The following is a 56,731-nucleotide window of genomic DNA, read 5'->3' as shown; positions in this document are numbered from 1 at the left end:
TCGTAGCTTCTGAATGTTCTCCCGATACCATTTAACCGTAAATTTCGGCTCTGGTGCAGGAGCTGGCGCTGGTGTTAGTTTTGGTTCGAGTGGCTTAGGTTTTGGTGTATCTGGTTTTTGTTTAGTTGGAATGATTGGCTTTGGTTTCGCGACTTGCTTTTCATTATAGAAAAACCACCCTTCATCTTTTTTTTCCAAGTCTTGTACACTTCCACCAATTACCTGCTCAGAATCATCGTATGCTTTCTTAGGCTCTTGATTTGCCAAAGAATAACCTGTTCCTGAAATTGAAATAGCCACAATTACAGCCATAGATAAATATTTATGTTTTCTCATTGAAATTCACTTATGTTTGATGTCAGCGACCTAATAAAAATGTTTTGCATTAGGAAAACACTGTTTTTATTCAGTTTTTACATGGAAAATATTTGTATTTTATATTTGCAAAAATTATTTTTTCTTGTATTAAAGTGATAAATTTCAAGCAAAAAAAAAGCCTCCGATGAGGGAGGCTTTATAGTTGTTTTCAGTGAAGCAAATTTGGGGTAACAACGCGAAAAGTAACCTTTCACTATCGTGCTGTGACTATTAAATTCGCACACATTTGAAGTATGGATTGCTCAATTTCATTGAATTTATTGATAAATATAGTGTTTTTACCAAATATCCTCTTGAAATAGGCTTCGTTTGTCCCATCTTCGTTCAATACAAAGGTACAGACTTCTATTCCTTCGATTGTTGCTGAGTTGATGATTTCTTGAGTCTTATTATCATCATTAGGTTCTCCGTCAGTGATAATGAAAATCATCTTTTTCTTTTCCCTTGATAGAGCGATTTCGCTTATTACGGGAATCAAACTTTCAGCCAATGGAGTAGAGCCTAAACATCCTTTGTGAGTAAAAACGCCTTGAGAAATACTTGCGCGAAGCGGTGTATATCTTGGCTTCATCGTTTGTACTAGTAGTGAATTGGATTCTTCAACGTAAAAAGGAAATGCATAGCAAGCTGTTGAAACACCTGTGATATTTAACCCTTCCAATACTGCAATGACGGAAGATAATGCAGCTCGAATACGGGATGTATCAAAGTGGTATTCATGCATTGAGGAACTAGTATCAAGTAAAATAGAACAAGCACAATTTGGGCTTTGGATAACACTTTTAGTCTTAAAAATGTTAGTGTTTCCCGTTTTTACACCTGCTAATTTACTGGATTTAATTCTTGCGCCTTGCTCCTTTAACCGTGAAGTGGATGTAGTATTATCATGGACTAATTTTTCAAATGACCGGCGTAATCTACATCCTGTATTCAAACTTCTCTTAATATCAAGTGAAGTTATTGTTTGTGTGGCTTGATTAAAATTTTTCTTCCACTCTGTGTTAATAATCGCAACGTTAAAAAAATCATTAACTATTCCCTTGGAACCCATATCCTTTTTAAGTTGTTCCGTATTCGAGATTGTAGATGTTATATCTTGAATAACATTGTCATTTACACTATCGAATGAAACGTCCTTAAAAATATCGTTAAAACTCTCTGGATCTGAATCTAAGTCGTCAGTATCAGTTTCGGTTGAAACATTGACGTCATTAGGTCCATTTGAACTTTCACCCACACCAGAGCAGTCAGAGTTACCAGAACCGTCAGGGTCATTACCCTCAGAGTTACCTGAACCATCAGGGTCATTACCCTCAGAGCTACCAGAACCGTCAGGGGCATTACCCTCAGAGTTACCAGAACCATCAGGGTCATTACCCTCAGAGCTACCAGAACCGTCAGGGTCATTACCCTCAGAGCTACCAGAACCGTCAGGGTCATTACCCTCAGAATTACCGGAACCATCAGGGTCATTACTCTCAGAGTTACCAGAACCGTCAGGGGCATTACCTTCAGAGTTACCAGCATCGTCAGAGCTACCATTAGAGGGAGGTAACGTATCTTGTGGTTTGAGCTGAAGGGCTGTTGCTAGAACAATGAATAATTTTTTGGCAATCAGATTGTTATCGACAGTAGTTGTGGATAAAAGCACCATTTCTAATAATCTATCAACTTTGTCAGAAATTGCTTCGGTAAAGATTGAAATGAATTGAAGTTTTAGTTCGTTAATGTTGTTAACAACGACTCCGTTGTATTTACTTCTACCATGCAGTAAAACATAGTTTATGAAAAACGTTATTTTTTCCTCAATGGAAATGACGGAGTTAATAGGTTTTTCTGTAAAAACATGTTGTCTGACGGCATCCAAGTAATACTTGGCACCACCATAAACATGCTCCAACTTTGATTCAATCCAGATATCTTCGCAAATATTTTCTAATACACTAATATATTTATTGCCTGTTTGAGCAACAAATGAAAAATCAGTGAATTTGGCATGTCCAATTTCATGAATTAAAAAACCTAACAAAATATTACCGAAAGATGTATCAGTTGTGTAAGGAATCCCTATTTCATATTTACCACTTTCAGATACACCACAGTACGCTTCGTCAGTAGTAAACTTAATTGAAATGTCAAATTTGCCAGCTAATACATTAGCAACGATTGCTAATGAGGCTGCACTTCTTAATTGTTTCATATATATACCTATTTAAATAAAAACGCCTGAATAAATTCAGGCGTTAGTTTGGTTTCCCATATTATTAGTAGAAAAATGGAACATCCTGATTTTCATCTTCAACACTAAAGGGTGAATTTACAGGTAGATCCGAAGAAACTACTTCAGGTTCTGATTGAACATCAATTGGTGTCGGAGTTGGTGTCGTATTTTCTACAACATCTTGACTCACATTCGGCACTGTAACCGTTTGTGAGTTTTCGGCGACATTCACAATGTTTAAATCGTTTTCTGTTGGTTCAGCAACATCATCTTCATCGACTATAATTTCAATGAAATCACTATCAGTATTACCAGTTACAGGTACTGAAGTTGGTATGGCAGTTGATAAATCAATGTTGTTTGTAGTTTGTGGTAAAACAGTTAATTCCACATCTGATACATTGTTCAAATTGGTGGAGTTTATTAACTGCTTCAAAGTTTTAATGTCTGATAACGTAATAAAAAGTGTTGTTACGGCAATTGATTCGTCATTAGACAATCTCCCAACGCTTGGCAACGTTGAAATAAAGTTACTCAAATAATCACTTAAACTGCCAGCATCTGGATTTAATACAGCTAATCCTTTCAGCTTACTTGCAACTTCTCGTAACGTATTGAGTGTAGTTTGAGATATGTTTGATGCATTGTATGAGCCACGTTCCCGTAACTCAGAAATTCTATCAACAACATCAAGCAGGACAGATTCTTTAAGGCTTTGTACTTTTTCTTCTGACTCGCCTTCACCAAAGGGTGAAATATTGAAAGAAGAAAAACCAAATTGTAGCTTTTCATCTAACCGTTTGACGTCAATAACTTCGGACTCAAACAGTTTTTTTACAGTTTCATCTTCTTTATCTAACCATGAAAGAAAATCAGTTGATATAGCGGATAAAAACTCATTTTTGAATATATAGAATTGGTCCTTTAAATCATTTAGCTGCTGCCTTACGTGACTTGCAAGTGAAGTCGGCACTGCATACCCGTTCAAGAATGGAACACCATATTTTGAACAGATTGCATCAGCACCAGTACGAAAGGTACGCATTTTGTTGATTTTTGCAGGGTCAATAACCTTTTTGGTTCCGAGGCTGGCTATTGTTTCGGGAGGCAGAACTATATCTCCAGTGTTAATAACCTTAATATCTTTACCTTTAAGTGTTTTTCTTCCAGTAGTTAAACGGATACCTTCCAGAGAAAAAATTACTACATTTTCAAGAATGTTTGGGCTCATAAATTCACCTACATATTTATATATTTAAAAAAGGCAAATAGATAAATCTATTTACCTTGTCGATTTATTAATAATTAAAATTAAAAATAAGATTTGAATTAAGATTTAAAATAAACATTAAACATATCGTTCAATGCTATTTTTTCATCTTCAGGAGCTCTGTTAGAGATATGTAATTGCCATGCATCTAACAGAATATCTACCGGTGGTTGTTTAGAACGAAGCATAAAATCGAAACGGCGAACAACATTCACAAGGCTTCTAGTTGAAATAGCGGTACTACTGAAGCTAGTGACTGTCGCAGATGTACTTTTACGTACATCGTTAGCCAGCTTTATCAGCCCATCCGTCAGTAACTGATGTGATTCAGGATCAGACAAAAATGAAGCAAGTAGCTTACGTTCTTCTTTTTCGGGCATATAGTCAGCCTCAACAAACATAAACCTATCGAGGTTGGCTATATTCTGTGGTTTTACACCACTGTAATTTCCTGTCATATCACCGGTCCCATTACTGTTTGCAGTTACTGCAAATCTAAAGTTTTCATGGTGATGAATGCATTCATTTGTTTCAGGAATGACAAGAGAACCCATCTCTAAGATCCCGTTGAGGGAGTTAGCTACGGAAGGTTCTAATTGGTCATACTCATCAATCAGAAAAACCAACCCATGCTTATACGCGATGGTTAGCGGTCCTTCATGAAAGACGGTTTCTTGATCACCCGTTAATTTATCGACCTTTAGGCGAAAACTACCGAGTAAGCTACTCATATCAAGATCAGGACTGGCTGTTACTTTCATCAATCCCCAATTCATACGAGCAGCAATTTGCTCAACTATTGAAGATTTTCCACAGCCAGTAGGTCCAGAAATCCAGAGTGATGTATCTAATGGGTTATCAAACCACATTAATACATGCTTTCTGAGTGAAGGTTCAAACACATACTTCTCATTAAATTTCGGGATATACTCTGAAAATTGATGGTCATTAGAAAAACCCTTGATACTATATTTGCCCTTTAAATTCTCAGGCAGAATAATACCTAAAGATTCCATATCGACCGGAGTGTTACGTTTAATATCAAAACTGTTATTTACAGCGTTCATATATTTACCTATTTAAATAATAAACATTCAAATTAATTTGAGGTTTAAGTTTGTTAAATTGAACAATTAACAACACCGCAATGACGTTGACTTTTTAATATCTCGCCATTCACAAATGTTGTTACTTGTTTTACGTTAGTCATGTAAGTTTCAATATCAAAATCTCTCATGCTTTTAGTAATAAAAGGAATGAGAAATGATTTTCCACCAATAAGACATTTATTTGTTTTGTATTTAACACTTAGGAAATCAGCAAACAAAGCAATGTTATTTGCTTGGTTTAATAAATCATTTCTTTCAGTGTTTGTGACACGTAATAACATACGAAGTTTTTCATTTTCATCTTGAGTTAAATCAATAACGCCAAAACTTTTCTGTTCATCGGATGCAGCATAAGTTGTCATATTAATGATATTATTCATTGATAGTCCTTAACGCCTGAATTAAAACTCAGGGTTATTATAAATAATTATATATATCTATTATTGAATCACCTTTCTGACGGCTTTCATTGTCATAATGATTATCAGAAGGTGATATTGAATTGGAAGAATGATATTCATAACTTGTTATTGATGTTTTAATTGACGACTCACCATAACAATCAGGATGATCTTCTTCATTGATACCTAATTTCTCTCTTAGCTTCTTCCAAGAAAACCGTGGAGCGCTGTGAGATTCTAAATATCGAATACCAAAGCCTTCAAGCCTCAAGGGAGCATTAGGTTGTAACTTTAATACAGATGAGAAAACCTTTATTTCATTTCTTATCTGTTCATCAAATGATGCTACTTTTTCTTTAGCTTCATTCAATTGTTTTTGTGCTAATTGAAATGCAGATTGTAATTCAACTAACTTTTTTGTGCGTGATATTAAATCTTCAGGGTTAATATTACGTTCTTTTAGTACATCATCACTATTTAAATAAATTATATCCTTATTTACATCAAACTCAGGAGGCGTTTTGTTATTAACGCAATTCCAGAATCTTTTAGTGATGGTAACAACCTTATTTATTATTTTGTCATTAATTTTTAATTTAAAGACAAGAGGTGTTTCTTTAGCAGACCAGAATACCAAGTACCCATATGTGCTGCCAGTAACTACCATTTGATGATAAACCTGCCATTTGTAATAGTTGAAAATTGAAGATTTTGCTTTTTCTTCTAATAACAAACGGTGGTTTTTTGGGGATATATTTTTGAACTCTACAACATCATTATTTTCAATAAGTCCATCAAGTGAGGCTATCATGTGCGGATATTTCCTACTTCGCACACAACAAGGACTACTGATTTCCCCATACTGATTTTCAAACCAGTGTCGGGCGAACTGTTCGGATAGCTTCCCTACTTCAACTTGCCGTATACATGACAAATCCTTTGGCGGAATAGCTCCGATCCATTCTAAATATAAGCTGTAAGGAGTATTGCTGAACTCATTTTTAACGTCGGGATTAAGAGTGGGGGTACACGTAGCTGTTACACCCGTTTTTCTCCAGCTTAACCATTTATCAGAACCTTGAATGAGATCATATATATCGAAATTATTCATATTAATATCCAAAACCCGTAGATAAACTACGGGTCCGGTTGATATCTATTAATTCTGCTCAATAGTACGCAAAATATAATCAGATAACGGTTTAAATTCGATAATAGACAACTTATTTATAAGTGGTGCCATATCGCTTTGTTTTTTACAATCAGAGAATAACTGTCGGCAACAAGCTAAATCAGATTTAACTTGCTCAAGTGTTTTTATAAATGCTACTTGATCTGAGCCTGAAACAGTTGAAATGAAATTATCAACATCTTTAAAATCATTATTCTGGATTGCATTAGATAGTATTTTATTAAATACATTCTTTCTTTCTGCTATTAATTCTTCCTTTGCATATTCAATTTCTGTAGGATTAAACTCAAAGTTATTTGAGATTTCATCAAGCATACTTTCAAATGCATTGGTCTTGCTGCACCGTTCAACTAGCTTGTCAATCCGCCGTTTCACTCCATTACGAATGACATCAACTACAATAGCCTCAGACACGTTTTTAGACGAGTCTGTTACTACTGCTGAGTCTTGGTCAGTAAATGCGTGTACAGCTTCATAACTAGTTGTTTCGAGCGAAACAGGACGATTTTGAGTAAAACCCTCACCCCCATCTGTATTCAGATAATCAATTGTTCGCATGATTGCCTGATTAGCGTTAGGAAGTAAGTGTATACAGGATTTGATAGCAGTTTTTCTGATCATCTGTGTAGTAAACAACGACCACGGAGATTTATCAGGACTATACAGCCAACTTGCAGATTTTAAACGGGCACTTGCAATATCACGTCTGGTTATGAAGTAAATCAAGTGAGTATCGTCATGCAGAAGGTAGTCAACATATACCCCCCTGAAATTACCTCTTTCACCGATTGAGCCTTTGTCGAATTGGTCTATAAGAATATTTCCAACATCTGCAAAAGGGTCATAGTGATGTGTTGGTGGTGTCCGTCTGCCATTGAACTCAAACTTATCTTTTTCAAAAACTAAATCTATAATTAAGTTTTTACACATTTGAGCTTCAATAGCCATTTTTATTAACCCCAAATACGAGACATCAAGAATAACACGCTCATCTCTGGGTACTAAGTATGCTAATTTTTGAGCAGGGTCTAACGTTAGTGACGTTGTTGCAAGCTGTAAAAATGCAGTTTTAAAACTAGCGGGATTATTAATAGCAATCGCCATTAGTTTTTTGTTGTTATCAATCTGATTCTTAGCAAAAATTGCTTCATTAAAATACGATGCTTCACTAAGGGAGTTCTCAGTAAATTTCGGTTTTAAACTTGCAATTATGTTAGAAACAGCTTTGCTACCTTGAACTATATTCGATGATGACATATATAAGATACCTATTTAAGAAACAAAAAAACCGCATATAGCGGCTATTGTTTGAATTGGAATTGATGAATATTAGTTCAAATAGATTTTTTACTATCTAATGAACTTAATAATTGGCTTTTTAACAATAGCTGATTATTATCATATTTATTTTCTTCCAATTTTTTATTTGATTCATCAAGCGAATTTCTGGATTTATTAAAGTTTAATATATCCGTTAACTCTCTGATGCGTTCTAAACTTCTAACGCGCTGTTGTCTTGCTTCTTCATCTATTTCAACCTCTGATTTCGTTTGATAAGTATTAACGCCATTGATTGATAATATAAATGGAAGAATATAGAATCTTTCTTTAACAATATTGTTAATTACAGATTCTTTTAATTTAACCTCACCCTTTGCAAATATCGTATCATTGCTTTTTGCATTTGATAATATCTCTGCAAGTTTGGTGTCCTTACAAACTATATGAAAGTAAGCACTTTGATCTTCAAGCATGACATCATAAACTATTTTGTCTTTTACTTGAGTCGAGCGAATAATATTTATTTTACCTGAGAATGATAATTCACACATATTTTCACCTATTTATTTAATAAGAGACACATAATTAAAACTATGAGCTCAGAGTTTTTGAATAAAGTATATTCAATGATTGATTATATTTTATTAGGGCGTAGAAAAGCCTTGACTGTTAAGCGTGATGCTAAACAGTTGTGATTAACCAGAAAGATCTCCGTTTGGGAGCTGCCAGTTTCTCACTACCGAGTCGGTTTCCTGACTCATCAATTATACGGGCATATTCAACAACTTCTTCACGCTCTTTTTTGAGAGTGATGAAATCACCTTTCTGCACCGTTGAGTTAGCAATTGCATCTGCCAGACCTAAACCCCAAATGATATCTTCATCAATACGAACGTAATAGGACCGTCTGTTTTGAGGTTTGAACTGGTAGTGCGCTACTCCGAAATCACGTAAAATACCGTGGTATTCTTTGTGAGAACCCTTTCGACAGTCGTTAGAAGATGAAAGCTGTGCTTCGTTTCTATCCAATCTATCGCTATTTGAGGCGCAAATTTCCGGATAATTATTGCTTGAGTCGTCTTTTTGCTCACAATCGTGTGCAATCATTAACTCGTGTGAAGTTGGAACTTCAGCGTTTGGATATAGGTTCACATCATCGGCATTGCGAAAATGTGCCTTTCGTCTATTTAGCTGATCTCTATTGCGTTTATTCAGATACAAAATCATGAAGATAGTTGTACTGATAGCAATCGAAACCAGATTTTTAGTGCTAAAACTTTCTACGTTTGGTAGTGATCCATCCCACAAAAACACAAGCGCAAACATTATTGAAGCGTATGCAACCGTGAATTTATAGTTCAGGCAGGCGTGAACAAGCACACCAATCACTAGTATTGATATGATTAACATATAATTTACCTTCGTAAACTTGGGTATTATTGGAGAGTTTAAAACCGTTAGTAGTCAAAACTACTTCGGGGGAGCGAGGGATTATTGAAATCTCTCTGAATTGAACTATGAGTTAACATAGCTAGAGGTAGTGTCAATCAGACACTTGTAACGGAACTATTCTGTTTCAAAAAAACTAAGAATGCAAGTCCCTTTTTTGATTGCAATTTTTGTTGCTATCATGAAAAGATCTTTTTTATTGGTACGTATAATGAAGGTCTTTGAAACCGGTTTTGGAGAAAATATGAGTCAGGAGAAAGAAGTTGTCGATTCAACGACTACACAAAAAACAAGACGGAAAAAAGTAACTTCTGTACCGTCGTCTGAATACAAAATGCACTTGGACACTACTATTGCAATTGATGCATATCATCAACGGTTCTATGTAGCAAGCCAAGCTGCCTATTTGATGGAACAGCGCCTTGAACGCTGTTTGATGCATCGAGATAAATTACTACGTGATCGTGCTGCTGCTATCATAAAAACACTCAATCAGGCTGTTGACAGTAATTTAACTGATTTAGAAAATTACAAACTCACATTGGTGCAAGTCATATCTGAAGTTGGGAATGAACGTGGTGATAAATATGAGTTATTAACCTATTCTACCCCTCGCGATATGACTATTGAAAATCGTACTTATTTTGCAACTAGAATGTGTGTAGGGTTAGAGACTCTCGATCTTGTAGTTAAGTATCTTGATGTTTGCCGACATTATTCTTTAGTGCCATTGCCTGAGATTCTTGAAACGCAAAGCACCGCTGATAAACGTATGCGAGGCATCTTTAGCACAATCATTCGTCATGGTGAAACAATGAAGCGGTTGGAGATTGAGTATGCCAAGAAGAAGGCAGTCCGTGATGATAAACCTGTGTCAGATAGCGCAACTGAAAATGATTAATTGAATATATCAGGTTGACTAAAGATGGTCGTAAGGATCATCTTTATTTAACTACAATTGAAACCTAATTAATGGTAAGTAAATGAATACCTATCACTATTTAGCTATTGGGTGTGTTGTTTTTAATATTGCTTTATTTTTTTACTATCTTTATAAAATCTCTAAAGATAATGGGAGTTATATTAATCGTCGGTTATTATTAATTCCACTTGTGCTTGCAGCTATATTATATTCACAAGCTGTTTATTATGAAGAAAAGGTTTTGCTAGGGGAATATTATGTGAAGCAATGTAAATTAATAGAATCAAATATATCCAATGGGTTTTTAAAGTCCAACACTAATAAAATAGAATGTAATGGGGTCTTTGATAATGTATCAACATCTAAATATAATAATGCAATTGATGCGTATAATGAAAGATTAAATAAATAAGTATAATAATTTGGTTTATTTTCACCATGATTAAAAAAACCCACTAATCGTGGGTTTTTTTTTATAAAATTATACGGCAACAGTCCATCCATTGAAAAATCATATACGTACTTTCTTGCCCTGACCCCGTAGGGTATCTGAATGATCCTCCTTGCCACTTGTAAGGAGTTTCACCAAGAACGTGTGATCTCTTTGTTTCTGGTGTTGGATAAACCATATTAAATTTATATTGTTGTTTGGGGATAGTTGGGTAAACACGAGGTTTACAAGCCACTTCACGACCTACGGTAAGACGTGCAAGCCCTCTGCGGTGTTCAAGTGATAATGATTTTGCTGCGGTCAAGCTGGTTGTCCTAGGTGTGTCTCTTGATGATGTTGAACCGGTTAACGGATATTGACCACCCCATGATCCGGCGCACCACCACAGCTTGTTCATCGGCTTTCCGCCGCCAGTAATGGCAACAGATTCCATTGTACACGCTTGATGTGCAATTATATTTGCTACCGCTACGGACTCAGGATGCTGGAAGAATGCCAGAGTTGCGCTATGCCAAGTTGGGTCAATCTCTGAAAAACTAATGATATCAAAGTCACTGTATGCGTCTGGTTGACAACCTTTCGGCAACCACAAATCTAATATACGTAACAGTGGAGCAGAGTAGTAATGATAGTGATAGAAACTGATACCAGAGTTCGTGTCTATCTCATGACCTGTATCTGATACCTGTGTACCGTAACTGTATTTATTCCCCACATTGATTTTTAACCCGCCCATCGTAGAGAAGCAACCAGGAACTCGCGTAACTTCCATAATTTTGCGAGGTTCCCACACTCCAGTTAACAACCCTGCGTGATAAACCCCTAATCCGTCAGGACAGGCGCAGAATACGCCCTTTGCGGCATCATCAGGCATATCACCGCTAGGTCCAATATTAGCTCCTGATATCTTTATCGGAAAAATGCAACTCCAGCAAACATCAGTAAACATTTTGCCCTTTGTTAAAAATTCATTATCCTTGCATGTGAATGATCCAGTATTATTATTTTGTACACTTTCTGCATAGCTTAACGAAGTTAACAGGAGTGCAGATGATAATAACAATTTAAATTTATTCATCAGTAATTCCTTTCTGCATATTCATTAACAATAAATTGCTTATCATCACCGGTTACAATGCTTGGAACATTACGAATCCCAAAACGCTCTTTCATGCCTTCTTGAATAAAATATAAAGTGGCATCATCACCATATAAATTGCTGTCGGAAAATGTTTCCCAACCGTTCCCATAAACGTCAGTTGCAATTAATGTAGGAATTAAGTTTTCTTCTTTGGCATTTTGATATTGCTGTTGTGCAAATACACGTTGCCATTCTGAAGCAGGATTGAAAAAAATTAACTTCAAGTTAAACGGGATAACGTCCATAGGGTTTACTCGCCCTTTTTTGGCAATTATGCGTCCATCTGGAGATAATATATCCTGTGGTATCACAACGCTTGGGTCTACATAGTGGGTGCTATCTTTTAGAGCTTCAGGGAATTTGTATATATCTTTATTCTTCCAGTATCGGTTATAGGCATCCTTTTTCATTTTCTCGAAATCTAGATTTTTAATACCTTCTTCAATTAAATCCAGCATATTACGTTCAATTACCTCAACAACTGGTCCTTGCACACCCATATTCCCTGTTTTGTTATCGAGATAATTAACATTGGAAATTCCATGTACCAGAGATACAAATTCACCATCATTTTCATGAATGATAGTCGGAATGGTTCGCACACCATATTTGATAAAAATGTTCGGGTCTATTGTGAAATTCACTTCTGACTTCGTATCGCGAATTAATTTATGCCAGTGATTTATTTCATCGACCAGTGAATCTTTATTTTTAACTCCCTGAACAACTAGGATTACATCATTACGACCTGATACTGACCGCATAATATCAATTACTTCAGTATCTTTAAGACTTGCCGAAATCAATATGTAAAATACATTACCTTTTTGCTGTTGGTTGAAATTTCCACTTTCATTCTGACTTTTGATCATCTCCTTCAGTATCTGACCTTCATCAGTCGTTAGCTTGTTAATAGCCTGATTTGCCATGACGTTTTTATCTGCGATAAGCTGGCGCGTTGCTTCTCTGTGAACTTCAGCTTGTGCCGCTGCCACTGCTTTCAGTTTTTCCAAATCTGCCATGTCTGTATCAGTAGCTCGTTCGACAGTAGGAATGGATTCTGTATATGGAGTAACCATATTTAATTTACTATTTGCACTGGATGTAATGGACAGTGTTAATAGAGAAATTAATAATGTAACTTTCTTTTTTACCATATCGGATATGCTCTCCCGATCACATTTTCTATGGGGAGTACGCCCCAATACCGTGAGTCAAAACTGACCTTAGTTCGACCCATTAGCCAGATGTGACCAGCAGGAATTATCCCTTCACGTTGTAATTCCTGCTCTGTATGACCAGATTCTCTTGCTAATAGAAGTCCTTCACCCACCATCAGCTCATTGACAGTGGTTTCTTCAGGATTGACCCTAACCTTGTCACCAGCTACACCGTCTATAAATTTGATCGCAATGCTACTGATGTATTCAGACCGAAAAGCAAATATTTTCCCTTTCTGAATATCTTTATCCATTTTATCAATTAGATAAATTCTGTGTTCAGGGAGGCAGGGGTAGTTTTGCGGATCAATCCCAATTGAAAAACGATTAAGTATGTAATGGCTTGCAGGTGCGACAGTGGCGACAATAATCAACATATAAAGAGATTGCCGCCCCCATCCCCGTTTTTTCTTTGAAATTCTTTTATAAAGTTTCTTCAGGTGCATATCAGTTATCTTTTAGCTTTCCACTGATGTATACGCCGTCAGGAGCCGTATGAAGCGCTGATTGATTGAATATGATGAAACCTTTGCCTTTCAAAATGTCAGCTCTATGCTGTATTACCGCTCGTTCTTGGGGGGATTTGATACTCCCGTCAGGGTTACTCATGTTTATCACAGCAATTTGTGCCACCAGTGGCTTTGGTGGCTTTAAGTGCGAGTAAATACCCGCACCGATAAACCCGAACAAAATCGGTAAAAAAACGGTTTTAATCATCGTTTCCGTACCCCTGTTCTATTAAATAATCATCAATTGCCTCAATGACGTCTTGCCCCTTCTTCAATTTATCCTCAATCGCCTGTACTTCAGATGCTTTTGTTGTGTAAAGCATGTAAGAAAACTTATCGACAATGAACCGGCAAATTCCTCCCCCCATAGCACTCATAAAGTAGATTTCTGAATAGATACCCGCTTGGCTTTTTACTGTTTTCAAAAATTCGTAACCAGCTTCATCGAGCGGTAAACGTTCTTCCCTTCGTGCTTTGTTCACCGCAGATTCTGTTTGTCCTAGCATGGCAAGAAATGCGGAGTTATCTGTGATAGCAAGACCAACGCGGTCTTTATACATATCATTGATAGATTGAGTTATCGTAATAGCACTACCGTAGTATTTTCGGAACCGGCGATACCCTTTTTCGATAAATGCACCGATGTTTCCTGTTAGTAAAGCCCATGCCTCATCAATGATTACAATCTTCATTTGATCTCGATCACCTAGATACATATCCTGTTGAATTTGATAAATTAATTGCATCAGAATGATTTGTTTCAGGTGTTCGGATTTTTCAATGCGACCCAACTCAAGTACAGTAAACGGATTATCAAACGAGATATTGTTTTTACCGGTAAAATATTTGCCGTATTGACCTTCTTTTGTGAACGGATATAACTGCTCACCGATATCTTTAATGCGCTGATCAGGATCGTTTTTGCAGGAGTCTGCTACCATGTCGATAGTTGTTTCTTTACCATGTTCCCTAACTAATTTGGCAACATGATTTTTCAAACGGGATGTTTCAAAATCCCCTAAACCGTCTTGTGGTGCAGCCATCACTGACAGCAAACCAATAACTAAATCTTCTTCACCGGTTCCTTCATCTGCATCTTCATCTTCACCAAAGTAATCTTCAATAATTTCAAAGAAGTTAAGACATGGTTTGGTCGATGGATGAAAATCCACATACGAACCATCAAACATCTGACACAGTTTTTTATATGAGTCGCCAGCGTCAATTACCCATATCTTAGCCCCTAGTGAACGGTATGCAGAGATAATGTAGTTAGTTAAGAATGATTTACCCGAGCCAGATGATGCGGCAATACATACGTTGTAGTTTGTATCGCTTTGGAAAAAGTCCATTGTCTGGACCTGACCATTTCTTGATGTAAGAGTCAGAACCGGATTACCAGTTCCTTGCCAATCTGAATACAGTGGAGAAAGAACGAGTGCTTCTTCCACCGCCAGAGTTCGAGAGCGACCGAAAAATTTGTCAGCACTTGCTTCATAAAATAATGGCAGTGTGCCTAGAAATATCGGTGCGACGAAATTGACATCGGGAATCATTTTGAAAGATAAATTGTTAAGGTAGCTAGTTGCTTCCTGTACAGATTGATTAAGTTGTTGAACTGAATTGGCAAAAATTGAAACAGAAAAGGCAGCTTTGTAAATTGGCTGTCCATCATCAATTTTCTGAGCCAAAACATCAAATCCCGAACTTGTGGTTTTCATTGATGGAACCCATCTTGAAGATGGTCCATCTGCGTTGCGTGTAGCAACTGTACGTTTTGATGTAAATGTACTTTTAGCATTCTGCTGGTCTGGATAAACCAGTGTCATGTTGATGATGCAGGGGTTTTTTATACCGGTTGCACCGTTCATCAAATCGCCTAAAAAATACTGAGCCGAACCCTCTTGAAATCTGCGAGGCAATTTTTTAGCTGAAATTGTTCTTGCAAAAGTAGTGTTTGTGTCTGTTTTACTACTCTCATCCTCTGGATTGCCGAAACCGACATAATTAGACCGAACGAAAAACAAGCTATCTAGTTCTAGTAGCTGTTCCGAAATCATTTTATCTTCATCAACTTCAATCGGCATTCTGTCGCGCCATGTCGCATTACTGCCTTGATTTATCATTGAAGTGATAGCGGTAAGATATATTTCTCTTGTAAGTTGCTGAGGTGCGAAACCCGTCATTCTAAGAGTGGTTTCAAAGTTACCCTGCATCTCTTTAACAGTATTTAATTCATTATGTGAAGGAGAAAGATCATTTTTAATAGGCACTTTGACAGTAAAGTACAATTCACAGTTACGAGCTTTTGTATTAGTGCCGCTAAACGCTTTCGATGTATGAGCCAGCAGAAAACGTGAGCGTTTTAAGTTCGTCGTTTTCATAACCTGATTCTGACAATTCATGCGTAAGAAATCAGATCTATTCGCAATGTGGCTGATATTTGGTGAGGCAAACAAAGATATCTGAATAACGGTACTATTCGGGAAATACCCTGATAAAAGCGTTTTTAATTGAGAGAGCTCTTTTCCCGTTGTACCAGACAAGGGAATACATTTAAATCCAAAACCGATATAGTTATTTTCACAAATAAAAATGTTATCATCGTCATGAATTGCTAAAACTGGACATAAAGATGAAAAACGCTTAAAGGTTTGCAATTTTTTTAAGATAGTAGCTGTTGCCATTATTTACCACTCTCCAAAAATGACTTTAACCCTTCAACTGGTTTACCTACGTTGTAAGTTCCATCGTCACGAATAATGAAAGGGATCATACTCACACCAAAAACTTGTGCGGTAATTTCCCTTTTCATCAAAGCCTCACGGTCACAGTTTTCAATTTGATCGAAACGTACACTGTTATTCCCTGTAATGATTGCTCTGTCAGCTCTGTATCTGTCTTTTGCACAATACAATTCAAAATTGCGTTGCTGGCTATTACTGTTTAAAACGCCTACGGAAAGTACATGAACAGTATATTTCTCAGGGTCCAGATTATTTAGTTGCTGTAAAGTTTCATGGCACTGAACGCAGAACGGGTCAGTGAAAATAATGGTCTGCTTTGGACCTTTTCCCCACGTTGCAGACTGCAAATCATCCATTTTAATATTGAGGTTCTTTACAGGAATAATTGATCCAAACTTTTGAATTTCTTCAAACGAGGTTAAATCTTTTTTCGCCCATGTATCATATAAAGTTCCCTTGATAACAAATCGCCCATTCGATGTAAGAAGCTGTAAATTACCATTGTTATTAAGTGCAATTATCCCGTTGCTTGGTAATAGAAATTTGGGAATATCAGGCGTTTTTGTGGGATGTGCTTTTAATGCTTCTTGATTGAAAACAGTCTGTGTATTTGTTTTTTCGATATCAGCATAGTTCGCATGAGCGTGTGCGGTTGTGAAAGCTAAAGCTAATGATATTAAACTAAGGTGTATCTTATTTTTCATTTTGAATCCTGCACCATCTGCGTATTTATCTGTGGATTGTGATTCTTTCACATCTGAAAAATTTCTTTTCTTGTTTGGCAATAAAAAAAGGACTTAAAAAGTCCTTTTTAAAATTGTTGCTGACCACCAGTTATTTTCGGTTATCTGGTGTTTGTAGTGGTTTGAGAACCGCATTGTGCTTGCGATCTGGACGAGAAACACCGACTTCCCATTTACGAGGCGATATCTCCGTGTAGACATACCCTGTGATGATAAGATCTCCATCTGTGTTTTCGTATGGGTCGATTAAAACACGCATTACCATCGACTCGCTTCTAATGGGTTGTGGGTTTGCCGCAGGTTTTGGCACAGGTACATATTGTCCAGACTCTGTACCAACCCATTTACTGTTTTCTGATTTGAGTATGTTATCCATATCGCTTTTGCTTACTACTTCTCCGTTGAGCTGCATTTGAGAAACAGTATCAATTTTTTCTTGATAGTTTTCACCATCAGTCAATTTGTGTACGTCACGAACACTCATACACGTTACTGAATTAGGCATACCTTTACAGCCAAACTCTGTTTCACCGACCATAAGAGATGAACAGGCGGTTAATGAAAGGGTAGTTAAAACCATCAGTGGCAATAGTAAAAATTTCATAGAGTAAGTCCGTATTTTAATTGGTTTGTCTGAATTGAAGTTGAACGCCTTTTGTGACAACAAAATCTATTGATCTGGCAGGGTCAATTTCAATTACAGGGAACAGGTCTTGTGCCATATCCATGTAAAAGTCAGCTAACCGGTTGAGTGCGCTGCCTACGCCTTTCATTGCTGCACCTTGTACCTTATTGCTGTTAATTTGTTGATAAGGTGACTGAGTTGGTCCTATTCCGTCCTGTGTTAACGTGATAGATGGAATTTGCTGAACACTGAACATTTCCGAGCCAGCTTGAAGAAATCCTGCAATAAGCGCTTTCGCAAGATATTGCCCCTGTTTTGTTACTAAGCGCCCACGAATACCGATTTTCCCATCCTCTCCGACGGCATACGAATCAAAGGTTGCTTCAATAACTGCCCCATCTTCTCTGATGCAGGAGATCGTGTTACTGCGTAAGTAGGCACGTTCTGATGATAGCTCGCCATAACCACTGCTAATAATTGCACAATCACGAATATCCGCGGTGTAGTTATTAGGTAAAATTGCTTCTCTTTTCACACGCACTAACATTGGATAAGGGTGTTCTCTTGCCGCTTTCGCTGTGGGTGCATCCATCCCTGACAAAGCAACTGTGGAAATAATAGAGCCAGCCGGTAAGTACGTTCCTTCCAGTTCAGGGTTCACATTTGCATCCGTTTCGGATTTTGATAATGTATTATTCGCTTTGGATTCTGAGTCGTGATTATTTGTACCATCATAGGTAGTCAGCTCAGGGTATTCTTCATCTGATCCAGACGTATTTGCTTCCTGTGTTGTGTTCGGACTGTACGGTATATCATTTTCATAAACATCATTCAGGTTACGACCGCCCCCTGTCTGACTTGAAGTTCTGCCGGTGTTGGAAAAGCTATTCGTATAATCCGGCGTGTTAATCTTCTCTTTCAGTTGCTTATCAAGCTGTTGCTTTAGTTCAGCAGAGAGATCATTTTTTTGATTTTCTAATATTTTTTGTTGAGCATACAGTTGTGTAACTTCCTTTTTATACGATTCCTGTACGGATAATAGACTATCAATTCGGTCATCAATTCGACGTAAATCAGCGGCAATTGATTCTTGACTAACTCCCTGTGTGTCAGCGTTGGTGAGCAAGTTTGTCACCGGTTTGTTGTTCACTGCTGATGCAGCGGTCTGATATTCGGGTTCACTGGTTAAAAAATACAAAGCTGTTACCAGTAAAATTCCACCACCACCCCATAAGACAAGTTTTTTCTGTTTTGGGCTCAGGTTTTCGTATTGGTCTTTGATAGACATGCATTACTCCGCTAGACGTGGGCGAGAATTTTCAGAACGAGTTTCCTCTGACGTATTAGATTTACGAATCACAAAGTAAGCCTCAGTCGATTGCTGCGGTTCTAACGTGTTATTGCTCCATAGAGCTCTTGCAGCTAATCTTGGATGTGTACACAGTGACTCATCAACAGTGACGGTTGTGTTACCAATGTTTTTAGCAACCCCAATTATTACGCCGAAATTACTGCCTGACAGATACTGTCCTTCGCTAAATGTGTATTTGATATTATCTTGTGGGCTATTTGTTCTGAACGCACAATTGGGTACAGAAATACCTGCATTGTTGATCCCCATAATTTCATAGCCAGCAGGTACATCACCCAATGCGACATTTCTTAGTAATTTAGTGATTGTGCGAGTGTATGAATCACTTTTTTCCCATTTATCTGCGACTTCCTTATTACCCGAGGCTGTAGGGGTGTAATACTTGCCACTGTTATATACAGCCACGTTTTCATCGTCTTTTTCTAAAAGTAGAGTTGCTTCAACAGGCGGTCTTTTTTGTGGGTGCAGGGATAGTGAAATTGCTTTACTTTCATCACCTTTATTCGTGATGTACATAGCAACAGGATTATCTTTGAATGCAGTAAAGTAAATTACATTACCCTCCTGTCTTATTTTTATTTCATTCTTTTTTATCGTTTGAACAACCGGTTCTGAAAACGGTGTAACAATTCTGTTAGGTTGTCCTAATGAGACTGGAATTAACGTGTTTTCACCTGAACGAATTGTGTATGTCATACGGGAATTAGTTTTAGCTTTTGATGAAATGACAGACGATGGCACCGGTTGAATATTTAAGTCGTCTGAAGCAATCTCTTTAATCGAGCTGGATTGATTCTCAGCACCGCCTGAAGGTTGTTGATCCTGACCATAGACAGAAATGGTTTTCGCTGAAGCGAATGAGCTCAAAGCTAGTGAAAGAAGCAGAACCTTACAATTGAACTTAGCCTGATAATTAATCATTTACTCTACTTCCTTCAATAATATCTTTAGACTGTGAATCATCTGGTAACACACCGCCGTTTGCTTCCTGCTCATACGTCGGCAAATATGCATCACCATTCTTTAATTGAATATCTTCGATAACGGGCTTATAGCCACGAATATAAACTGTGACAATGTAATGAACTGTCTTAGTCGTAGTTCTTCCTGTTACACTTTTAACTTCTTGTGAACCCTCGACAAAGTAGACGCCCTTCGCTTTCGGGTCTGTTGAAATACGAGTTGGTGTAAATGACAGTGATACACGGTCACGATTTATCTGACTGATAGCATCATCAATACTTAGCATAATCCGTTGGTAGCTATTGGGAGAAAGAAACGGCGCTAATGAGGATTTAACGAAATTTACTGATGAGGGATTAGTATTGCCAAGTAACGTTGCGATATAACTCGCCCACGATTGCATATATGCCGTAGAACCTTCATTTTCATCAATCCAGCCAGTTGTTTGTAAGTTAGGCGGCACAATTATGATCTTTTCATTCTTTCCATACAGAAGGAACAGTAACCCAATCGCAATGAAGCCAGTGCATAAATTAGATAGTGATAGGACTTTTGATGTTTCCTGTAGTCTGGAAACTGTTTTTGTCATTTTGAAAAATTTCATCAGTAGAATTCTCTGTCAAATGAATCAGGAATAAATGTAATTTTGTTGTCACCGATGCCAAATCGCCAGTAGACCAAATGGGCTAAATATTTATCAGATGCTTTATCAAGAAAACGTCCATATATCTTGCTAAGAACAACGCCAACCGCGATCATGGTTAATAATTTTCCAGTAAAAACTCCAATACCGATCATGACCATGAATGGAAATAGCTCGTCAACGGTCCAGAAAAATAGCTTAGGTGGATCATCAACACTGTGAGATATATTTACTACCTTACTCATTTTAAATACCTTATATATCAACTAATTGACTTGTGTTAACTGTCCCATTACTGCTTTGATTTCGTTTAATGGAACTGCGCCTTGTAACGGAACCGCTTTTTCTTGATATGAAACGATAGTGCTTGGAGTTCGGTCAAAGTTAAGACCAATGGCTTCTTGTGTATCGAATAAAATTTTCGCGTTGCTGCTATTGCTGTTTACACAGCTCTGAAACGCTGTCTCATCGAGACTATAACTACTTGCTAATTGAGCAATAGGCGTGCTAAATCCGCCACTTCGTTGAGAATCGAAAATGAATTTCGCAACTTCAAAAAAACCATAATTACCTTTTTGCTCATACGCACACTCTGTCAACGTTGATAGATACAGCGAGCGTTGACCATGACCAAGTGTGTGTTTGAACACAAGAGCTACGTTACCGCCGGATGAATCAACGAAATCGAGTAATTCAGGAAACCCCTGACCGCAATACGGACACTCAAAATCAGAATAGTGAATCAATAAAAACGGTGCATTTATGTTCCCGTAAACGCGATCATTCGTTGGTGATGGTTGTTCGAGTGTACTTTTATTGCTCTCTGAGATTTGTTCAGGTGTTTTTAGGGTTGTTGGTTTATAACCAGTTGCAGCGATATACGTGCTAAAAAAGTTCGCCAAATCATCATCATTGGCTATTTTAGGTATTTCAATACTGTCAACTGCTATCTGAATTTCATTCATATCAGCATTTAAAAAGTATGTTTTCATACCGGTAAAAGCAGTTAACGATGCAAGAGCAACAACACTGACGTGTGTAAAAGTTATTTTTTTCATTTCTTCTGACCAAGTTCTATTAAATCGCTACGAGAAATCATTTTCCTTTGTGGCATTTGATTAGACGCTTCGAGTTCATCTTTAGTGAGCTCAAATAACTTCAATACAAGTTCGCTTTCATCTTCAAGATAGACAGAGCTCAATGTGACTTTTGAAATATCGCTGTTAAATGTTCTAAGCGAGTTAGACAAATGAAAATTGACAGCCAACGTAATGATATTGAAAACAAAAATACTCGCTAAAACTGACGTAATTAAATGACTGGATTTATTAAGCATAGGACCCCCCGACAGAGGCATAATGTACCAATCTATCGGGGTTTTTTTTGGCAGAAGGGTATTAAAACAATGATGATTGTTTTTAGATTTGCTTAGGGAGATTACTGATCATTAAAATAATGGAAGTAGGTATGACAAATAATGTCATGACTGCATTTATAACTGGTGGTACGGGCAGTGGTATCAAAATTGATACTGCAACCAAGAAAACAGTCAACCCTATGAGCTTCATACTACGTCTGTTTAAAAAGGGTGATACATATGAGAAGTCGTATTGCTTCCGCTTCCATCTGCAAACACCGGCAATGAGTGAGGGTACTAAAATGATACAAAAGAACGGCAACCAAAATGATAAAAGAGCCATACGATACACAATCATATAGTTATGGTAATTTATCATTTTCGCTAAGTTAATGAAAAATGGATAGAAAATCCCACTTATATTGTTAAACGTTTGCTCCAGCGGGTCAACTGACACTGGCAATGGTGCATAGTAATTTGTTAATGCAGAGTTGATACCGGTTTGAACAAAAAAGTCATTATATAACTCATTGGCAAATGGGAGAATCTGGCTATGAAAACCACTTTTACCAGTAATCAATTCGCCCATTTTTAACTCGCTAACCATGTTTGATTTATACCATTCAGCAGGGATAAACAATGACATGATAATGAGTAAAACTGTTACCGTAAGTAACAGTTTTTTAATTGAACTACCGTTAGATTGTGTATCGGCTGACATTAATAACCTCTTTAGAAACTGGAAATAACGCTATTATCTAACCTTTCAGGGAATTTATACTTGTGATATTCATCTAAAGGCGAAGTGTTATTTAACTTTGAAAGAAAAACTATGGATTTTGAAATGACTATTGCTAGATTGTCCCAATCTGAAATCTTCAAATCAGTTTTTTTTCTTTGATAATATTTCTCAATTTGTTCGTTGAAGTAGTCACAGAAAATGGTTTCAAATTCAGTGTCCTTCATAGATAGAAGCATTAATATGATCTGACGGCTACAAATATTCCACTGGAGAAGAAAACGACCAAAATATATGTCGCTTGCATTGGATCTAAACTCATACTCTGGGACAATATTATCCATTTAACGTGCCTTATTAAATTCTTTGATTAGCATCTTTAACTTTAATACTTCTTTTTCGCTGGTTGGTAATTGTACAATTGGAATTTGACCTTTACATATATTCCCCGCTTTTAAAATAGCGCAAAACTCTAGATTTGGGAGGTTTCCTAATAGTTGTGGAGGAAATAACTCACTCTCAACCTCCATCAATCGCTCACCAATACTTCCGGTGATTTTTTCTGGATCTTCCCCCGAACTCGTACCATGCCCTCTTTGGATGTACTTGAAATTTGTAGTTGGTATTCTTTCTATTAAATCTTTTTGACCTTGAATATTGATAGTCCGTAATGCAATGTTATGGTTCGCATTTATACTAACTTGTTCTTTTTTCGCTTCAGAGCCAAGGGTTGCAACGTAGTCAGTGGTAGACTGTGAGGCAATGAATAACTTAAACCCTGCCCCTCTCCCTTTATTTTGAAGCCGAATAACCTGATCGTTGATAACTTCAGCAGCTTCATCAATAAGAATATTTGTGTCGCGTTTCTTTTCACCACGCGGTTTGGCATAGTTATAAATATCAGCCGCAACAGCAGTGATATCGCTTAGAAATATTGAGCCAACGGCGTTTCCTTTATCACCATCGGCAAGAGAATTAAGCCCTAAATACATCATTCCGTTTGTATTGATGATATCTTTCATATTAGTAATGACTCTTTCATCATCAATATTCTCACTGGACGGTGACAATACTTCATCTAACCCATCACTAGTTAACATACTTAATACAGGTAGTGCTGTTAATATCATCTTTTGGAAATGTTCACGATTATGCTGAAATAGGTCAATTCCACTTTTAATGAATGTATATTCCTTAATTTTTGCAATATCATTCAGATAGATAGTGATTCTTATTCCGGCATGGTTCTCGATAGTTCCTGTCGTTCTAGTCATTGATTGATGTTCTAATCTACGATCAAGAAGTGAGTCGTATACATCAGGAAATAGCTCATATCCTAATTTGTCGATTGCTTTAACAAGTAATTCAGCAAAATTACCCAAATTAGTACCAAGCTGTGCTTTTATATTTACAAGAGTAGGCTTTACGTTTGCGAAATTCATCAACTGCACAATAGTTGTCAACGTCATTGTCGCAAATGAAATAAATGGATCAGTTGTGTTATCAGCCTTCTGGATAACAGAAATAATACGGCTGGCTACTTCAGTTGAGTTGGAATAATTTGATATTGGTGAAATCCGGTTGGATTTATCCAAGTGTGCAATGGAAAGATAATAAAAATCATCTTCTCGTTCCATTAGTTTCATGCACTTATACATGTAATCCGCAAGTTCCTCATCATTTTTAGGGTCAATGAGAATAAGAGGTTGCCGTTTTAAAGCGGCTTGCAGAATAAGTAATTTGTAAAGAGTCGTTTTACCGGAACCCGTAGTACCAGTTAATGACGTATGTAGCGTCATTAAATCATCAGGTACGCTGATCCACTCATTTGAATTCCCTAATTTATGAATCCAGCCATGTCCCATGCTTTCATGATCATCGGGTAAAAACCTGTCAGCAACACCGCTTTTTAAAATTTCATACGCCCGTTGACCATGCTCATGCCGCCATGTAAATCCTTTACCTATCAATGTCGTGTCGCGATTGTTCATCATTTCTTTGACAACATCATAGGCTGAAGTAAACGTAGGAGCTGGTCTGGTTTTCAGGTTTTTATGCAAGACTGCAATTTTAATTGCATTTGGTAATGATTTCATGGCGAAAATGCTTTGTATCGCAGCAGCAGATAGCGTAGCAGTAAAAGGCATTGAGAGATATGCACCAACACCTACCGTAGCTAATACACCGGTTCCCCACCCACAAACTTCATACATCTCGTAGTTAGTACGAAATGGCATTAAATGTTTCCAATCACTCATTGTTTTTCTCGCATAAATTGAAGTCCAAAATGGCTGTTGTAGCTTTCAAAACTAACAGCCATGATTTGTTTGAATGTCGTTTGAGACACCCCCAACTTAGCAGATATTTCAATAAGTTCAGTCCGACTCAGCTCTATATATTGAATCGTTTTAAATTGGTTTTCGGAAATGTCGTTTTCATTGTGAATAGAAAATATGACATCTTCAATTAATGAGGTTGCTAAGTCAGGAATGGCTGGATTTAACATTTGTTCAATTTCAGAAAATCCTGTGATGATAAATACATCAATGAGTAATTCTTTTTTCAAAACAAGATAGAAATTTGATCTTAAAAGCACCAGCGCTTCGTCATCTTTAGAACGTGATGCTTGAGGGCTTCTGGCTTTCCATGCCGAGGGTATTTCGAGTTTATCATCAACCAGTAAGTGATTTTGATTTATGTTGCTAATTAACTGTTCTTTTGAAAGCCCTAATAGATATATTTCAAAAGCCTCTCTGATATGAAGATCAGCTGTAATATAGATATCACTATGCATACCCTTTTGAGTTGTAATCTCTACGGAGTCGGTGTCATCAAGTTTCACGTCTGCAAACAATGATTTCTGCTCAGATAATTGAGTAGCTACTGGTATATCAGTCAGTGATTTCATTGGTAGTGCTACTGACGGTTTACTCATGGCAATAATCCGTTCTTTTAACCCTAGGCTGTGTTTATGGGTTATCTCAGAAGCAGGATTGCCTACTGGCAGTGTATCACCACCCTGTATCTTGAGATCACATGCTGCTATAACTTGAACTTCAGGTACTTCAACGGCTTGTTCATTACATACCGGCTCGATAATGGCTAGTTCTTCAAGCGTTTCCATTATGCTAGTTACATTATCAGATTCTGGAGGTGTATCATTTATTATTTTATCTACAATATCAATCGGTTGATGCTTAAAATCTTTGTTTACGATAGTTGGTTCAGTTTTTTCACCTGTGATTTCTACATTAGTTCCAGTTTTTGGTTCAAAACTAACCCAACTCGTTTCGTTTTTGACATAAACAGATGCATGTGTTGGTTTTATATTTTCGCCAAATAATAATTCGTCTGAAGCTAATTTCACGCAGTAAAAGAACGTGTCTGGATCTTTTATAAACGACGCCGATTTGAGTAACTTTTTTGGTGCAATCTTCCAATAGAGTGAACCTCTTGGCGCTTCAATGATTACATCATGAGCTAATAGTATCTCACCTAAACTATCTGCTGATTGTGGGATAAAAATTCCAAGGTTTTTTATCTCTTTGCATAATTCTTCAGCGGCACTAGCCCAAATAATGTAGACCCCATCTGGCGTTGACCAAATCGGACTTGGAGGAACGTTTGGGGTCCAACGACCTGATGATATAAATTGGCGCATAGTATCAACCAGACGCTGAATTGTTGATACACCAGAACCGGCAGCGCGTATCGCATCACCTGATGTCAATTTGAGGTCATTTGCAACAGAGGCTCGGTCTGCGAGTAACAGAATATTAAACAACTGATTGCCATTGATTGCTTTTTTATCCGCCTGTTCCATGTTATCGCTGTTAGAAATTGCCTCTATGACTTTGAAATATAGGTTTTTACTATTTTGTTGAAGTAGTTCTATCACTTTCGCAGGAACAATTTTATCAATAAGCGAAGGTGCTATAATTCTATGATTATTATGTCTTTTCTTGTTCCACTGTAAAAAATACCTTTCTATGTCGTGTTCAACAGCCCAATGAAACAGGTTTTTTCCACTAGGTTTCCACTGATATACACCAGTCTGATCCCAAATTTCATAGTCAGACACTGGTTTACCAATGTCGTGCAGTAATGCAGTTACAGCCACTGCAAGACGCCATTTCAAAGCGTTAGCAGACCGTTCTTCAGGGGTTTCATTGCTATCAAAGTCCGTGGTCTTTGTGTGCTTAACTGCGATGTAACAGACTTCTAAACTGTGTCGTAAAAGCCCTCCTTGAGCTCTGTGGTGATGTGCTTCAGAAGCTGGTAGTAAGTGTATGAAATCAGCAGTATTACATAGTAGTGGCATGACCAATTCATCAAATAGCTCACCGATTTGCATTTCTCTTTTGATTTTTGTGATCATTTCCGCTTGGGTTTTAATCAGCAATTGTTTTCCGCTGATTCTTGCAGGATATCCTTCAATTTTTGGCGGATATCCAATCGGCATTTTGAATGTTTCTATTTGAGATTTAATATCATCGGGAATTTCAATCTCACCTTTTTGAAGTATGGAATGCTGTGAGTCCTGCATATCTGGCAATGTTGACACATCTACCGAGAAGGGATCTTTCCCTGATTTCAGTATGGATTTTAACCAATTTATAAACATTCGGTGAACCTGCTTCTCTAAATTTTTTGGATTTTTTGATGCAACAATGTTACCTGTTTTTAAATTTGCAATTTCATAATTAGAACCGTTTTGCATTGTTATATCGGGAAAAACTGCACCTAAATAGTTCATACTCACCACGATTTTCAGTGAGGAACTTAGATGAAAAAGTCATTTATATTTTGTTGTCTGCTTGCGACATCCTTATCAGGTTGCAGTAGCGCAGATAAGCCCATATTTGGGTGCGGAAATTATGTAAAAACATCCACAATTAGCATTGAATCGGGTTATGGCGGTACAGCCAATGACGTAATTGATAAGCGAATTGCCCGAAAAGCAGTAACAGCTACTTATCCTGCTGACTATACCTATCGTGAAAATTGGAAAGATACGAATAGGGGGGGAGCATCATTGCGACAACAAGGGTACAGGCACGTTATTGCATCACCATACGAGATCTACGACCAAGGCAAAAAGCATATTCCTGTGGACCGTAGCTTTCATACAGACCTATTAATAAGTAGTTTGGCTCGCAGTAGTTCATCACACATATATGCCAAACCCGAATTACCATCGTTTTGCGGAGAAAATTCACGAAGCTATTTTCTGAAGGAAACACCTGAAAATAGAAATTCTCGAAATGAATATATTCGTATTAAAGAAAAATACTGTTCAGATCCGGAGCATAAATTAACTAATGAAGAATTGGCTATTTTGCAAAATGGAGAACCCGATTCTCTCAAAAACTACCGGATGAAAATCTATATTAATAACCAAAACGAGCCATCACCTGCAATAAAGTAGAAAGGTATTTTTCATTATGAATAAATTATCAACGTATCAAAAATCAGTGATTGCGCTTTTAACTACAATGGTTGGCGTAGGAATAACCAGTACCTATTTAACCACAAGTGAGTTAAAGGAAACGAATGCACTATTGGCTTCGTCAATTACTATTCAAAATGCTACAAAAACAGAAAGTGCTGGTGTAAACCAGTCTTTAAGCAAAATCTTGTCTCTGTCCGAAAATACTGAGCCGGTCCAACAGCCTGAAGCTCAACCTGAAGAACCAGATCTCAATCTTTCCCAAGTCCAGCTTGATTCCAACACACTAACTTATGGCAATGAGAATGCGAGATTTTCACTTGTAACGTACATGGATTTCCAATGTCCATATTGCCAACGTTTCGCATCTACCCCTAAAACACTAGTTGATAAGGCGAATGGTGGTTTAGTCAATTGGAAATGGAAAAACAGCCCTCTACCATTCCACGAGCCAAATGCTACTGATTATGCCGTGAAAATGCTATGTGCTGGTGCTCAAAACACTGACAATCACTGGAAGATCATTTCAATGTGGGGGAATCATGAATTTGATTTTGCTACCGCAGATATGATCGGAATGTTTGAGTTAGACCCTGTTGCGTATAACACATGTCTTAAAACTGACTCTGTAAAGTTAACTTTAGATAAAGACAAGGCAGAAAGCCGAGCTCTTGGTGTTTCAGGCACTCCTACAACGGTAATAGTTGATAATAAAACTGGTGATAAACGTGTGATAGAAGGTGCTGTACCAATGGATATGTTTGTAAACACCATCGAAGCCATGATGAAAAAATCACAATAAAACCAATTCGTTTTAGCAACCTTATAAAAGATAAATATTAATTAGTAAATGTAAAATCCACGTTGATAGTAGTTTGCTGTCAATTTAATACTGTAAATATAGAAGGGTTAGATATGCAATTAGTAAAAACATGTGCCATGCCGAAAATTGATACCAAAAAAGTGCTTTTCGTGGTTTTAGCAGTGTTATGTGTAGCGGCACTGGCAGTTATGTTTGCCTATGGCAAAGGAACCGAGCAGTCCGGTTTCAAAGAAGTATGGATGCAAATCACTGCATATATGCAGGGGTCATTAGGTCGTGTGTTAGTGGGTCTGATTGTCGTTGTTGGTATTGCGGCGGCGGTTGTTCGTCAGTCGTTAATGACCTTTGCTGTGGCAGTTGGTGCGGCAATTGGTCTGTACTACGCTCCTGATATCATCAATGGCATTATGACTTCTTCAGTAGCTGTTACAACAGTTTTGCCTGTCTTATAATACCTTGGTTGTATTTCTTGAATAATAAAGCCGTATTTTTATACGGCTTTATTTTTATAGAAGCATTATAAATTCTTCAAAATAATATTATTGATATGGTCAGCCAATACTTCAGCTACTTCAATAATTGGTGTTGGATTTTCTTCCTCTGGAATTCCATTTGAATATAAATCAAAATGAGAACCTCCATTTTTAATTAAAAAACCATTCTCCCAATCTTTATCATCATATAGAACCGCAGTTGAATAACCAGAAGCCTTATCTGCTATAAATATTCTATGCTTGATATCTGGATAATTTATTCCAATACCTTCCATGATTGGTCCGGATTTTTTACTTAGAGTAATCTCTACGTGCCATGCCCCAAATTGATAATTTTCAGGTTTATAGATACGTACATGGCAATGGCTCGTTTCCTTGTTAGCTTCTCGAAGGGGCACCGGTTTCATTCCTTTATTCACACGAATAGCGTTTATATTTTCAAAATATTTGTAATAACCGTGGTTAGTATTATATGGGTTAAAAATTTTAGTTTCTGCTAAATTAATTTGAGATATCTCAGAGCCAGCTAGTTCACAGAATAATGCAAACCAAAGAGAATTAGCCGTAAGAACGGGGACGTTTCCATTGCCAAGCATTGTTTGACGTGCTCTTTGCAATATGTACTTTCCGTTATCAATCAGAATATTCTCTAGCTGACGATCCTCCTTGATGTTCAGTATTTCACAAAGAGCTACTTTATCAGGTGTAGCCATAGCGTTATCTACGGGAACCTGTTTTATGGTCGTACCAAGATCTCTTGCCAAAATTTCATCATAAGCAGCAACCAGCGAACTTGATGCTGCATACTGGTCATACCGATTTTGAAATATTTCTTCTAATTTATTTCGAAGAAAAGTAGATTTTGGTATACCGGATGCGGCAGCGAGCTGAGTAACTACTTTGTCTACTGCCATAGAGTTACCACGTATGGTATAGTCAACAGTGTCATGTTGTTTTGACATGGAAGTACCTCTTTAATTATACGAAATATTGCCGGTTCATAAAAACTTGGTCGTGGCTATGAATCGGCTCCCTCAAATCGTCATTAATCACACTGAATATATACGATTTGATAAATCGTACACTATCACTGCTTTTCGTGACTTGCGAGATTTATCTAGCCAGAAATTACCTTGCCATTTTAACTTATTGAATATACGTAATATTATTGCATCTTAAAATTAGATACCCCTCACGTATTCTTCCTCTCGAAAATCGTTTTTTTTCTATGGTACTCTCGATTACTTTGCACAGTAATGGACTGATAGGTATGCCAAAAATCACGCTTTCTCAAGAACAAGAAGCAATTTTAGCCTCTGATGCAAAGTATATTTGTTGTCAGGCTTATGCAGGTTCGGGCAAAACGTTCATATTGACTCAACTGGCAAAGCGTAATCCTGATAAACGCATTTTGTACTTAGCCTACAACAAGGGCATACAGACAGAAGCCTCACAAAAATTCCCGTCAAATACTAAAGTGATCACTACTCATGCAATGGCATATCGGTATTTGAAAAACTTGAAGTTCAAAATGAAGTTTAATTTCAATGGATTCGATGTTGCGAGGCTGCTAAATATTACCTCTGTTCAATTACAATTCCTCATAATCGAGACTCTAAATAATTATTATAGGTCCGCTGATTATTCGTTACAGATACATCACGTTCCAACAGAGAATACAGGGAATGGTAAAAAACATGCTGAAAATGTTAAGAAACGCGCATTAGAAAATGCAAAACTCATTTTTGAATTACAAGCTGATCCTAAAAGTGACTTTCCTGCTCCCCCTGACTTTTACATAAAATATTTTCAGTTGGTCGCCCCTCCTCTACATACATGGTTCGACATCATTTTGTTTGATGAAGCACAGGATGCCAACTTAGTAACAAAGGCATTGCTAGATAAATGTGAATGCAAACGAATCTTTGTAGGTGATACGCACCAGATGATCAACCGCTGGCGTGGGGCAAATGATGCCCTAGATGCATCTGTACGTGATGGAGCTCAGATATTGCGTCTAACCACGTCATATCGGTTTGGACGATGTGTGGCTGCTATCGCAAATGCCATACTGATGTTAAAAGGAGAGACTGTAAGCCTTAAAACGACAGGTATTACTGATAGGCTCATAAGTAAAGCTGAAGTCAAGAGTATCTTCCCTAGAACTGTGATTTCACGCACCAATCTATCTGTGTTGATCAATGCAATTGACGCTGGAAGATGCGGTAAAAAAGTGTTCTTCGTAGGTGGTATTGATAGGTATGCTTTAGACGATATTGCTGATTTTTACTATCTGTATATCGGCAATACTAAAATGATTAAGAGAAAAGCATTTTTATACGACTATCCAAATTGGGATCGGGTTGTAAGCGTTGCAGAAAACTCAGGCGACAATACGTTGAAAAGGACGATACACCTAATTGAAAATGAGCCTGATATTCTAGAGCTGGTTGATAAAATTAAAGAAGCAGCAGTTAATAATTACAATGATGCTGATTTAACGCTTGTAACTGCACATTCATCGAAAGGACTTGAATGGGAATATATTGAGATTGATGATGATTATGTTTCATTAGTTGAATATATTGAGAAAACACCAAAACAAAAACAGAATCTAATATTTATTAATGATGAATTAAATTTGTTATATGTTGCAGTAACAAGAGCCACAAAAGCCTTATCTGTATCAATGGTAATTATGGAAATAATTTCATTAATAAAGTACAGGAAGGACAAAAAAAGAACTATTCCAATAGTTACACCGGATGAACTTCATTTATTTTTAACTCGGACCAAGTAAATCTGTCCAACTATTTGATGATAATAAACCATAGCGAATTAATACTAATAAAGGAGAGTATTATGTCAAAAGCAAAGAAATCAAACCTTATTCAAATTCTACGGTGTTTTGAACAAGATGAGGTGCAAGTTAATCGTGAATTGGCTAATTTAACATTTAGACCGGCTATTGCAGTATTTTTTATATTTCTGCTAGTTTTATCTATTAAGTTTGAGATAAGTTTGTTTTTGTCTTTTCCTTTGTCAATTCTGGCTGGATACATTATTTATAGAGTATACGGAGTAAGAGTTGCAAATAATAAAACTGAATATTTAGACCAACTACTTACTAATTACACGCCAAAGGATCAAGAGGCTTATGAATTATTAAAAGAAGCAGTCAGGAAAAATCCAGAAGAATTTTACACCCTCCTAGGTGAGTTTATACAGCATGAAAAGAATCTGCTTATAAAAGTTAAAGATAAGAATGTGGATTTTAAATTTACAAAGTAAATAATTACATGCAGATATATTACACATATCTGCATGTAATCTCACGAGTAGTTATTGTATATATCCAGTTAGGCAGGGTAAGTAATTTTCGTTATAATTAATCATTCTGTCTTGGTTTACTTTTCTACTTGTTGATATTTTGCAAATATCTACATCTCGCCCCGAATTAATTGCTATTTCTGCGGCTTTTGATATTTCCTCTCTTGAGTTCCAATATAGTAAGTTAATATTTTTCTTGGGTGGAAAAGCACTCCAACGACCATTTGTGTTCAAGTATCTGTCTAACATTCTACCTGAATTTGCATGTTCGTTTTCGATGCCTTTATGTGAAGCAGGGGTAAGTAAGTAATATTCTAAATCTGGCATGATTAACTCTTATATGGTTTATATTTCGCTCGTGAATATGGTCATATCTATTCGTTTATTAGGATTGAAGTTAATTTGTGTTTAATAAAAAAATTCAAAATAATCCTATCATATCCTAGGTAATCACACGTGTGATAATTTGCTAAGTAAGCCGCTTCAGTCATTGTGATCCCATTGGGGTTTTGTTCTAAACCTAAAATTCGCCTCATAGCCTCTGATTCAGCCCCTCTCATTAGTGTAAACACTTCATCAGAGCAACGATGTTCTGGAAGTAATTCCTTCGTAATTTTCAAGGGATTTACGCCTGCATGGTAATTTGCTGTTTTGTCTCTCTCGATTAGGTTAATTTCTCGGTTTCCGTCGCGAAAATCAATTAAAGGGTCTATGACGGTATGAGCCTTTGTCTCGATCCATGAGTATTGCAAAATGCTGTTTGTGTAAGCTAAATCTGTCTCCGGAGTGTGGACCAGTTCTTGCTTATAGATACCAATCACAGCCTCGCCCTCGATGTATCCCTTTTTTAATAATTGTCGGCATAATAGATATGAATATGGGTACATCTGAATATCGTCAGCTATTGTTCTCAGACTCGTGTATTTTTCCATTTTGAATCCAAAAAAGCCCCAAAAAGGGGCTGTAAGGTAGTTTGGGAGAGTTAACGATCACTTATTGGTTGTGTTTGCGCTTACTTTTTCATAATGAATAGAATCAGTTCTTTCATCAGGGTTTTTCGCACTAAGTAATATAAATGTATAATTTTGTTTACCATGAGTGATGAATAAGTCTGTGCCGCCCCACACTTCAGAACTTGGCTTTTTCGATAAGAGCAAAATGTTATTTGGTAATAATTTGATGTCGAAATGATCGTCATGGTCTGAGCCATTGATGAAGTAATTGAGCTCTTTAACGGCTTCGGATTGTGCAGGTAGGAAAATTTTCACTGCAAAATTACGGTAGAGATAGACTTTAGTTTGTGAATTTGGCGCGTATGGGATCGTTAATTGCTTCCCTACATAGTCGAGGTTTTGGTCATTTTCAAGGCGTTTGTTTCTTTCTTCCAATGCTGCATCAAATACGTTTTTAAAGTCTTGTTGCTGTGTTGGAGCCTGATTGCTGTAATACACATCACTGAGCTCCTGAGCTGCCGGTGCAGGTGGTTGACCTGTAAAGTTTGTACTTAATGCCTGAGTGTGTTCCACTACTGAAGTAGCTGCTTCGCTAACATGCTCAAGCATGTCATTAATGCTTTGTTCGCTATCTGATGGATTCTGTATTTCTGTTACGTCAGAATGCTCCTGTACTGCTTCTGAGAGCGTCTTAGCAACATCACCTGTAACAGAGTCGAATTTAACCTCTGATGCTGGAGAATCGGTTTTAGCCACGTTCTCGGCACTGTTCGATTCTGGTTCTGCCTCTTTGGGATTGTTAAAAACAGGAATAGAGGTTTCAACGTCACTATAATAATTAACATCAATTTCTGTCGTGTCTGTTGCTGGTTTGAGTAAAACAAATGCTGCTATTGCACCTGCTGAAACTGCAACTGCAATCATGGATTTTTTATTCAGAAGAAAACCAAGTCCTTTTTTACTTTCATTTTTTTTAGTATTGGAAGAAACATCCGTCATTTTGAGCCTCAATAATCTGTGTTACGTGTATCTGCTATATGTTATAGAATTACGCCCTACGAATAGGGCGCAATGGTTCTAAAAGCGGATTACTTTCTTAACAGCAATAATTTATCGGCTATCATTTTTCCATCCATGAGTGTCAGACGGTCGGATGTTCTGTGACTGTATAGAACTGCATCGTTAGAAAACTTACCTGATGTGACTAGAAATACATGCTTAAATTCGGGTTCTGCTTCTAGTACACCAACCATTTCACGGGCGATAGCAACACCTACATTGTCAGATTTCCAGTGTTTGCATTGCGCGAAAACTTTGATTCCATCACGTTCCATAATGATATCCTTTCCACCATCTGGACCATAATTAGTGACAGTAGCTCTGTACCCAAGGCTGTTGAATAACTCTCTTATAAATTCCTCAAATTCTCGCCATGATAGTTCGCGGATAAATTGCAATGCATCTTCATGATAGGTAGCATTAAAAAGTACCTTTTTAAACATAGTTTGTTGTTTATAACGAAAATAGACACTTGCTGAATAAGCCACGAGCAGGAATGCAACGCATGAGCGTAATATATGGAATGTATAATATGTACAAACTGGGATATTCCTCAGAGAGAATAATTTATTCGCACTGCTTTTCCCGAAAATATCAGCATATGCTGTTTTTATATCTCCCCATATCAGTTGTATGATTTTCGTTGTTATCACATGGTCATAACGAAGAAAAAATACAGTTATTGTGGTAACAGCAATTATCACTAATGCAACTTGAGGGTTTAATAGAGGGGCATTTCTTTTGATTCCCACTGAAGCCCATTCAGGTTTCTTTTTCTTGTGTAACCGCAATATTTTGCTGCTAGGTGACAATATATAAACAGCAAATAAAGGTATTACTAAAGTTAAAACTCTCGCAATAGAATCAAATCTAAGAAATACCAGAGTGGTCATATAGAATATAAAAGCAATATTCATATTAGTTACATAGGGATTTCGTTTCTTAAATCTACGCTTTCTTCTCATTACAACATTCCAATTTACTAAAATAGTAGCTGTGTCACAGTAAGTAAGGCTCCGTTCGGAGTGATATGTATTCCATCCTTTGTGCGAACTGTTGTCCCATCTATGACATCCTTGTATGTTTCACCAAGAACCGTTCGTGTATCTACGGTGGTGATCCCCTCTATCTGCGAAGCCGTCATTATGGCTTGCCGAGTGTTATCTAATAGTCTGTTTTTGGCGGGGTCTTTAAGGGTTGGAGGAAGTAACCAGATCACATTTTGGTTTCTGGCTTTTATGGTTTGGATAAAATGCCGAACTTTAGAGGTGTACTTTTCTTTTTCTGATATTTGAACATGGTCGTTAGTACCGAGAATCACATAAACGGTATCGTATTTTTCAAAACTGAATTGCTCTGCGTATCTCTGCCAATCAAGGATCTTCTTTGTGGATAATCCGCTACCTACTTTGTATCGAGCATCAACAGCTTGGATTGTGCTGTACCCTTTAGCTATCTCATAGGTAAGTGAATCTCCTATAAAAACAGGTTTGCTGTATGACATAGAAGAAAATAAAAGGGAGCTGATTACTGAGATTTTATAAATATTCATTGCAACCCATATCAGTTATAAGCCAAATCTCACTACTTTGACTTGTGTTCTTTTTAAGCAATATCGAGCATGGTATAGATGCCATATCAATTTTTATTAATGTGTTGCCACTCCCCTTCACCTCATAGAGTTGCTTTATTTCGTTGGATTCAAGACCAGTAATCTCTCTTGCCAGTACATAGGTATCAGCTACTCTGTCGAAGCCACCAGAACTGACATGCTTATCTTGTGCGGCTTGCGTCACAAGATGCTCGTGTGTAGTGATCGCCCCTGTGGTAGAACCACAAGAGGACAAGAAAAAGCAAACTAATGCGATACAGCTTCTATTTATCCCCATCATTCCCCTCTGCCGTTTGAGCTTCAGAAATTACTTTTAAGCTATTCTCCCCTATATCAAAATCTCTTTTCATAAACTCAAGTGTAAAAGCCGTGGCTAAATACCGGCTTATCAAAAGTTCCTTTTTAACAAGCCCTCGCAAATGCCGTGGAGTTCCAACCGCATTTTCAAAAAACCGAGAATCCCATGAGTGATCCCTGTTATCGCCAAGAACAAAAACATATCCATCAGGGATTACCCATTGTGTATAAATTGGCTTAACGAATGGTTTACGGTTATCAATGACGTACTCATATTGTTGCGCATTACGTTCCTGAAGCGCCTGATAGGTACTCGTATGGTCATTATGAAGGTTTAGCTGCCCGATCATCCTTCCGTTGATCTGGACCGACTTATCATCGGTATAAGTGACAGTATCGCCAGCCAATCCGATAATGCGTTTTACATAAATGAATGAAGGGAATGCAGGAGCTCGGAAAATCACGATATCCCCACGCATCAATTGCTCTTTTTGCGCATCAACCGGCTTTGCAAAAATGAGATCACCAGCTTTCAATGTCGGTGCCATAGAGGATGTAGGGATAATGTAATAGTCCAATAGGTAGGATTTAACGGACCATACAATAAGTGAAATTATTACCAAACTGACAGTATAAAAACTAGGCTTACGTTTACGATATACGAGGTAAAGAATTCGTAGGATAAGTGCAATAATAAGGGTACTTATGAAGTTCATGACCTTCAGCCTTCAGAAATCAAAAAGGCAATGTACCCGTTATGTAGTATCTTTTTTCTTAGTAAACAGTCATAAAAGTATCACTTTCTATTTTGGTGGTGCATGGTTATGGCTCTCAAATATCCATAAAACCATAACATATTAAAGTGGCTACTTATTTTTAAAGGCAAAAAATAACATATAGTGTCACTGGAAAAAACAAGATGTCCTATCTTATTATTAACTGTTTTAAAGCTGATTGAATCAATATGATTTTTAGAGTGTTCAAAATAGATACGATAGCAATATACATAAATTGTAAGAAGAAAGAATGATGCGAATACCTTAGATAATTCAATTAACGGAATTGATTCAACAAAATCACCTACTAATGCAATTAAAGCAGTTAATATTAATACTGAAATATCAATTATATTTCTTTTTCGAATTAACATATATGCTGGATATACACAAATGACGGTTAAAAAAATGATCCAAATGAATGTAGTGTATTTATTCTTCATTAGACCACCATTCAGGAGCTGCTAATGAATCCTCTGAAACTTTCCAACCAAAGTTAATCAACATTTTCTTTATATTATAAGGTTTATCCATAAAATAACTCATGTGGATTTTATTGTTCCTTGTGAGCTGCCCTGCCCTAACTGAAGTAATACCAATGTAGGTTGTTAAATCTGACAGTGTATACCCCAAATACGTGACATCTGACAATTCGTCGATGCTCTTATTTTCATGAATAGTGTTTAGGATACCCTCTAATTCAGTTTTAACAAACATATACAATTGTCTGCTGTCACTACCGGTTATTTCTTTCCTTTCATCGTAGTGGCTATTATGAACATTCTCATTATCTTTGTTATTTTCAAGCCACCAATTAGGCGCAGATAAATTATTGTTGGTAACAACCCATCCATGATTAATAAGAACAAGCGCATTATTAAATGTATACTTTGAAAGTTTCAATTCATTAACTTCAGACAAAAAGATTGCTTGTTTATCAATGCATTCTAAAATACCAAGATCTATTAACATTGCGGTAATAGATGATTGATTTCTATGTATTTTATCTGCGATTGAGCTTAGGTTCATCTTGTTTTGTATCATGGAGATAACTGTATGAATTTCTTCATTAACCCATACTGTTTCATTACGATTCAAATCGTTAGTGTTGCTCATAGGGAATTGATCATTACTTACCCACCACTTGGGGGCTTTAAGAGATTCCTCCCTGTTTGATAACTCATATATCCAACCAAGTTCTAATAATTTAGGAATAAATGATGAATGAGGAATGAGGTGATTTAAATTAGTATTCCTAGCCGTAGATATCTTATTATCCTTATAGTTTATTTCACACAACCCCATGTTCAATAATTTTGAGAGGACATCATTTACACTACGTCCGGTAAATCTGCATATCTTTTCGATGAAAAACGGCTCATTAATGGTTCCGAATAGTTTTGTTATTTCAGATAATGTCCATACCGTTAGATTTCGCATGTTTATTTCACTTGATGTAATTAAAATGGGAATAAACCGTAATTTTCACAGCCTAGTTCTTCTCTTGATTCTGTTGATATAATAATTTGTTTCAATTCGCTCAATAATTTTAATTGTTCAGTAATTACGTTCCTGTTTTCATTGTCAATAATATTTGTATTTGCAATTTCTTCAAATGCATCTTTCATATTGAAAATACTCATTCTTTCGATATCCACACAAGTATTAGATGCTAGATAATTAATTAACCAATTTAATTTTACTAATTTATAACAGTAAATAACACAAGTATGACCCACTCCAAATTCACCAGATAAAACATTTCTAGCGTGAAACACTAGTTCTTCATATACTTTTAGAAATGCTAAACTTTGTGACGTTGCGCGGTGATTCGTTAATAGTTCATTTACTTTTTCAATATTCGAGGATAGATCATTTTCTTCAGGGAATGTGATTGTCACTGATTCTTGTTGCTGCCATTTTTGATTTTTATTATTAAGGTGTATTTCCACATACTTTTGTAACCATATGTATTTAGTTTCATTTGATGGTATGGATGTGTAAAATATAAAAAAAGGAACGTTAAATAATAATGCGTATTTTATTGTTTTAACAGGAAAACTTAGTTTTACAGTTTCATCAAATGAACTGACAGTTCCTTTAGATTGTACAAAAAAACAATCACCCGTTGGATTACTGTTTTCAAATATTTCAATCATGAAGTCTGTCCCATAGTCACGTTCATCAATTGAACGTAACACCCACTTATCGCTAGGTATCTGGTTATTAACAATTTTTTTTGCTTCTGTTTCGGTAATGTGCGTTTCAGATCTCATTTTTCCATCCTATCATTAGTATATAAGATTCCTTGCAGCAGCTTCTAAGCGTGTTACACCTCGTTTGTCATACCGCTGTGTGGTTGCTACGCTACTGTGCCCCATAGCCTCCCTGACAGTTAACAGGTCCTCACCAAGCTCTAACAGTTTTGTTCCATATGTTCGGCGGCAGTCATGGGGTGTAAATGACTCAGAATTTGAATCTTTTACTAATTTTTCAATAATATATCGTAAACCATCTGTGGTTATTCTATCGCATGTTACATCATCATTTTTACGTATACGGGTGAAAATTGCACCGGCATGATCCCCTCTGACGGTTTCTATCCACATGCGAGTACGCCGTACAGTATCATTTGGCATGAAATTTGTTCTTTCTTTATTACCCTTTCCCATGATTTTTACGGCATTATTATCAAAATTGATATCATCAATATCTAATAAAGTAACTTCTGCACGCCGTAAACCACACCCGAGCATTAACGAAACAATCGCAGCATCACGTATCGAAACAGCGGAATTTAGGCTGTCAAGATACTGATAAATCGCAATTATTTCGCTACTACTCAGTGATCTACCTCTGCCAATGCGATTACCACGGATGCGCCTGACGGTGCGAATATCCTGATAGGTATCACTGTCGATGATCCGTGATGCTCTGGCTTCTTCAGCAACGCCTTTAATGGCACTCAGAACCAAGTTGATACTATTTGGGGTCTTTTTCTCCAGTAGCAATTTTTGGAGTACCAACTGGACAGAATCCCGATCCATCATGGACCAATCAAAGGTGAACGGGTCGGTAGACCGAAATAATTTGACCACCGATACAAGGCAGGAGCGCATTGTCTTTTGACTCTGCTTGGAACGCAGCCGTAACAAATAACTGGTCGCTGGATTGTGGGTGTTTTTCGTCATGTTATTGACATCAACAATACTTGTTACACCGTCACGTAATATTAACTCTCCCATCTGTACCCTCTTGGTGTAGAAAATTTGTCTCAAAATAATGGTTGATTCTGGTGCGTCAATCAGCAATACCCGCCAGAAATCAGTAAGGATTTTAAGTTACTACATTAAATACATATTTAACCGAGTAAAGGGTAGCACAGGTCTTTATCATCGAATAGCTAAAATATCGGTATTTGTACGCATTAAAAGGCTTGCAATCTTTAAATTGTTGTATAATGAAATTACGTTGTAAGTTCATAAAACAAATAATGATTTTTACATTACTAATTACCTAAATGTTTAGGAGAGGGATAATGTCAGCGGTAAATGACTTGGGCTTTGGTTTGGTTATGACATTTTGGATCTGTCTAGCATTCGTCATGTTATTAGTTTACATATTCAAATCCGATTTTAATAAGAAAGCCGTGAAAGATGGAAAGCGATATAGCCAGTTAAAGATTTACCGAACCATCGAGCGAGATTACAAAATTCTCTACGTGCTAGGTGATGAAAGTTACAGTATTGAAGTAGATAAGGATTATTACGATGCGGCTATTGATAGATATAATCAGTCGATGAAGTGATATTCTTGTAAACTCTACAATTAATTAAAGAGGTTGTGATGACTTTGAAAAAACTAGAAATGGTAATCAGTCTTGCATTTTCAATAATGATTTTTGTTTTATTTGGTATGTTTCTATTTGAAGGTTCAATTCGATTAAATGGATTTTTCTTTGTTGTATTATATATTCTAGCTGGTGCAAATATCTTTTTTATTACCTATAACCGAAATGGACCAACAAGTAAAATCATTGCTTACTCAGTTGCTTCAATTTTGTTGTTAATTCTGATTTTTGCTTTGATATTCGTTCTTTAAATTTCTACAAGTTCATCATAAGTTACTAAATTTAATGTATTTGTGTTTTTTAGTTTAACTCAGGAATATATTTGCAATTCAGAGAGAGATATACATGATTAAAAAAATCTTTCGGTTTATAATTGGGGACAGATTTATCCAATTGAAAAATATAGATAAAAATGATTTTAATCGAATTTCAGATTTTGAGTCAGTAGAGTGGCGAGTCAGAGTTATCCAAAATGGGGGGATTTATAAAAGGGATTGGCTGAAACGCCTTGATAATGAAAGGAAAGGAATAAAAACAAAACCGAAAATTAAACCTGAAAAGATTAAAATATCAAGGAAAGATTACGAGATAATATCTAAAATCACAGATACAGGATTTGTGTTTTTAAATCTTCAGGCAACGGAAAAAATAGGTAGACTATCTGATGTTGATAGGATTCTGTTAGACCATCTTTCAAATGAAATTAAAATGGAGTTATTAAATTCAAAATTAAGTCTTACTAACCTCGATGAAATTGAATATCTACATTTGGCTGTTTTTTTAGATAATGTGGTAATTCAATAAAATATTTTTCCTTAGCAACTGTTGTTAATTATAGAGTGGTTTGTTTGCTATATTGATAGTAATAACCATTTTTTTGGATAAATTCTTTATTAAGAAAGTAAAAAACATAATTAAAATATAGTATTATAATTTTCAATTAACAGTATGTCTCTTAATAATAATCTGCTAATATCGTCTTGGGTGCTTGAATCATTTTGGTTCGAGCATTGCTAAGAGCCAAAAAGACGAAAGCCCCGAATCAGGAATAACCCTTAATTCGAGGCAGTCTACAAACTTCGCAATTTGATTCTGTCTCCTTTTACTCAAGGAGTCAAGAGAAATGAGCAAATTTGCCCTGATAGGGCTGATTGCTGTGTGCATCACAGTTCTGTGCTTCTCATTGTTAATGCGTGATCGCTTATGTTCACTCAATTTTACAAGCGGAGGCACAGTGGTTCAAGCAACGCTATCTTGTGATAAGTAATGTTGCTCTTGTGGGGGGAAACCCCCACATTTTCTCTTTTACAGATTACGATGGGTTGGTGATACAAGCACCCTTTTTTCGGTTAGCTATGGTTCACTCTTTTTGCTATCAATCATACCACTTTCGTTGAATAGATAGATAAGCCAGTATATTAGATATAATGCTGTTGTAATCATGCCTATATTGATCATCAATAATCCGAATCGAGGTGTATTATTAATATCAAACAGTAAATCATCCCTGATAAAATAGCTAGAGAGTAAAAATACAACTGATATACCAGAATAACCAAATGCCAATTTGAATAGTCTTGATTTCGATTTAGCGAAAATCATTATTAAAATAATTAAAAGCAAAACATAATCATTTACAGAGAAAATAACATCTAAAATAGAACTTAATGATGATATAGCATTATCTAAAGGAGTTTGATTACTTGTTGCTGTGTGTAGTGTTTCGTTTTCCATACATATCTATCCTATTAACGCCTTTGCTTTAGCTTTAATCTCTGCCAGTTCTGATGCCTCCACTTTACCCTTTTTAGTAACCTTACGAGCTCTCCAGTCAACACAAGTAACCTGATCAGCTAATGCGTAGCTGTCTCTTTCGTTCGAGAGCTCGCATTCAAATGGATAGCCTTTGCCTTTAGTTGTACATGGAACGCAAAGTAAGAGTCCAACTTTATTATTATATGCAAATGGACTGAGGACAACAGCAGGACGATGACCGCCCTGCTCATGTCCTTCAACTGGATCAAAGTCTATCCAGATCAAATCGCCAGAATCAGGCACGTATCGAGATACCATTATATTAATTCCTCACCTGCACGAGCTCCGAAGTCTGCTTTCTCATGAATATTTTCCTGTGTGATACCGGCTAACAAGTTATCCAATGAGTATTCTATCGCTTTAACCGGTGTAATGATGATGCGACCTTCTTCTACGGCTATCTCAACCGTATCATCAACACGAAGTGCTGCTTTCTGCATGATTGCAACAGGAAGTCGCACTGACGGGCTATTGCCCCATTTTTTTACTGTAACCTGAGCCATTTATCACCTCATTTGACCTAACTCCGAGTTTCAACAATAGCATCTTCATTTAAATGTATCAACATTGTTGATTGTGAATTGCATTCATTGAATGCAATATTGATTGACAAATGCATTCAATGAATGCAATCTAGACTAAAAGCTATACAACCCTGTTCATTGCCATAATATTAAATTCACTACAAATGACGTCGATAATGACTAACTTAATACAATACACTAGAGATAAACTTGGTTTCACAACCTCTGAATTTGCAAGACAATTGGGTGTTTCAAGAATAACGGTAGATCAATGGGTCCGACAAATAAGGGAACCACCAGCCGTTGCTGTAACAGCAATGAAGCTGTTGCTATTCGTCCACTCCATTGATCAACACCATGAATTAAGAATATTTTTAAACTATATGGACAATCAAATGAATCTTACTATTTTGATAAATGCTGTTAATGAAGCCGATTCTTTATCTGCTTTAGCTTCCGCTTTAAATGAACTGGAAACTTTTATTCGACAATCAGAAAACGAGAATTTAAACAGCATTGATGATGTCTTAAAAAGCTCAGAGCTAAAGTTATTTGGCGGTAATGACCCTGAAATTTTGGGTGCTTATAGTTGGGATGATACTGGTATTTTGTTTTATGAGAATGGTGAATGGTGTATCACTCCTCGTTCTGACTTCAACTGATGGATCATAACCCCTTTGTTGGTTGTTGTATTTCCTCTTTGCACTCATTCCATTGATTACATAGTTTCAATCAAATCCAATCAGAATATACACATATACACATATACACATATACACATAAGTGTATGCGTGTATATGTATCGTAATTTCTGTCATCAGTGAAATCAGTTATGTGTTTATGTGTATTAGCGCATACACACATAAACACAAATACACATTGATTATTTTTTGGCTTACTTAGATAATGAAAAAATCACAAACACACATATGAGGGTTTCCGGTGAAGGTTATTTCTTTTTTAAATCCGAAAGGCGGGTCTGGAAAAACAACAACAGTCATAAACGTTGCCACTGCAATGAAGAAAGCAGGTCATTTGATTGCGGTTGTAGATACAGATCCTCAAATGAGCCTTTCAAACTGGTCTAAAGAAGGGAGCTGTGATTACGATGTTTTCACCGCCGCCAGTGAGAAAGATGTTTATAGCATCCGTAAGGATCTAAATGATTATGATTTTGTCATTGTAGATGGTGCTGGTTCGCTCTCTGTCATTACGTCAGCAGCGGTTATGGTCAGTGATTTAGTTATAATTCCAGTTACGCCAAGTCCACTTGACTTTTCCGCAGCCGGTAGTGTTACATCGGTCCTTGAAGCTCAAGCGTACAGCCGCAAAGTAGAAGCTAGATTTCTGATCACTCGTAAAATTGACCAAACGTCGATGTTGCAAGTTTTAAAAGACAATCTCAAAGATACTGGATTGCCTTCTTTTAAAACAGCCATTTCTCAACGGCAAAGCTATATCAAATCTATTCTAGAAGGTAAGAGTATTTTTGAAACTAATGATGGAAATGCAAAAGGTGAGATTGAAATACTAACCAAAGAAATTTTGAAGATTTTTGAATCATAATGTGTGTTTACACATAAATGCGTATGTGTAATTACACATAAACACAAAAACACATACACACATACGTGTTTTGATATTAAAAGAGATCCTTTATGGCACTTAAAAAAGTAAACGAGTCTGCAAATCCACCGAAGATGAAGTTCGGTGAAAACAGAGATTTAGATAAAATTCTTGAAAAAAGCACAAAAACCAAACGCATAAATGTGGATCTTGACGAAGATACTCAAATTCGATTCAAAGCTGCATGTGTCAAACGAAACACCACAATGAAAGATGTAATATCTGATTATGTTCATCAGTGGCTGAAGGAAAATGAATAGGTAGTGATTTTATAGGGATGATATTTCATCCCTTTTAATTGCACTTTTATCTCAATTTCACCATGTAACATTCAAAACAAAAGTGTCTCTCTCTCAATTATTCGAGCCAATCTGGTAGTTTTGGCAATGGTTGTTTTTTCCACGGCTCTTGCTCTCCAAGATCCCAAACTTCAGTGTTGTATGTCCCTGTTCCACCAAAATCAAGGCTTGGTCGTAACTGCGATATGTAGCAGTATGCGAGAAAGCCGTTCTCTCTCTTGCGTACCAATTCAGTCCAACCGACCGCGTATATATCTTGCAGATATGCTTCCCAAGCAAACAGTACACCTGTATTGCTCCAATGTTCTAACTCAGGATAAAACCTTTTTATTTCCTTTATAAAATCAATCACGTCACTATTGAATTCATTATCTGGACATGGATTGCTCGGGTTTCGTTGGAACGTTTCTTCATTAAAAACAAACATGATCCGGTCCTCTACTCTTACTGGCAGTGTTTTTGCCCTTTATTATTGTACCTGTGATTCAATTTTTCATTTAGATATTAGGCTAATTGGCTATAAAACCTAAAACATTTTATATGTGTAAATACACATTCACACATACGTGTTTATGTGATTAACCCCACACAAAGACACATTAACACATATACACATACGTGTTTATGTGTATAATTAGTTTTGCCATACTTTATATGATTATAATAAGTACCAACACTAGGGTTATAACGCCACATTGTGGCGTTTTTTTTTGAGGATGAGACTGAAGATAAAATATAGAATTTTGATACCAAAAACTTTACATCGGTTACATGCTATTTTCTGGGTTTATGAATGTAGCTGGTAACCATTTCAGGAGGAAATTCTTTCCTTCACCAGTACCTACCCAATACCCATGCCAGTGAGCTCGCCTAATGTGTGGGCGCATAGTCCCTAGTACATGGGTACTTCTCAGGTTTTCATTGAATGCTCGAATACTATCACCTACATTGGCACCGATAATGGTTCTTTTTATTTTTTTAGCCTCAAATAACCGCTCTTTCCCTTTGGTTTTTTTGATGTTTTTATCAGAGACTGTTGGATTTGTGCTGTTCGGTATATCTACAAAATCTTTAATAAAATAGGTTGTTATAGGTATAGCCAACTTAAACAACTCAACATATATATCTCTTAGCTCGCTTTTAATTCGATGGTCTGTGAGTTTTGCAGCATCATTAAATGAGTCAATAATATTATTGTGGTTTAAAGAAATATTGAAGCTGGAGGTGTTCTTGTTTGAAAATAAAAATGTGAATGCAACTGCATCAATTCCATCAAGATCAGTTAAGCTGACCCAAAATCCAATTATAGTGCAACCACATAAATCACCACTTGCTTTAACTATATATTTAAATCCAGTTAAAAACACAGACCATTCTGGTATTCGTTTAAAATACTCAGTCGGTATGTATTCTGGCAATGGTGAATTCATTAATTCACTAGCAAGATCTCTGTCCATTTCATAAACAGACTTTGTATATTTCCATGGGAGTATAGTAGGTACTGATGATGGCGGGATACCCCTATGGTCATAGTTATTCCTAAATAGTTTTATCCAGTCTATATTGCCATAATTATCTAACCCATTTTTTTCTATAAATTCTGTTACTGAAAGATACAACCTAGCGGTTACATCTTTTTGAATCAGACGCCAATTTTCATCGTTCATTAATTTAGTTACACATAAATGCATAACATGGTAAAACGGCATAAATATGTTTTTATTTTTGATGTTGTCAATGGCTTCTTGTTCACAGCTACCTAAATAGTCTTTATATTCTTTATTAAGAAGAACTATTTTTTCAAGGGCTATATTGATAGCTGTCGTGTTATCGTTCATTTACAATCCTTAATCTACCTTTTCTTTAATATGCTATTAGTGTCTGCTGTTGACCATTGGTTCTATTATTAAATTGGATTTTTCAAGCCAATTCATACTATTAGAACAATCCTTCTCATGACCAATGATTGTCAATACCTGTTTATAAGCATCATCATTCAACATGAATTTCAAACTATTCAGATAGCCATATAAAGGGTCCCTAACTATCACATCATCTGCCGTGACTGACTGCGCACATACCTGATAGCGGATATCTTTAATGTTTTGTACAACACTCATACAAGCTGGACAGTTGGCTTTGTATTTCTCTAAATCAGAATATCGCTGTCCTTCAATTCCTTCCATTGCAGAATAACCATTACCCAATGCTGGCACTGCGATCAGTGAAGCTATCAGAATGAAAGGTAAGGATATTGTAAGTTTCATTTTTATTCTTAGTTTAGGTTGTTCTGCTGTTCAGATAGTAGTTGCAACTCAGTCCACACCTCAGTTTCCGAAGCTTTTAAAACCTCATCCAATTGATCTGGTGTCGTTGCTTCTAACACGGCTTGTCGGTTCTCACCTCTTAACTTACCGGACATGATTTGTACACCTGACATGATCATAGAGTGATATAAGTTCTGACGTTCCTTTTCATCTGATGAAAATATGCTATCCAGCATCTCCAGAACCCCGTTATAGCGCATAATTTCACTTTCACTGCACTGTGACGTATTCATTAGGTGTTTGAGCTCGTGTAGCTTCTCACGCGCTTTAAATAGGGCATAGTTTAGAACTGTTTGATCTCGTTTCATTTCAGCCATCACATAATTAGGATTTTGAACGTTACAATTTGAAATTTGGTCTGCCTTAGCCATTCTGCTCTCCAGCATTTGTATTTTTACTATTAGGTAATACTCTAAACACACCTGTCTGGTAATTCATTATTATAGAACAGGAATTATTAGTCGGTTGTAGCCTTGCTTCGATGTAAACAAGTTGTCCTTTCTGACCAAAATTAGCTGCTATTTCTGCTATTTTTCCGTATGCACTAATGTTAAACCAATCTGTAATCGGGTTTCCTTTAGAGTCATGCCGGTTAATTGCAACAGAGAAGTAGGTCATAGCCTCACCGTTACGTTCTGAATACTTCAGATTATCTTTCGGGGACGAACCTAATCTTGCGATCAGTTGGACCTTGTTAAGTAATTCCATAGTTAAGCCTGAATCGCTTCAGTGTTAGATTCGGTTTCGTGCGGTTCGTTCTCATCATCATTAGATGCGGTTGATTCATCATTCGCAAATTTCTGAAGTACATCATTAAGCAGGGTCACAATTGTTACTGGCATTTCGACCGTTACTGTTTCATCATTTTCTTGAATATCAGCAACTTTGTCGTGAATTGTTGTGCGGATTTCACTTAATTGTGAAAACACAGAATGTATTTCTTTTTTTGAAAAAGGTACTTTCTTCGCTGAAGGTACAAATTTCCGCGTAACTTTATTTTTGCCGCTATCAGTTGCCTTTTGCAATCCGGCAATGATCACATCATATGCCTCTTGATTAGTTTCTTCACACTCAAGCAGTATTTCTATAGCTAAATCAGAAGTAATCAGGTTCTTCCTGACAAGATCAGTGATTCTGTAATCTGCTCGGAACAAGCGTAATAATCTGTTGATCGTAACAACACTTGTATTCGTATATCGTGCAACTTCCTTTTTATCCCATCCCATACTAAGTAAACGATGGAAACCATCAGCTTTTTCTAACGGAGCTAAAGGTTTTCCTTCTGAAGATGTCAGCATATTGACGATCTCAAGTTGCTGACTGCCTGAGAACTCCGTGACGTATACGCCCTTAATCGTACATCCTTCTTCCATTGCCATGCGTAGAGCGCAATATCTGTGGTGTCCATCAATAATCTGTAAGCGTGGCAGATTATCAACCGTTATAACTTTCACAACGATAGGTGGAACATAAACACCTGATACATATGAATTCTTGATTCGTCCAGCATGTTCAGTATCAATCTCCCGAAGATTGAAGCCTTCCTGTACGTACAGTAACTCAACGTTAACGCGATAAATATCACCACGCGAACACACCTTTTCCTCAAAGGCATCAGACATTTTGCGTAATGTTGAGATATTGTGCGCTTCAGTATTTTTCTTCAGAGTAGGGTAGGGTAGGTCATTGAGAAGTGCCTTGCTCATATTCGAATTTTGTTGACTGCTATTCGTTGAAATTGCTGCGTTAGTATTCATAGTCCTCGCCTTGTCATTGTGTAACTAGGTATTATTTTTATTCGACGTAAGGCTATCACACAGGATTTTCTATTTTCCTTAGTTACATAAGGAAAACGGCATCATTTCGATTTATGTGCATTGTTATCAATTAGATAAAGGAGCACAACTCCAGAGGGTAAAAGTGTTAAAGATAATCATATCAATGACATATCGCAACAATCATAAATTGATAATGATTGTTTCATTATCTTAATAATGTTCAGAAATATGAATATAATTCTAAACGAAAGACATTCTCAATTTAGGTATACTGGTTGAAGCAATATGCAGGATTGCGGTGAACCCTGCTGAATACGCTGGTGGATTATCGGCAGGTATATAACTGGAATTTGATACTTATGTCAGACTTCATCAATATAAAGCTCAAATACAACATCAACTTTACGATCTATAATATATAACTCTGTATCAGACATCGAGAACTGAAAGCATTTCCTCTAAATCTTTACTACGGGAAGATCTGATATTCTCGTAGTGTATGCCGGTGAAAGCATTTCTCGCTTCATGCGCCAGCTTGTGTCAATTCCCTTTCCAGCGAACCATATTTTGCTAACACCTCGATTATTTATATGGTCCAAGGTTTTCATCAATTGTTCACTTCCTTTGTAAGGTTTACTATCAGAAAATAAATTAAGTTGAGTAACTGATGGATCAGAAAAATCAGTGAGCATGATGCCAGCTTTATGATATTTAACCCCTGATTTCCAGATGGTCTTTAACAGACGCACTGCTGCATTGATTATGTCTCTTGTATCAGCACTTGGATATTCTAACCGTTCAGAATGGTGGTTGTAGTATTGAGTTCCGCTTGCGTAATGGCTGGTTTGGATAAAAACAGAGACAAAGGAACAGACTCGTTTTTCAGCTCGAAGTTTCTCTGCTGCTCTCTCTGAATACTCGCAGATAGCCTGATGCATATGCTCATAGAGCTCAATTTTTTTTCCAAATGAACGTGAACAAATGATTTGCTCTTTAGTTTTTGCTACTTCTTCAAGCTCGATGCAAGATTCACCGTTCAGCTCTCTCACAGTGCGTTCTACAACCACACCGAATGTTTTACGGATCATGGTTGTTTCAGCCCTAGCCAAATCAAGCGCTGTAACTATTCCCATAGCATTTAGCCGGTTACTTATTTTTCTACCCACACCCCATACTTCATTAACAGGCACAAGGGACATGAGCCTTTTCTGACGTGAAGTAGCACTCAAATCGACTACACCGCCTGTTTTGGTCCATGTTTTAGCAGCATGGTTTGCCAGTTTAGCCAGTGTTTTAGTTTGAGCAAAACCAACACCGACCGGTACATGAGCTATCTGCAAAATTCGTTGTTGTATCTTGCGACCGTAATCTTCTAACGGGAAATTTCTAAGCATACCGGTCATATCAAGGAATTGTTCGTCAATACTATATGTTTCTACTCGTGGGGCAAAACCTGATAGTGTGTCCATTACGCGGTTGCTGATGTCAGCATAAAGAGTGTAATTACTACTAAAAACCTGAATGTCATGCTTTTTGACCAGTGACTGAATCTCAAAGTATAGAGCCCCCATTTTGATCCCAAGCAACTTCACTTCCTTGGAACGTGCAATGACACAACCATCATTGTTCACCGTTACACGTTTTACACCCTAAAATGTTATGAAAAACCTTTCTGAACAAAGCCTGTAGCCTGATTTGTGTAATTCTCACCGATATGAAGCAATAAGTTGAGAATTTTTTAATATGGGGCTCATTAATTCTCAACAATTAAGTGTGGCATAACATTAATGTCTAAAACTTCTCAGTCTCGCATGCCAGATTGGTTCGTAGTCGTCGAGTGGTGATTGTGACAATAAAGATCGAAACTTATGCTTTATCAACATGGCTATCTTAGATAAGTGTGCCAACAAAGTTTGAAACACACTTTTGCCCCCAAACGAGTTGAGTCGTTGTCTGTGGCGAAGTCAAACGCAGACTTTCTCGCCTACAAATTTTCATTCATTTCACTCAAATGTTGTCTTTCGTTGAAAAGCCTAAACGATGGACGGGCATACAGTCATATTGCAATCATAACGAATTTTGTCCCAACTTCGTGCGCGTTTTCACATTTAAAAATAAATAAATATGATTAAAATCAGGTAATTACAAAAAACCTTAGGTTAGATAATAGGTTTGGGAAACGCGCATGCGCGTTTTTCCAGATGGTGAATTTAGCAAAATGCTGATAAGTTCATTACATACAAATAGTTAACTGTGCGCGTTTTCACTGGTCCAACGAGGTAAACGCGCATGCGCACTAATAAAATGTTAACCTCTGAGGAAGAATTGTGAAACTATCACTAATGGTAGCTATATCGAAGAATGGAGTTATCGGGAATGGCCCTGATATTCCATGGAGTGCCAAAGGTGAACAGCTCCTGTTTAAAGCTATTACCTATAACCAATGGCTGTTGGTTGGACGCAAGACTTTTGAATCAATGGGAGCATTACCCAACCGAAAGTATGCGGTCGTAACACGTTCAAGTTTTACATCTGACAATGAGAACGTATTGATCTTTCCATCAATTAAAGATGCTTTAACCAACCTAAAGAAAATAACGGATCATGTCATTGTTTCAGGTGGTGGGGAGATATACAAAAGCCTGATCGATCAAGTAGATACACTACATATATCTACAATAGACATCGAGCCGGAAGGTGATGTTTACTTTCCTGAAATCCCCAGCAATTTTAGGCCAGTTTTTACCCAAGACTTCGCCTCTAACATAAATTATAGTTACCAAATCTGGCAAAAGGGTTAACAAGTGGCAGCAACGGATTCGCAAACCTGTCACGCCTTTTGTACCAAAAGCCGCGCCAGGTTTGCGATCCGCTGTGCCAGGCGTTAGCTGTACAAAAAACCACACTTAAGGAGTAAAAATGTCGTCCACTTCACTATTTAGATTTGTATTAATTGCTGGGTTAATCTTCGCCATCGTTGGGGTTGTCGCTGGCATCAGTCTGTCGGACACCTTACCAACTATTTTGCAAGATTATTTGGCCCAGACGGAAGGTGAGGATATATCTAACGGCGAGGCAATATTCTTTCTGTTGGCTATGCTGGCAGTTTTGTTGTTATTACCAATATCTACCATTGGGTTATGGAAATTCAAGTCTTGGGCGAGAACTCTATACGTAGTTATTACCGTAGCATTTATTCCATTCTACCCAGCAATTGGCCCAGTAGTGATGAACGGCTGGGAGGCTATGTTCAGCGATATCGCTCTCATGTTAGAAGGTATTTTGTTGGCAATGATGTTTTCAGGCGAAGTAAGTCAGAAATTTAGTCCCTCAAAAGTTGCAGCAAGCAGCTAACAAAGCCAGTCAGTGGGACAGCCAAACCGCCGCTTCGCTCTGGTTTGTCTGCCCCTGCTGGCGGCGTTAACCCATAGATATTTTTATCCGAAGCAGACGAGTTAGAGTTAATGCTTTAACTCGAAATTGTCCAGAAACGTGTTTTATAAAATGGCAGTCCAAACACAAAAGAACCAGCCAAATGAACCCCGAAAAGTTTTAATCTTTAATGTAAAAGTTTCAGACATTGGTGTCAGAGTCACGATCTTATTGTCCACCGACATTAAGGCAATAGTTATTGAGAGATCTTCACAACATTTTGTACATTAAGTTGTTCTTGTAATTCATACAGCCTGAACATCAAAGAACTAATTTGTGTTTCTAATTCTTTGTTTATAGTTTTTAGATCATCTCGCTCTTGGCGGTATTGCTCTTTAAGTTTGACTTCTTTCTTCATTCTGGCTTTATGCTTTTCTTTCTCAGTTAGATTCTGCTTGTTTTGTAATAGTTTCGCTTTGACGGGATCGTAATTAGCGTTAAACGACTCAATGGCTGGGTTTGCTTCATTTTCAATAAAATCTTTAAATTTGTGTATGTAACTGTTACCAAGTCCAGCTTCGTTATTTATTTTATTAAGGGTTAATTTACCTGAAGGTGAAACATTTTGTGGCTTGCCCGAAATTAGGCGTTCTAAAGCTGCTCGCAATCTCGCTAATGCTTTTCCTGATTTTCTCATATTAACCTCTACTGGTTGCGATTATGCCTTTGATATTATCCTCAAAGGCTGTGACTTTAATTCCATGGTTGATAATCAATGACTCATTTATTTTTATCTTTTGCTTAACTCCGATAAGTATACTTTTCATCATAGGGTCGCCATTATTCAAATCTCGAAATGTATTTATTAGCCGCTTATTTTGACGTTGAGTTCTTTTGGCCTCCTTGTCTGTGATTATCTGATGTTCGCATGGTTTAATTTCAGCGGAGAACTCGCCAATACCACACACTCTACTGCAAGACGAATTAGTGCAGTATCCGCCTGTAGGTAGCTTGACAATAGAAAGCGTGCCATTGCGAACTAGGGACTCAATTTCAGTCCGCGTCATATATACCTTGTCTCCAGAGCGTAGTTTTTCAAACTTATCCTTGGCTATTCGTTCTCCACCTAGCCCACTTAGCGTTTCTGAATCGTTGTATATTTCATCAAACATATCGACTGCAATGTTAACCCCTTCTTCATGCAATAGTTGGATTAAGTCAGAGTCTAACAAGACATCTTCGAAGTACTGAAGTTGGGCGTTTTTGCCGTAATATTCGGGGTTCGAGGTTCAATCGTGTAAAAAACCACGTTAAGGCAATAATTCATTGTTTGAATTGAAATTTAATGGCCTCAACTCTCCCTTCAGAATATTTTCCGGCAGCGTGAACGTATAATGTCCCAGCATGTTGATATGACCGTACATCAGTGGCGACAGGCGTGAGATATGCTCGTCTTCCGGGATCTCACCAGCGCTGCGCAAATGTGATAGCGCTTCCTGCATATAAAGCGTGTTCCACAATACAACTGCGTTAGTGACAAGCCCCAGCGCACCCAGTTGATCCTCCTGCCCCTCACGGTAACGTTTTCTAATCTCACCACGTTGGCCGTAACAGATCGCCCTTGCCACGGCGTGACGGCCTTCTCCCCGGTTAAGCTGAGTCAGTATCCTGCGACGATATTCTTCATCATCAATGTAGTTGAGGAGGTACAGCGTCTTGTTGACCCGTCCCACCTCCATAATCGCCTGCGCCAGCCCTGACGGACGGGAACTTTTTAAAAGCGAGCCCACAAGTTCTGAGGCGTGGACTGTACCCAGCTTCAGAGAACCGGAAACCCTCATCATTTCATCCCATTGGGTTTCTATCTTTGACAGTTCAACGCATCCCCGCGCCAGCTCATCCAGTACCCCGTAGTTCGCATTTTTATCTGCACGCCAAAATACCGCCTCACCGGCATCTGCCAGGCGGGGCGAAAACTGGTAGCCCAGCAGCCAGAACAGGCCAAAGATAATGTCGCTGGACCCTCCAGTGTCCGTCATAATCTCCACCGGATTCAGCCCCGTCTGCTGCTCCAGAAGCCCTTCCAGCACAAAGATAGAGTCACGCAACGTACCGGGGATAACGATGCCGTGAAAGCCGGAATACTGGGGGTCGCCTCAGAAAACGGAATCTATGGTCACTCCCGTTTTTGCAACACCGATTTTGACGACAAGTTGGCTTGCTTGAATCTATCCGGCGTCTGAATGGGATTTTATTCCCGCGCCTTGATGAGTTCCGCGCCTGATGAACCTCCAGAAAATATACGGCTTCAATGAGCCTTTCCGTTTTACAGGTTCCTCAACAGGCCGGTGGGCCGTTAGTATCATCAATATCAGTATTCGCAAAACCAGATCAGTAATTCTTTAAACCGGTGTATTTCTGCCGTTATGCTACATAAGTTTGCTGTCGTGCCGTTAGGGCCCAGGCTATTCTGGCCAGCTTGTTTGCCAGAGCACAAGTGACGACAAAGTTGCTTTTCCGGCACAGTAAATCCCTGACCCAATCGGCCAATTTGCCAGACTGGTGTTCCAGTTTTTGTATGAATACCCTGGCACATTGAACCAACAAAGTTCGGATCTTTTTATTACCTCGCTTACTAATTCCCAGCAATGTCGTCCTACCTCCCGTGCTGTACTGCCGAGGTACAAGCCCTGTTGCCGCCGCAAAGTCACGGCTGCTGGCGTACTGCTTCCCGTCGCCAATCTCAGTTGAAATAGTACTCGCTGTCAGTGTTCCGACGCAGGGAATGCTCAGCAAGCGCTGTCCAACCTCATCTTCGTCCAACTTTCGTTTCAACTGGGATTCCAAATCTTTAATCTGCTCAACAAGATAGTGATAATGCTGTTGTAATTTCAGCAATAACTGGCTGAGGTAAAGAGGCAAACTATTATCCTCAAGAATGGTACTCAGTCGGCTAATAACGGCAGCTCCTCGGGGAACGCTAATGCCAAATTCCAGCAGAAAAGCATGCATTTGATTGGTTGTTTTTACCTTATCCTGAACCAGGGATTCACGGACACGATGCAGAGCCCGCATTGCCTGCTGAGATTCCGTTCTGGGCTGCACAAAACGCATAGACGGACGCGATGCAGCTTCACAAATAGCTTCGGCGTCGACAAAGTCGTTTTTATTGCTTTTAACGAACGGGCGGACAAATTGTGGTGATATCAGCTTTGGGGAATGCCCCAACTCTTCCAACTTGCGTGCCATAAAGTGAGAACCGCCACAGGCTTCCATTGCGATGGTTGTAGCGGGGCATGTCGCCAAAAATTCGATCAACTTTGGCCGGGTAAATTTTTTACGGTAAACAGCCTTCCCGCGACGATCCTGGCAATGAATATGGAAAGAGTTTTTACCCAGATCGATACCAATGAGCGCAATGTTTTCCATGATAGTTCTCCGAATGAAAGCCTGTCCTCAGCATAGTACCGGGAAGGAGGGAGTGACCATCTCATTAAATAAAGGGCACTGTTGCAAATAGTCGGTGGTGATAAACTTATCATCCCCTTTTGCTGATGGAGCTGCACATGAACCCATTCAAAGGCCGGCATTTTCAGCGTGACATCATTCTGTGG

The 56,731-nt window shown here is 37.5% G+C and carries 66 protein-coding genes and 1 pseudogene (1 of these 67 cut by a window edge); 16 read left to right on the top strand and 51 right to left on the bottom strand.

Going from position 1 to position 56,731, the window contains the following annotated elements; all coding sequences use genetic code 11:
* The 9 genes from traF to ABN099_RS17640 form a co-directional block, all read right to left on the bottom strand.
* Window positions 1–336: the 5' end (the start) of a conjugal transfer protein TraF gene (traF, locus tag ABN099_RS17680; RefSeq protein WP_048607580.1), read on the bottom strand. Its footprint begins 696 nt before the window's first position; only the first 336 of its 1,032 coding nucleotides appear in the window; the start codon lies at window positions 334–336; the stop codon falls past the left edge of the window.
* 235 nt (window positions 337–571) lie between these two features.
* On the bottom strand, window positions 572–2,578 hold the full coding sequence (locus ABN099_RS17675) for a VWA domain-containing protein (protein WP_210814568.1): 2,007 nt from the start codon (window positions 2,576–2,578) through the stop codon (window positions 572–574).
* Window positions 2,579–2,642: 64 nt separating this feature from the next.
* Window positions 2,643–3,830, bottom strand: coding sequence for a DUF3150 domain-containing protein (locus tag ABN099_RS17670; protein ID WP_135017224.1), 1,188 nt, complete (start codon window positions 3,828–3,830; stop codon window positions 2,643–2,645).
* A gap of 98 nt (window positions 3,831–3,928) precedes the next feature.
* Window positions 3,929–4,936, bottom strand: a complete 1,008-nt coding sequence (locus tag ABN099_RS17665; RefSeq protein WP_048607586.1) for an AAA family ATPase — start codon at window positions 4,934–4,936, stop codon at window positions 3,929–3,931.
* A 53-nt stretch (window positions 4,937–4,989) separates the two neighbouring features.
* Window positions 4,990–5,358: a hypothetical protein gene (locus ABN099_RS17660; protein ID WP_048607587.1), complete on the bottom strand. Its 369-nt coding sequence runs from the start codon at window positions 5,356–5,358 to the stop codon at window positions 4,990–4,992.
* A 37-nt stretch (window positions 5,359–5,395) separates the two neighbouring features.
* Window positions 5,396–6,490, bottom strand: a complete 1,095-nt coding sequence (locus tag ABN099_RS17655) for a lambda-exonuclease family protein (protein ID WP_135017223.1) — start codon at window positions 6,488–6,490, stop codon at window positions 5,396–5,398.
* 48 nt (window positions 6,491–6,538) lie between these two features.
* Complete coding sequence (locus tag ABN099_RS17650; RefSeq protein ID WP_048607589.1) at window positions 6,539–7,828, bottom strand: recombinase RecT; 1,290 nt, start codon at window positions 7,826–7,828, stop codon at window positions 6,539–6,541.
* 77 nt (window positions 7,829–7,905) lie between these two features.
* Window positions 7,906–8,403, bottom strand: a complete 498-nt coding sequence (locus ABN099_RS17645; RefSeq protein WP_048607590.1) for a hypothetical protein — start codon at window positions 8,401–8,403, stop codon at window positions 7,906–7,908.
* 130 nt (window positions 8,404–8,533) lie between these two features.
* Window positions 8,534–9,262, bottom strand: a complete 729-nt coding sequence (locus tag ABN099_RS17640) for a hypothetical protein (RefSeq protein ID WP_048607591.1) — start codon at window positions 9,260–9,262, stop codon at window positions 8,534–8,536.
* Window positions 9,263–9,545: 283 nt separating this feature from the next.
* Between ABN099_RS17640 and ABN099_RS17635 the strand changes: the two genes are divergently transcribed.
* Both ABN099_RS17635 and ABN099_RS17630 read left to right on the top strand, forming a co-directional pair.
* Window positions 9,546–10,202, top strand: coding sequence for a hypothetical protein (locus ABN099_RS17635; protein ID WP_135017222.1), 657 nt, complete (start codon window positions 9,546–9,548; stop codon window positions 10,200–10,202).
* A gap of 82 nt (window positions 10,203–10,284) precedes the next feature.
* On the top strand, window positions 10,285–10,635 hold the full coding sequence (locus ABN099_RS17630) for a hypothetical protein (RefSeq protein WP_135017221.1): 351 nt from the start codon (window positions 10,285–10,287) through the stop codon (window positions 10,633–10,635).
* 61 nt (window positions 10,636–10,696) lie between these two features.
* Here ABN099_RS17630 and ABN099_RS17625 read toward each other — a convergent pair whose 3' ends face one another.
* The 17 genes from ABN099_RS17625 to mobH form a co-directional block, all read right to left on the bottom strand.
* Complete coding sequence (locus ABN099_RS17625) at window positions 10,697–11,752, bottom strand: TraU family protein (RefSeq protein WP_048607598.1); 1,056 nt, start codon at window positions 11,750–11,752, stop codon at window positions 10,697–10,699.
* A complete protein-coding gene (locus ABN099_RS17620; protein WP_053083857.1) occupies window positions 11,752–12,972 on the bottom strand; it encodes a TrbC family F-type conjugative pilus assembly protein in 1,221 nt (406 codons plus the stop codon). Before ABN099_RS17620 ends, ABN099_RS17625 begins: the two co-directional genes overlap by 1 nt.
* Window positions 12,966–13,481, bottom strand: coding sequence for a signal peptidase I (gene lepB / locus ABN099_RS17615; RefSeq protein ID WP_048607599.1), 516 nt, complete (start codon window positions 13,479–13,481; stop codon window positions 12,966–12,968). Before lepB (ABN099_RS17615) ends, ABN099_RS17620 begins: the two co-directional genes overlap by 7 nt.
* Window position 13,482: 1 nt before the next feature.
* Window positions 13,483–13,752: a hypothetical protein gene (locus ABN099_RS17610; RefSeq protein ID WP_048607601.1), complete on the bottom strand. Its 270-nt coding sequence runs from the start codon at window positions 13,750–13,752 to the stop codon at window positions 13,483–13,485.
* On the bottom strand, window positions 13,745–16,231 hold the full coding sequence (gene traC / locus ABN099_RS17605; RefSeq protein WP_048607603.1) for a type IV secretion system protein TraC: 2,487 nt from the start codon (window positions 16,229–16,231) through the stop codon (window positions 13,745–13,747). Before traC ends, ABN099_RS17610 begins: the two co-directional genes overlap by 8 nt.
* Window positions 16,231–17,046, bottom strand: a complete 816-nt coding sequence (locus ABN099_RS17600) for a thioredoxin fold domain-containing protein (RefSeq protein WP_237074016.1) — start codon at window positions 17,044–17,046, stop codon at window positions 16,231–16,233. The genes traC and ABN099_RS17600 overlap by 1 nt, the downstream gene beginning before the upstream one ends.
* 79 nt (window positions 17,047–17,125) lie before the next feature.
* Window positions 17,126–17,638: a type IV conjugative transfer system lipoprotein TraV gene (traV, locus tag ABN099_RS17595; protein ID WP_023159932.1), complete on the bottom strand. Its 513-nt coding sequence runs from the start codon at window positions 17,636–17,638 to the stop codon at window positions 17,126–17,128.
* Window positions 17,639–17,654: 16 nt separating this feature from the next.
* Complete coding sequence (locus ABN099_RS17590; protein ID WP_053083858.1) at window positions 17,655–18,947, bottom strand: TrbI/VirB10 family protein; 1,293 nt, start codon at window positions 18,945–18,947, stop codon at window positions 17,655–17,657.
* Window positions 18,948–18,950: 3 nt separating this feature from the next.
* Entirely contained in the window at window positions 18,951–19,898 is a 948-nt protein-coding gene (locus ABN099_RS17585) for a TraK domain-containing protein (RefSeq protein WP_167759270.1), read from the bottom strand.
* A 46-nt stretch (window positions 19,899–19,944) separates the two neighbouring features.
* Window positions 19,945–20,598 (bottom strand): TraE/TraK family type IV conjugative transfer system protein, encoded by a 654-nt coding sequence (locus tag ABN099_RS17580; RefSeq protein WP_048607610.1) that lies wholly within the window; start codon window positions 20,596–20,598, stop codon window positions 19,945–19,947.
* Window positions 20,598–20,882 carry a type IV conjugative transfer system protein TraL gene (gene traL, locus ABN099_RS17575; protein WP_023159936.1) on the bottom strand — a complete coding sequence of 95 codons (285 nt, stop codon included), beginning with the start codon at window positions 20,880–20,882 and terminating at the stop codon, window positions 20,598–20,600. The genes ABN099_RS17580 and traL overlap by 1 nt, the downstream gene beginning before the upstream one ends.
* Before the next feature lie 21 nt (window positions 20,883–20,903).
* Window positions 20,904–21,629 carry a DsbA family protein gene (locus ABN099_RS17570; RefSeq protein WP_284551781.1) on the bottom strand — a complete coding sequence of 242 codons (726 nt, stop codon included), beginning with the start codon at window positions 21,627–21,629 and terminating at the stop codon, window positions 20,904–20,906.
* A gap of 62 nt (window positions 21,630–21,691) precedes the next feature.
* Window positions 21,692–21,973 (bottom strand): hypothetical protein, encoded by a 282-nt coding sequence (locus tag ABN099_RS17565; RefSeq protein WP_048607613.1) that lies wholly within the window; start codon window positions 21,971–21,973, stop codon window positions 21,692–21,694.
* Between the two features lie 82 nt (window positions 21,974–22,055).
* Entirely contained in the window at window positions 22,056–22,715 is a 660-nt protein-coding gene (locus tag ABN099_RS17560; RefSeq protein WP_048607615.1) for a DUF4400 domain-containing protein, read from the bottom strand.
* 11 nt (window positions 22,716–22,726) lie between these two features.
* A complete protein-coding gene (locus tag ABN099_RS17555) occupies window positions 22,727–23,077 on the bottom strand; it encodes a hypothetical protein (RefSeq protein ID WP_048607617.1) in 351 nt (116 codons plus the stop codon).
* A complete protein-coding gene (gene traD, locus ABN099_RS17550; RefSeq protein WP_048607619.1) occupies window positions 23,078–24,991 on the bottom strand; it encodes a conjugative transfer system coupling protein TraD in 1,914 nt (637 codons plus the stop codon). It abuts the gene before it with no gap.
* The gene (gene mobH / locus ABN099_RS17545; RefSeq protein WP_048607620.1) at window positions 24,988–27,489 is read right to left on the bottom strand and encodes a MobH family relaxase; all 2,502 of its coding nucleotides are present in this window, start codon (window positions 27,487–27,489) and stop codon (window positions 24,988–24,990) included. Before mobH ends, traD begins: the two co-directional genes overlap by 4 nt.
* Before the next feature lie 30 nt (window positions 27,490–27,519).
* On the opposite strand from mobH, the gene ABN099_RS17540 reads away from it, so the two are divergent.
* The 3 genes from ABN099_RS17540 (at window position 27,520) to traA (ending at window position 29,457) form a co-directional block, all read left to right on the top strand.
* Window positions 27,520–28,161 (top strand): hypothetical protein, encoded by a 642-nt coding sequence (locus ABN099_RS17540; RefSeq protein ID WP_048607622.1) that lies wholly within the window; start codon window positions 27,520–27,522, stop codon window positions 28,159–28,161.
* A gap of 16 nt (window positions 28,162–28,177) precedes the next feature.
* Entirely contained in the window at window positions 28,178–28,984 is an 807-nt protein-coding gene (locus ABN099_RS17535; protein WP_135017219.1) for a DsbA family protein, read from the top strand.
* A 170-nt stretch (window positions 28,985–29,154) separates the two neighbouring features.
* A complete protein-coding gene (traA, locus tag ABN099_RS17530; protein ID WP_245220354.1) occupies window positions 29,155–29,457 on the top strand; it encodes a TraA family conjugative transfer protein in 303 nt (100 codons plus the stop codon).
* A gap of 65 nt (window positions 29,458–29,522) precedes the next feature.
* On the opposite strand, the gene ABN099_RS17525 is transcribed toward traA, so the two are convergent.
* Window positions 29,523–30,461 (bottom strand): hypothetical protein, encoded by a 939-nt coding sequence (locus tag ABN099_RS17525; protein WP_099660712.1) that lies wholly within the window; start codon window positions 30,459–30,461, stop codon window positions 29,523–29,525.
* A 308-nt stretch (window positions 30,462–30,769) separates the two neighbouring features.
* On the opposite strand from ABN099_RS17525, the gene ABN099_RS17520 reads away from it, so the two are divergent.
* The gene (locus ABN099_RS17520; RefSeq protein ID WP_167759269.1) at window positions 30,770–32,299 is read left to right on the top strand and encodes a UvrD-helicase domain-containing protein; all 1,530 of its coding nucleotides are present in this window, start codon (window positions 30,770–30,772) and stop codon (window positions 32,297–32,299) included.
* Between the two features lie 62 nt (window positions 32,300–32,361).
* Window positions 32,362–32,790, top strand: a complete 429-nt coding sequence (locus ABN099_RS17515) for a hypothetical protein (protein ID WP_135017217.1) — start codon at window positions 32,362–32,364, stop codon at window positions 32,788–32,790.
* A 51-nt stretch (window positions 32,791–32,841) separates the two neighbouring features.
* On the opposite strand, the gene ABN099_RS17510 is transcribed toward ABN099_RS17515, so the two are convergent.
* The 10 genes from ABN099_RS17510 to ABN099_RS17465 all read right to left on the bottom strand — a co-directional run bounded on the left by ABN099_RS17510 (window position 32,842) and on the right by ABN099_RS17465 (window position 40,837).
* Window positions 32,842–33,156 carry a hypothetical protein gene (locus ABN099_RS17510; protein WP_099660715.1) on the bottom strand — a complete coding sequence of 105 codons (315 nt, stop codon included), beginning with the start codon at window positions 33,154–33,156 and terminating at the stop codon, window positions 32,842–32,844.
* A gap of 47 nt (window positions 33,157–33,203) precedes the next feature.
* Entirely contained in the window at window positions 33,204–33,761 is a 558-nt protein-coding gene (locus ABN099_RS17505) for a hypothetical protein (protein ID WP_135017216.1), read from the bottom strand.
* Between the two features lie 57 nt (window positions 33,762–33,818).
* The gene (locus ABN099_RS17500) at window positions 33,819–34,781 is read right to left on the bottom strand and encodes a hypothetical protein (RefSeq protein ID WP_135017215.1); all 963 of its coding nucleotides are present in this window, start codon (window positions 34,779–34,781) and stop codon (window positions 33,819–33,821) included.
* Window positions 34,782–34,870: 89 nt separating this feature from the next.
* Window positions 34,871–35,806 (bottom strand): restriction endonuclease, encoded by a 936-nt coding sequence (locus tag ABN099_RS17495; RefSeq protein WP_135017214.1) that lies wholly within the window; start codon window positions 35,804–35,806, stop codon window positions 34,871–34,873.
* Window positions 35,807–35,823: 17 nt separating this feature from the next.
* A complete protein-coding gene (locus tag ABN099_RS17490; RefSeq protein WP_072070780.1) occupies window positions 35,824–36,393 on the bottom strand; it encodes a GDSL-type esterase/lipase family protein in 570 nt (189 codons plus the stop codon).
* Window positions 36,380–36,637 (bottom strand): hypothetical protein, encoded by a 258-nt coding sequence (locus ABN099_RS17485; RefSeq protein WP_159242425.1) that lies wholly within the window; start codon window positions 36,635–36,637, stop codon window positions 36,380–36,382. Before ABN099_RS17485 ends, ABN099_RS17490 begins: the two co-directional genes overlap by 14 nt.
* Window positions 36,638–36,716: 79 nt before the next feature.
* Window positions 36,717–37,466: a signal peptidase I gene (lepB, locus tag ABN099_RS17480; RefSeq protein WP_135017212.1), complete on the bottom strand. Its 750-nt coding sequence runs from the start codon at window positions 37,464–37,466 to the stop codon at window positions 36,717–36,719.
* A gap of 492 nt (window positions 37,467–37,958) precedes the next feature.
* Window positions 37,959–38,966 carry a hypothetical protein gene (locus tag ABN099_RS17475; RefSeq protein ID WP_135017211.1) on the bottom strand — a complete coding sequence of 336 codons (1,008 nt, stop codon included), beginning with the start codon at window positions 38,964–38,966 and terminating at the stop codon, window positions 37,959–37,961.
* A 20-nt stretch (window positions 38,967–38,986) separates the two neighbouring features.
* Window positions 38,987–39,802, bottom strand: a complete 816-nt coding sequence (locus tag ABN099_RS17470) for a DUF4365 domain-containing protein (protein ID WP_135017210.1) — start codon at window positions 39,800–39,802, stop codon at window positions 38,987–38,989.
* Window positions 39,803–39,817: 15 nt separating this feature from the next.
* Window positions 39,818–40,837 carry a tyrosine-type recombinase/integrase gene (locus ABN099_RS17465; protein WP_135017209.1) on the bottom strand — a complete coding sequence of 340 codons (1,020 nt, stop codon included), beginning with the start codon at window positions 40,835–40,837 and terminating at the stop codon, window positions 39,818–39,820.
* Between the two features lie 227 nt (window positions 40,838–41,064).
* On the opposite strand from ABN099_RS17465, the gene ABN099_RS17460 reads away from it, so the two are divergent.
* The 4 genes from ABN099_RS17460 (at window position 41,065) to ABN099_RS17445 (ending at window position 42,643) form a co-directional block, all read left to right on the top strand.
* Window positions 41,065–41,334, top strand: a complete 270-nt coding sequence (locus tag ABN099_RS17460; protein WP_135017208.1) for a hypothetical protein — start codon at window positions 41,065–41,067, stop codon at window positions 41,332–41,334.
* Between the two features lie 38 nt (window positions 41,335–41,372).
* Window positions 41,373–41,627 (top strand): hypothetical protein, encoded by a 255-nt coding sequence (locus tag ABN099_RS17455; protein WP_135017207.1) that lies wholly within the window; start codon window positions 41,373–41,375, stop codon window positions 41,625–41,627.
* Window positions 41,628–41,721: 94 nt separating this feature from the next.
* On the top strand, window positions 41,722–42,180 hold the full coding sequence (locus ABN099_RS17450) for a hypothetical protein (RefSeq protein ID WP_135017206.1): 459 nt from the start codon (window positions 41,722–41,724) through the stop codon (window positions 42,178–42,180).
* Window positions 42,181–42,499: 319 nt separating this feature from the next.
* Complete coding sequence (locus tag ABN099_RS17445; protein ID WP_071547955.1) at window positions 42,500–42,643, top strand: Hok/Gef family protein; 144 nt, start codon at window positions 42,500–42,502, stop codon at window positions 42,641–42,643.
* Between the two features lie 86 nt (window positions 42,644–42,729).
* Here ABN099_RS17445 and ABN099_RS17440 read toward each other — a convergent pair whose 3' ends face one another.
* The 3 genes from ABN099_RS17440 to ABN099_RS17430 are packed head-to-tail and all read right to left on the bottom strand — an operon-like array spanning window position 42,730 to window position 43,694.
* Window positions 42,730–43,110 (bottom strand): hypothetical protein, encoded by a 381-nt coding sequence (locus tag ABN099_RS17440; RefSeq protein ID WP_135017205.1) that lies wholly within the window; start codon window positions 43,108–43,110, stop codon window positions 42,730–42,732.
* Between the two features lie 6 nt (window positions 43,111–43,116).
* Window positions 43,117–43,449 carry an endoribonuclease MazF gene (gene mazF, locus ABN099_RS17435; RefSeq protein ID WP_023159957.1) on the bottom strand — a complete coding sequence of 111 codons (333 nt, stop codon included), beginning with the start codon at window positions 43,447–43,449 and terminating at the stop codon, window positions 43,117–43,119.
* A complete protein-coding gene (locus ABN099_RS17430; protein WP_135017204.1) occupies window positions 43,449–43,694 on the bottom strand; it encodes an AbrB/MazE/SpoVT family DNA-binding domain-containing protein in 246 nt (81 codons plus the stop codon). The genes mazF and ABN099_RS17430 overlap by 1 nt, the downstream gene beginning before the upstream one ends.
* A 197-nt stretch (window positions 43,695–43,891) precedes the next feature.
* Between ABN099_RS17430 and ABN099_RS17425 the strand changes: the two genes are divergently transcribed.
* From ABN099_RS17425 to ABN099_RS17415, 3 genes are all read left to right on the top strand, one after another.
* A complete protein-coding gene (locus tag ABN099_RS17425; RefSeq protein WP_135017203.1) occupies window positions 43,892–44,377 on the top strand; it encodes a helix-turn-helix domain-containing protein in 486 nt (161 codons plus the stop codon).
* A gap of 280 nt (window positions 44,378–44,657) precedes the next feature.
* Window positions 44,658–45,281 carry an AAA family ATPase gene (locus ABN099_RS17420; RefSeq protein WP_135017202.1) on the top strand — a complete coding sequence of 208 codons (624 nt, stop codon included), beginning with the start codon at window positions 44,658–44,660 and terminating at the stop codon, window positions 45,279–45,281.
* A 92-nt stretch (window positions 45,282–45,373) separates the two neighbouring features.
* Window positions 45,374–45,601, top strand: a complete 228-nt coding sequence (locus ABN099_RS17415; RefSeq protein WP_135017201.1) for a plasmid partition protein ParG — start codon at window positions 45,374–45,376, stop codon at window positions 45,599–45,601.
* A 97-nt stretch (window positions 45,602–45,698) separates the two neighbouring features.
* Here the strand turns inward: ABN099_RS17415 and ABN099_RS17410 are convergent, their stop codons facing one another.
* The 7 genes from ABN099_RS17410 to umuC all read right to left on the bottom strand — a co-directional run bounded on the left by ABN099_RS17410 (window position 45,699) and on the right by umuC (window position 51,376).
* Window positions 45,699–46,067: a hypothetical protein gene (locus tag ABN099_RS17410; protein WP_135017200.1), complete on the bottom strand. Its 369-nt coding sequence runs from the start codon at window positions 46,065–46,067 to the stop codon at window positions 45,699–45,701.
* A 340-nt stretch (window positions 46,068–46,407) separates the two neighbouring features.
* Window positions 46,408–47,478, bottom strand: a complete 1,071-nt coding sequence (locus ABN099_RS17405; RefSeq protein ID WP_135017199.1) for an AcrVA2 family anti-CRISPR protein — start codon at window positions 47,476–47,478, stop codon at window positions 46,408–46,410.
* 36 nt (window positions 47,479–47,514) lie between these two features.
* Window positions 47,515–47,907: a hypothetical protein gene (locus ABN099_RS17400; RefSeq protein ID WP_048607656.1), complete on the bottom strand. Its 393-nt coding sequence runs from the start codon at window positions 47,905–47,907 to the stop codon at window positions 47,515–47,517.
* A gap of 8 nt (window positions 47,908–47,915) precedes the next feature.
* Entirely contained in the window at window positions 47,916–48,338 is a 423-nt protein-coding gene (locus tag ABN099_RS17395) for a hypothetical protein (protein ID WP_048607658.1), read from the bottom strand.
* Window positions 48,331–48,675, bottom strand: coding sequence for a single-stranded DNA-binding protein (locus tag ABN099_RS17390; RefSeq protein ID WP_023159966.1), 345 nt, complete (start codon window positions 48,673–48,675; stop codon window positions 48,331–48,333). The genes ABN099_RS17395 and ABN099_RS17390 overlap by 8 nt, the downstream gene beginning before the upstream one ends.
* Window positions 48,676–48,677: 2 nt before the next feature.
* On the bottom strand, window positions 48,678–49,724 hold the full coding sequence (locus ABN099_RS17385; RefSeq protein WP_135017198.1) for a ParB/RepB/Spo0J family partition protein: 1,047 nt from the start codon (window positions 49,722–49,724) through the stop codon (window positions 48,678–48,680).
* A gap of 479 nt (window positions 49,725–50,203) precedes the next feature.
* The gene (gene umuC, locus ABN099_RS17380; protein ID WP_135017197.1) at window positions 50,204–51,376 is read right to left on the bottom strand and encodes a translesion error-prone DNA polymerase V subunit UmuC; all 1,173 of its coding nucleotides are present in this window, start codon (window positions 51,374–51,376) and stop codon (window positions 50,204–50,206) included.
* A gap of 696 nt (window positions 51,377–52,072) precedes the next feature.
* Here umuC and dfrA1 point away from each other — a divergent pair.
* Both dfrA1 and ABN099_RS17370 read left to right on the top strand, forming a co-directional pair.
* A complete protein-coding gene (dfrA1, locus tag ABN099_RS17375; protein ID WP_000777554.1) occupies window positions 52,073–52,546 on the top strand; it encodes a trimethoprim-resistant dihydrofolate reductase DfrA1 in 474 nt (157 codons plus the stop codon).
* Between the two features lie 118 nt (window positions 52,547–52,664).
* Window positions 52,665–53,099, top strand: coding sequence for a hypothetical protein (locus tag ABN099_RS17370; protein WP_135017174.1), 435 nt, complete (start codon window positions 52,665–52,667; stop codon window positions 53,097–53,099).
* 274 nt (window positions 53,100–53,373) lie between these two features.
* Here the strand turns inward: ABN099_RS17370 and ABN099_RS17365 are convergent, their stop codons facing one another.
* From ABN099_RS17365 to ABN099_RS17350, 4 genes and pseudogenes are all read right to left on the bottom strand, one after another.
* Window positions 53,374–53,814 (bottom strand): hypothetical protein, encoded by a 441-nt coding sequence (locus ABN099_RS17365; protein WP_011264070.1) that lies wholly within the window; start codon window positions 53,812–53,814, stop codon window positions 53,374–53,376.
* A 1-nt stretch (window position 53,815) separates the two neighbouring features.
* The gene (locus ABN099_RS17360; protein WP_245220353.1) at window positions 53,816–54,349 is read right to left on the bottom strand and encodes a hypothetical protein; all 534 of its coding nucleotides are present in this window, start codon (window positions 54,347–54,349) and stop codon (window positions 53,816–53,818) included.
* 78 nt (window positions 54,350–54,427) lie between these two features.
* Window positions 54,428–55,264, bottom strand: a pseudogene (locus ABN099_RS17355) (Tn3 family transposase); the annotation flags it as partial.
* A 277-nt stretch (window positions 55,265–55,541) separates the two neighbouring features.
* Window positions 55,542–56,546: an IS110-like element IS4321 family transposase gene (locus tag ABN099_RS17350; RefSeq protein WP_000427623.1), complete on the bottom strand. Its 1,005-nt coding sequence runs from the start codon at window positions 56,544–56,546 to the stop codon at window positions 55,542–55,544.
* Between the last annotated feature and the right edge of the window lie 185 nt (window positions 56,547–56,731).

It is taken from the genome of Proteus hauseri, from assembly GCF_040139125.1.
Classification (GTDB): Bacteria; Pseudomonadota; Gammaproteobacteria; order Enterobacterales; family Enterobacteriaceae; genus Proteus; species Proteus hauseri_B.
The sequence above is the reverse complement of the archived record's forward strand: the minus strand, read 5'-3'. Positions and strand labels throughout refer to the sequence as shown.

What these genes read in the sequence shown, in the direction of transcription:
- ABN099_RS17675 (WP_210814568.1), bottom strand. Translation starts at nt 2,578, where the DNA reads ATGAAACAATTAAGAAGTGCAGCCTCATTAGCAATCGTTGCTAATGTA.
- ABN099_RS17670 (WP_135017224.1), bottom strand. Translation starts at nt 3,830, where the DNA reads ATGAGCCCAAACATTCTTGAAAATGTAGTAATTTTTTCTCTGGAAGGT.
- ABN099_RS17665 (WP_048607586.1), bottom strand. Translation starts at nt 4,936, where the DNA reads ATGAACGCTGTAAATAACAGTTTTGATATTAAACGTAACACTCCGGTC.
- ABN099_RS17660 (WP_048607587.1), bottom strand. Translation starts at nt 5,358, where the DNA reads ATGAATAATATCATTAATATGACAACTTATGCTGCATCCGATGAACAG.
- ABN099_RS17655 (WP_135017223.1), bottom strand. Translation starts at nt 6,490, where the DNA reads ATGAATAATTTCGATATATATGATCTCATTCAAGGTTCTGATAAATGG.
- ABN099_RS17650 (WP_048607589.1), bottom strand. Translation starts at nt 7,828, where the DNA reads ATGTCATCATCGAATATAGTTCAAGGTAGCAAAGCTGTTTCTAACATA.
- ABN099_RS17645 (WP_048607590.1), bottom strand. Translation starts at nt 8,403, where the DNA reads ATGTGTGAATTATCATTCTCAGGTAAAATAAATATTATTCGCTCGACT.
- ABN099_RS17640 (WP_048607591.1), bottom strand. Translation starts at nt 9,262, where the DNA reads ATGTTAATCATATCAATACTAGTGATTGGTGTGCTTGTTCACGCCTGC.
- ABN099_RS17635 (WP_135017222.1), top strand. Translation starts at nt 9,546, where the DNA reads ATGAGTCAGGAGAAAGAAGTTGTCGATTCAACGACTACACAAAAAACA.
- ABN099_RS17630 (WP_135017221.1), top strand. Translation starts at nt 10,285, where the DNA reads ATGAATACCTATCACTATTTAGCTATTGGGTGTGTTGTTTTTAATATT.
- ABN099_RS17625 (WP_048607598.1), bottom strand. Translation starts at nt 11,752, where the DNA reads ATGAATAAATTTAAATTGTTATTATCATCTGCACTCCTGTTAACTTCG.
- ABN099_RS17620 (WP_053083857.1), bottom strand. Translation starts at nt 12,972, where the DNA reads ATGGTAAAAAAGAAAGTTACATTATTAATTTCTCTATTAACACTGTCC.
- lepB (WP_048607599.1), bottom strand. Translation starts at nt 13,481, where the DNA reads ATGCACCTGAAGAAACTTTATAAAAGAATTTCAAAGAAAAAACGGGGA.
- ABN099_RS17610 (WP_048607601.1), bottom strand. Translation starts at nt 13,752, where the DNA reads ATGATTAAAACCGTTTTTTTACCGATTTTGTTCGGGTTTATCGGTGCG.
- traC (WP_048607603.1), bottom strand. Translation starts at nt 16,231, where the DNA reads ATGGCAACAGCTACTATCTTAAAAAAATTGCAAACCTTTAAGCGTTTT.
- traV (WP_023159932.1), bottom strand. Translation starts at nt 17,638, where the DNA reads ATGAAATTTTTACTATTGCCACTGATGGTTTTAACTACCCTTTCATTA.
- ABN099_RS17590 (WP_053083858.1), bottom strand. Translation starts at nt 18,947, where the DNA reads ATGTCTATCAAAGACCAATACGAAAACCTGAGCCCAAAACAGAAAAAA.
- ABN099_RS17580 (WP_048607610.1), bottom strand. Translation starts at nt 20,598, where the DNA reads ATGAAATTTTTCAAAATGACAAAAACAGTTTCCAGACTACAGGAAACA.
- traL (WP_023159936.1), bottom strand. Translation starts at nt 20,882, where the DNA reads ATGAGTAAGGTAGTAAATATATCTCACAGTGTTGATGATCCACCTAAG.
- ABN099_RS17570 (WP_284551781.1), bottom strand. Translation starts at nt 21,629, where the DNA reads ATGAAAACATACTTTTTAAATGCTGATATGAATGAAATTCAGATAGCA.
- ABN099_RS17565 (WP_048607613.1), bottom strand. Translation starts at nt 21,973, where the DNA reads ATGCTTAATAAATCCAGTCATTTAATTACGTCAGTTTTAGCGAGTATT.
- ABN099_RS17560 (WP_048607615.1), bottom strand. Translation starts at nt 22,715, where the DNA reads ATGTCAGCCGATACACAATCTAACGGTAGTTCAATTAAAAAACTGTTA.
- ABN099_RS17555 (WP_048607617.1), bottom strand. Translation starts at nt 23,077, where the DNA reads ATGGATAATATTGTCCCAGAGTATGAGTTTAGATCCAATGCAAGCGAC.
- traD (WP_048607619.1), bottom strand. Translation starts at nt 24,991, where the DNA reads ATGAGTGATTGGAAACATTTAATGCCATTTCGTACTAACTACGAGATG.
- mobH (WP_048607620.1), bottom strand. Translation starts at nt 27,489, where the DNA reads ATGAACTATTTAGGTGCAGTTTTTCCCGATATAACAATGCAAAACGGT.
- ABN099_RS17540 (WP_048607622.1), top strand. Translation starts at nt 27,520, where the DNA reads ATGAAAAAGTCATTTATATTTTGTTGTCTGCTTGCGACATCCTTATCA.
- ABN099_RS17535 (WP_135017219.1), top strand. Translation starts at nt 28,178, where the DNA reads ATGAATAAATTATCAACGTATCAAAAATCAGTGATTGCGCTTTTAACT.
- ABN099_RS17525 (WP_099660712.1), bottom strand. Translation starts at nt 30,461, where the DNA reads ATGTCAAAACAACATGACACTGTTGACTATACCATACGTGGTAACTCT.
- ABN099_RS17520 (WP_167759269.1), top strand. Translation starts at nt 30,770, where the DNA reads ATGCCAAAAATCACGCTTTCTCAAGAACAAGAAGCAATTTTAGCCTCT.
- ABN099_RS17515 (WP_135017217.1), top strand. Translation starts at nt 32,362, where the DNA reads ATGTCAAAAGCAAAGAAATCAAACCTTATTCAAATTCTACGGTGTTTT.
- ABN099_RS17510 (WP_099660715.1), bottom strand. Translation starts at nt 33,156, where the DNA reads ATGCCAGATTTAGAATATTACTTACTTACCCCTGCTTCACATAAAGGC.
- ABN099_RS17505 (WP_135017216.1), bottom strand. Translation starts at nt 33,761, where the DNA reads ATGGAAAAATACACGAGTCTGAGAACAATAGCTGACGATATTCAGATG.
- ABN099_RS17500 (WP_135017215.1), bottom strand. Translation starts at nt 34,781, where the DNA reads ATGACGGATGTTTCTTCCAATACTAAAAAAAATGAAAGTAAAAAAGGA.
- ABN099_RS17495 (WP_135017214.1), bottom strand. Translation starts at nt 35,806, where the DNA reads ATGAGAAGAAAGCGTAGATTTAAGAAACGAAATCCCTATGTAACTAAT.
- ABN099_RS17490 (WP_072070780.1), bottom strand. Translation starts at nt 36,393, where the DNA reads ATGAATATTTATAAAATCTCAGTAATCAGCTCCCTTTTATTTTCTTCT.
- lepB (WP_135017212.1), bottom strand. Translation starts at nt 37,466, where the DNA reads ATGAACTTCATAAGTACCCTTATTATTGCACTTATCCTACGAATTCTT.
- ABN099_RS17475 (WP_135017211.1), bottom strand. Translation starts at nt 38,966, where the DNA reads ATGCGAAATCTAACGGTATGGACATTATCTGAAATAACAAAACTATTC.
- ABN099_RS17470 (WP_135017210.1), bottom strand. Translation starts at nt 39,802, where the DNA reads ATGAGATCTGAAACGCACATTACCGAAACAGAAGCAAAAAAAATTGTT.
- ABN099_RS17460 (WP_135017208.1), top strand. Translation starts at nt 41,065, where the DNA reads ATGTCAGCGGTAAATGACTTGGGCTTTGGTTTGGTTATGACATTTTGG.
- ABN099_RS17455 (WP_135017207.1), top strand. Translation starts at nt 41,373, where the DNA reads ATGACTTTGAAAAAACTAGAAATGGTAATCAGTCTTGCATTTTCAATA.
- ABN099_RS17450 (WP_135017206.1), top strand. Translation starts at nt 41,722, where the DNA reads ATGATTAAAAAAATCTTTCGGTTTATAATTGGGGACAGATTTATCCAA.
- ABN099_RS17445 (WP_071547955.1), top strand. Translation starts at nt 42,500, where the DNA reads ATGAGCAAATTTGCCCTGATAGGGCTGATTGCTGTGTGCATCACAGTT.
- ABN099_RS17440 (WP_135017205.1), bottom strand. Translation starts at nt 43,110, where the DNA reads ATGGAAAACGAAACACTACACACAGCAACAAGTAATCAAACTCCTTTA.
- mazF (WP_023159957.1), bottom strand. Translation starts at nt 43,449, where the DNA reads ATGGTATCTCGATACGTGCCTGATTCTGGCGATTTGATCTGGATAGAC.
- ABN099_RS17430 (WP_135017204.1), bottom strand. Translation starts at nt 43,694, where the DNA reads ATGGCTCAGGTTACAGTAAAAAAATGGGGCAATAGCCCGTCAGTGCGA.
- ABN099_RS17425 (WP_135017203.1), top strand. Translation starts at nt 43,892, where the DNA reads ATGACTAACTTAATACAATACACTAGAGATAAACTTGGTTTCACAACC.
- ABN099_RS17415 (WP_135017201.1), top strand. Translation starts at nt 45,374, where the DNA reads ATGGCACTTAAAAAAGTAAACGAGTCTGCAAATCCACCGAAGATGAAG.
- ABN099_RS17410 (WP_135017200.1), bottom strand. Translation starts at nt 46,067, where the DNA reads ATGTTTGTTTTTAATGAAGAAACGTTCCAACGAAACCCGAGCAATCCA.
- ABN099_RS17405 (WP_135017199.1), bottom strand. Translation starts at nt 47,478, where the DNA reads ATGAACGATAACACGACAGCTATCAATATAGCCCTTGAAAAAATAGTT.
- ABN099_RS17400 (WP_048607656.1), bottom strand. Translation starts at nt 47,907, where the DNA reads ATGAAACTTACAATATCCTTACCTTTCATTCTGATAGCTTCACTGATC.
- ABN099_RS17395 (WP_048607658.1), bottom strand. Translation starts at nt 48,338, where the DNA reads ATGGCTAAGGCAGACCAAATTTCAAATTGTAACGTTCAAAATCCTAAT.
- ABN099_RS17390 (WP_023159966.1), bottom strand. Translation starts at nt 48,675, where the DNA reads ATGGAATTACTTAACAAGGTCCAACTGATCGCAAGATTAGGTTCGTCC.
- ABN099_RS17385 (WP_135017198.1), bottom strand. Translation starts at nt 49,724, where the DNA reads ATGAATACTAACGCAGCAATTTCAACGAATAGCAGTCAACAAAATTCG.
- ABN099_RS17370 (WP_135017174.1), top strand. Translation starts at nt 52,665, where the DNA reads ATGTCGTCCACTTCACTATTTAGATTTGTATTAATTGCTGGGTTAATC.
- ABN099_RS17365 (WP_011264070.1), bottom strand. Translation starts at nt 53,814, where the DNA reads ATGAGAAAATCAGGAAAAGCATTAGCGAGATTGCGAGCAGCTTTAGAA.
- ABN099_RS17350 (WP_000427623.1), bottom strand. Translation starts at nt 56,546, where the DNA reads ATGGAAAACATTGCGCTCATTGGTATCGATCTGGGTAAAAACTCTTTC.